At 72.3% G+C, this 56,938-nt stretch carries 49 protein-coding genes (1 of these 49 cut by a window edge); 29 read left to right on the top strand and 20 right to left on the bottom strand.

The window, feature by feature from the left end; genetic code table 11:
• Together ACFYYF_RS11025 and ACFYYF_RS11020 are read left to right on the top strand one after the other, a co-directional pair.
• Positions 1 to 220: the 3' end of a hypothetical protein gene (locus tag ACFYYF_RS11025; protein WP_388773713.1), read on the top strand. It extends 599 nt beyond the left edge of the window; the window shows 220 of its 819 coding nt (coding positions 600–819); the start codon falls outside the window, past its left edge; its stop codon occupies positions 218 to 220.
• 71 nt (positions 221 to 291) lie between these two features.
• Entirely contained in the window at positions 292 to 912 is a 621-nt protein-coding gene (locus ACFYYF_RS11020) for a hypothetical protein (RefSeq protein ID WP_388773712.1), read from the top strand.
• Between the two features lie 25 nt (positions 913 to 937).
• Here the strand turns inward: ACFYYF_RS11020 and ACFYYF_RS11015 are convergent, their stop codons facing one another.
• Entirely contained in the window at positions 938 to 1,459 is a 522-nt protein-coding gene (locus ACFYYF_RS11015; protein WP_388773710.1) for a DUF742 domain-containing protein, read from the bottom strand.
• A gap of 355 nt (positions 1,460 to 1,814) precedes the next feature.
• Positions 1,815 to 4,172, bottom strand: a complete 2,358-nt coding sequence (locus ACFYYF_RS11010; protein WP_388773707.1) for an FUSC family protein — start codon at positions 4,170 to 4,172, stop codon at positions 1,815 to 1,817.
• A gap of 45 nt (positions 4,173 to 4,217) precedes the next feature.
• On the opposite strand from ACFYYF_RS11010, the gene ACFYYF_RS11005 reads away from it, so the two are divergent.
• Entirely contained in the window at positions 4,218 to 4,589 is a 372-nt protein-coding gene (locus ACFYYF_RS11005) for a WYL domain-containing protein (protein WP_388774359.1), read from the top strand.
• 51 nt (positions 4,590 to 4,640) lie between these two features.
• Here the strand turns inward: ACFYYF_RS11005 and ACFYYF_RS11000 are convergent, their stop codons facing one another.
• Positions 4,641 to 5,405, bottom strand: coding sequence for an SDR family oxidoreductase (locus tag ACFYYF_RS11000; RefSeq protein WP_388773704.1), 765 nt, complete (start codon positions 5,403 to 5,405; stop codon positions 4,641 to 4,643).
• A gap of 100 nt (positions 5,406 to 5,505) precedes the next feature.
• Between ACFYYF_RS11000 and ACFYYF_RS10995 the strand changes: the two genes are divergently transcribed.
• Together ACFYYF_RS10995 and ACFYYF_RS10990 are read left to right on the top strand one after the other, a co-directional pair.
• A complete protein-coding gene (locus tag ACFYYF_RS10995) occupies positions 5,506 to 6,369 on the top strand; it encodes a helix-turn-helix transcriptional regulator (RefSeq protein WP_388773702.1) in 864 nt (287 codons plus the stop codon).
• 266 nt (positions 6,370 to 6,635) lie between these two features.
• Positions 6,636 to 8,021: an MFS transporter gene (locus tag ACFYYF_RS10990; RefSeq protein WP_388773699.1), complete on the top strand. Its 1,386-nt coding sequence runs from the start codon at positions 6,636 to 6,638 to the stop codon at positions 8,019 to 8,021.
• 130 nt (positions 8,022 to 8,151) lie between these two features.
• Here ACFYYF_RS10990 and ACFYYF_RS10985 read toward each other — a convergent pair whose 3' ends face one another.
• From ACFYYF_RS10985 to lnt, 4 genes are all read right to left on the bottom strand, one after another.
• Positions 8,152 to 10,077: a helix-turn-helix domain-containing protein gene (locus ACFYYF_RS10985; protein ID WP_388773697.1), complete on the bottom strand. Its 1,926-nt coding sequence runs from the start codon at positions 10,075 to 10,077 to the stop codon at positions 8,152 to 8,154.
• A 446-nt stretch (positions 10,078 to 10,523) separates the two neighbouring features.
• Positions 10,524 to 11,324 (bottom strand): 3-hydroxybutyrate dehydrogenase, encoded by an 801-nt coding sequence (locus ACFYYF_RS10980; RefSeq protein WP_388773694.1) that lies wholly within the window; start codon positions 11,322 to 11,324, stop codon positions 10,524 to 10,526.
• A gap of 60 nt (positions 11,325 to 11,384) precedes the next feature.
• Complete coding sequence (locus ACFYYF_RS10975; RefSeq protein ID WP_388773691.1) at positions 11,385 to 11,858, bottom strand: NUDIX domain-containing protein; 474 nt, start codon at positions 11,856 to 11,858, stop codon at positions 11,385 to 11,387.
• Positions 11,859 to 11,949: 91 nt separating this feature from the next.
• Positions 11,950 to 13,563: an apolipoprotein N-acyltransferase gene (gene lnt, locus ACFYYF_RS10970; RefSeq protein ID WP_388773689.1), complete on the bottom strand. Its 1,614-nt coding sequence runs from the start codon at positions 13,561 to 13,563 to the stop codon at positions 11,950 to 11,952.
• Between the two features lie 260 nt (positions 13,564 to 13,823).
• Between lnt and ACFYYF_RS10965 the strand changes: the two genes are divergently transcribed.
• Positions 13,824 to 14,882 carry an O-antigen ligase family protein gene (locus tag ACFYYF_RS10965; RefSeq protein ID WP_388773686.1) on the top strand — a complete coding sequence of 353 codons (1,059 nt, stop codon included), beginning with the start codon at positions 13,824 to 13,826 and terminating at the stop codon, positions 14,880 to 14,882.
• A 172-nt stretch (positions 14,883 to 15,054) separates the two neighbouring features.
• Here the strand turns inward: ACFYYF_RS10965 and ACFYYF_RS10960 are convergent, their stop codons facing one another.
• Positions 15,055 to 15,600, bottom strand: coding sequence for a hypothetical protein (locus ACFYYF_RS10960; protein WP_361680757.1), 546 nt, complete (start codon positions 15,598 to 15,600; stop codon positions 15,055 to 15,057).
• Positions 15,601 to 15,813: 213 nt separating this feature from the next.
• Positions 15,814 to 16,599, bottom strand: coding sequence for a glutamate racemase (locus ACFYYF_RS10955; RefSeq protein ID WP_388773683.1), 786 nt, complete (start codon positions 16,597 to 16,599; stop codon positions 15,814 to 15,816).
• 58 nt (positions 16,600 to 16,657) lie between these two features.
• Here ACFYYF_RS10955 and ACFYYF_RS10950 point away from each other — a divergent pair, with 58 nt between their 5' ends.
• The gene (locus tag ACFYYF_RS10950; protein ID WP_388773680.1) at positions 16,658 to 17,833 is read left to right on the top strand and encodes a glycosyltransferase; all 1,176 of its coding nucleotides are present in this window, start codon (positions 16,658 to 16,660) and stop codon (positions 17,831 to 17,833) included.
• A gap of 7 nt (positions 17,834 to 17,840) precedes the next feature.
• On the opposite strand, the gene ACFYYF_RS10945 is transcribed toward ACFYYF_RS10950, so the two are convergent.
• Complete coding sequence (locus ACFYYF_RS10945) at positions 17,841 to 19,169, bottom strand: TerD family protein (RefSeq protein ID WP_388773677.1); 1,329 nt, start codon at positions 19,167 to 19,169, stop codon at positions 17,841 to 17,843.
• Positions 19,170 to 19,449: 280 nt separating this feature from the next.
• On the opposite strand from ACFYYF_RS10945, the gene ACFYYF_RS10940 reads away from it, so the two are divergent.
• From ACFYYF_RS10940 to ACFYYF_RS10925, 4 genes are all read left to right on the top strand, one after another.
• The gene (locus ACFYYF_RS10940; RefSeq protein ID WP_388773674.1) at positions 19,450 to 19,875 is read left to right on the top strand and encodes a DUF6643 family protein; all 426 of its coding nucleotides are present in this window, start codon (positions 19,450 to 19,452) and stop codon (positions 19,873 to 19,875) included.
• Between the two features lie 45 nt (positions 19,876 to 19,920).
• Complete coding sequence (locus ACFYYF_RS10935) at positions 19,921 to 20,745, top strand: MOSC domain-containing protein (protein WP_388773671.1); 825 nt, start codon at positions 19,921 to 19,923, stop codon at positions 20,743 to 20,745.
• Positions 20,746 to 20,930: 185 nt separating this feature from the next.
• Positions 20,931 to 21,536, top strand: coding sequence for a hypothetical protein (locus tag ACFYYF_RS10930; protein ID WP_388773668.1), 606 nt, complete (start codon positions 20,931 to 20,933; stop codon positions 21,534 to 21,536).
• Between the two features lie 172 nt (positions 21,537 to 21,708).
• Positions 21,709 to 24,138 (top strand): right-handed parallel beta-helix repeat-containing protein, encoded by a 2,430-nt coding sequence (locus tag ACFYYF_RS10925; protein ID WP_388773665.1) that lies wholly within the window; start codon positions 21,709 to 21,711, stop codon positions 24,136 to 24,138.
• 69 nt (positions 24,139 to 24,207) lie between these two features.
• Here ACFYYF_RS10925 and ACFYYF_RS10920 read toward each other — a convergent pair whose 3' ends face one another.
• Positions 24,208 to 26,571, bottom strand: coding sequence for a hypothetical protein (locus ACFYYF_RS10920; RefSeq protein ID WP_388773663.1), 2,364 nt, complete (start codon positions 26,569 to 26,571; stop codon positions 24,208 to 24,210).
• A gap of 279 nt (positions 26,572 to 26,850) precedes the next feature.
• Between ACFYYF_RS10920 and ACFYYF_RS10915 the strand changes: the two genes are divergently transcribed.
• Both ACFYYF_RS10915 and ACFYYF_RS10910 read left to right on the top strand, forming a co-directional pair.
• Positions 26,851 to 27,678: a DeoR/GlpR family DNA-binding transcription regulator gene (locus ACFYYF_RS10915; protein ID WP_361680783.1), complete on the top strand. Its 828-nt coding sequence runs from the start codon at positions 26,851 to 26,853 to the stop codon at positions 27,676 to 27,678.
• Between the two features lie 132 nt (positions 27,679 to 27,810).
• The gene (locus ACFYYF_RS10910) at positions 27,811 to 28,290 is read left to right on the top strand and encodes an SRPBCC family protein (protein ID WP_388773660.1); all 480 of its coding nucleotides are present in this window, start codon (positions 27,811 to 27,813) and stop codon (positions 28,288 to 28,290) included.
• A 17-nt stretch (positions 28,291 to 28,307) separates the two neighbouring features.
• Here ACFYYF_RS10910 and ACFYYF_RS10905 read toward each other — a convergent pair whose 3' ends face one another.
• Entirely contained in the window at positions 28,308 to 29,432 is a 1,125-nt protein-coding gene (locus ACFYYF_RS10905) for a PLP-dependent cysteine synthase family protein (RefSeq protein ID WP_388773657.1), read from the bottom strand.
• Between the two features lie 362 nt (positions 29,433 to 29,794).
• On the opposite strand from ACFYYF_RS10905, the gene ACFYYF_RS10900 reads away from it, so the two are divergent.
• Positions 29,795 to 30,118: a hypothetical protein gene (locus tag ACFYYF_RS10900; protein WP_361680792.1), complete on the top strand. Its 324-nt coding sequence runs from the start codon at positions 29,795 to 29,797 to the stop codon at positions 30,116 to 30,118.
• A 213-nt stretch (positions 30,119 to 30,331) separates the two neighbouring features.
• The gene (locus tag ACFYYF_RS10895) at positions 30,332 to 30,847 is read left to right on the top strand and encodes an ATP-binding protein (protein WP_361680795.1); all 516 of its coding nucleotides are present in this window, start codon (positions 30,332 to 30,334) and stop codon (positions 30,845 to 30,847) included.
• A 62-nt stretch (positions 30,848 to 30,909) separates the two neighbouring features.
• On the opposite strand, the gene ACFYYF_RS10890 is transcribed toward ACFYYF_RS10895, so the two are convergent.
• From ACFYYF_RS10890 to ACFYYF_RS10880, 3 genes are read right to left on the bottom strand one after another with little or no spacing between them, the layout of a single operon-like run.
• Positions 30,910 to 33,471, bottom strand: a complete 2,562-nt coding sequence (locus tag ACFYYF_RS10890; RefSeq protein WP_388773653.1) for an ABC transporter permease — start codon at positions 33,469 to 33,471, stop codon at positions 30,910 to 30,912.
• The gene (locus tag ACFYYF_RS10885) at positions 33,468 to 34,226 is read right to left on the bottom strand and encodes an ABC transporter ATP-binding protein (protein ID WP_388773650.1); all 759 of its coding nucleotides are present in this window, start codon (positions 34,224 to 34,226) and stop codon (positions 33,468 to 33,470) included. The genes ACFYYF_RS10890 and ACFYYF_RS10885 overlap by 4 nt, the downstream gene beginning before the upstream one ends.
• Positions 34,223 to 34,528 carry an SHOCT domain-containing protein gene (locus ACFYYF_RS10880; RefSeq protein ID WP_361680801.1) on the bottom strand — a complete coding sequence of 102 codons (306 nt, stop codon included), beginning with the start codon at positions 34,526 to 34,528 and terminating at the stop codon, positions 34,223 to 34,225. Before ACFYYF_RS10880 ends, ACFYYF_RS10885 begins: the two co-directional genes overlap by 4 nt.
• A 248-nt stretch (positions 34,529 to 34,776) precedes the next feature.
• Between ACFYYF_RS10880 and ACFYYF_RS10875 the strand changes: the two genes are divergently transcribed.
• Together ACFYYF_RS10875 and ACFYYF_RS10870 are read left to right on the top strand one after the other, a co-directional pair.
• Positions 34,777 to 35,376 carry a TetR/AcrR family transcriptional regulator gene (locus ACFYYF_RS10875; protein WP_388773647.1) on the top strand — a complete coding sequence of 200 codons (600 nt, stop codon included), beginning with the start codon at positions 34,777 to 34,779 and terminating at the stop codon, positions 35,374 to 35,376.
• A complete protein-coding gene (locus ACFYYF_RS10870) occupies positions 35,373 to 36,293 on the top strand; it encodes a phosphotriesterase (RefSeq protein ID WP_388773644.1) in 921 nt (306 codons plus the stop codon). Before ACFYYF_RS10875 ends, ACFYYF_RS10870 begins: the two co-directional genes overlap by 4 nt.
• 2 nt (positions 36,294 to 36,295) lie before the next feature.
• Here the strand turns inward: ACFYYF_RS10870 and ACFYYF_RS10865 are convergent, their stop codons facing one another.
• Together ACFYYF_RS10865 and ACFYYF_RS10860 are read right to left on the bottom strand one after the other, a co-directional pair.
• Complete coding sequence (locus tag ACFYYF_RS10865; RefSeq protein ID WP_361680810.1) at positions 36,296 to 37,534, bottom strand: ROK family protein; 1,239 nt, start codon at positions 37,532 to 37,534, stop codon at positions 36,296 to 36,298.
• Positions 37,535 to 37,613: 79 nt separating this feature from the next.
• Positions 37,614 to 38,291 (bottom strand): alpha-ketoglutarate-dependent dioxygenase AlkB family protein, encoded by a 678-nt coding sequence (locus ACFYYF_RS10860; protein WP_388774357.1) that lies wholly within the window; start codon positions 38,289 to 38,291, stop codon positions 37,614 to 37,616.
• Between the two features lie 59 nt (positions 38,292 to 38,350).
• On the opposite strand from ACFYYF_RS10860, the gene ACFYYF_RS10855 reads away from it, so the two are divergent.
• Positions 38,351 to 39,505 carry a methyltransferase gene (locus ACFYYF_RS10855; protein WP_388773641.1) on the top strand — a complete coding sequence of 385 codons (1,155 nt, stop codon included), beginning with the start codon at positions 38,351 to 38,353 and terminating at the stop codon, positions 39,503 to 39,505.
• A 164-nt stretch (positions 39,506 to 39,669) separates the two neighbouring features.
• Positions 39,670 to 41,067, top strand: a complete 1,398-nt coding sequence (locus ACFYYF_RS10850) for an FAD-dependent oxidoreductase (protein ID WP_388773638.1) — start codon at positions 39,670 to 39,672, stop codon at positions 41,065 to 41,067.
• 138 nt (positions 41,068 to 41,205) lie between these two features.
• Here the strand turns inward: ACFYYF_RS10850 and ACFYYF_RS10845 are convergent, their stop codons facing one another.
• The 3 genes from ACFYYF_RS10845 to ACFYYF_RS10835 all read right to left on the bottom strand — a co-directional run bounded on the left by ACFYYF_RS10845 (position 41,206) and on the right by ACFYYF_RS10835 (position 44,762).
• On the bottom strand, positions 41,206 to 42,438 hold the full coding sequence (locus ACFYYF_RS10845) for an MAB_1171c family putative transporter (protein WP_388773635.1): 1,233 nt from the start codon (positions 42,436 to 42,438) through the stop codon (positions 41,206 to 41,208).
• 526 nt (positions 42,439 to 42,964) lie between these two features.
• Positions 42,965 to 43,816 carry a ketose-bisphosphate aldolase gene (locus ACFYYF_RS10840; RefSeq protein ID WP_388773633.1) on the bottom strand — a complete coding sequence of 284 codons (852 nt, stop codon included), beginning with the start codon at positions 43,814 to 43,816 and terminating at the stop codon, positions 42,965 to 42,967.
• A gap of 64 nt (positions 43,817 to 43,880) precedes the next feature.
• The gene (locus ACFYYF_RS10835; RefSeq protein WP_388773630.1) at positions 43,881 to 44,762 is read right to left on the bottom strand and encodes an SIS domain-containing protein; all 882 of its coding nucleotides are present in this window, start codon (positions 44,760 to 44,762) and stop codon (positions 43,881 to 43,883) included.
• A gap of 122 nt (positions 44,763 to 44,884) precedes the next feature.
• Here ACFYYF_RS10835 and ACFYYF_RS10830 point away from each other — a divergent pair, with 122 nt between their 5' ends.
• From ACFYYF_RS10830 to ACFYYF_RS10785, 10 genes are all read left to right on the top strand, one after another.
• Entirely contained in the window at positions 44,885 to 45,664 is a 780-nt protein-coding gene (locus ACFYYF_RS10830) for a DeoR/GlpR family DNA-binding transcription regulator (RefSeq protein ID WP_361680827.1), read from the top strand.
• Between the two features lie 200 nt (positions 45,665 to 45,864).
• Positions 45,865 to 46,818: a fumarylacetoacetate hydrolase family protein gene (locus ACFYYF_RS10825; RefSeq protein ID WP_388773626.1), complete on the top strand. Its 954-nt coding sequence runs from the start codon at positions 45,865 to 45,867 to the stop codon at positions 46,816 to 46,818.
• Positions 46,815 to 48,767, top strand: coding sequence for an acyl-CoA synthetase (locus tag ACFYYF_RS10820; protein ID WP_388773624.1), 1,953 nt, complete (start codon positions 46,815 to 46,817; stop codon positions 48,765 to 48,767). Before ACFYYF_RS10825 ends, ACFYYF_RS10820 begins: the two co-directional genes overlap by 4 nt.
• A complete protein-coding gene (locus ACFYYF_RS10815; protein WP_388773621.1) occupies positions 48,764 to 49,105 on the top strand; it encodes a DoxX family protein in 342 nt (113 codons plus the stop codon). Before ACFYYF_RS10820 ends, ACFYYF_RS10815 begins: the two co-directional genes overlap by 4 nt.
• Positions 49,106 to 49,207: 102 nt before the next feature.
• A complete protein-coding gene (locus tag ACFYYF_RS10810) occupies positions 49,208 to 50,143 on the top strand; it encodes an amidohydrolase family protein (RefSeq protein WP_388773619.1) in 936 nt (311 codons plus the stop codon).
• Positions 50,144 to 50,173: 30 nt separating this feature from the next.
• Complete coding sequence (locus tag ACFYYF_RS10805) at positions 50,174 to 51,943, top strand: FAD-dependent monooxygenase (protein WP_388773616.1); 1,770 nt, start codon at positions 50,174 to 50,176, stop codon at positions 51,941 to 51,943.
• A gap of 19 nt (positions 51,944 to 51,962) precedes the next feature.
• Positions 51,963 to 53,087 (top strand): VOC family protein, encoded by a 1,125-nt coding sequence (locus ACFYYF_RS10800; RefSeq protein ID WP_388773613.1) that lies wholly within the window; start codon positions 51,963 to 51,965, stop codon positions 53,085 to 53,087.
• Between the two features lie 96 nt (positions 53,088 to 53,183).
• Positions 53,184 to 53,834, top strand: coding sequence for a TetR/AcrR family transcriptional regulator (locus ACFYYF_RS10795; RefSeq protein WP_388773610.1), 651 nt, complete (start codon positions 53,184 to 53,186; stop codon positions 53,832 to 53,834).
• Between the two features lie 126 nt (positions 53,835 to 53,960).
• A complete protein-coding gene (locus tag ACFYYF_RS10790) occupies positions 53,961 to 55,406 on the top strand; it encodes a glyceraldehyde-3-phosphate dehydrogenase (RefSeq protein ID WP_388773608.1) in 1,446 nt (481 codons plus the stop codon).
• Positions 55,407 to 55,655: 249 nt separating this feature from the next.
• On the top strand, positions 55,656 to 56,858 hold the full coding sequence (locus ACFYYF_RS10785; protein ID WP_388773606.1) for an MFS transporter: 1,203 nt from the start codon (positions 55,656 to 55,658) through the stop codon (positions 56,856 to 56,858).
• Positions 56,859 to 56,938: the final 80 nt, after the last annotated feature.

The following is a 56,938-nucleotide window of genomic DNA, read 5'->3' as shown; positions in this document are numbered from 1 at the left end:
CACCTCGGAGACGTTCGAGGCCGTCCACCGGGGTGCTCTCCTCGCCGGCGGGGGCGCGCTGCGACCCGACATCACCTATCGCCTCGCCGACCGGCTGCGCGCCCCGGTCCAGCCCGTCTCGGCGCCGCACACCGCGGCGGTCCGCGGCGCCGCGAAACTCCTGCAGTCCGCCCAGGCCCACCCGTCCGCCGACGCGATCACGGACGCCCGCCACCGCTAGACCACCCCCGTCCCCACCCCGTCCCCGCAGGGCCGGCGAGGCCGCCACGCCCCCATGGAAGGAACGAGATCGTGGCCCGCGCGACGCCCCCGTCACACCCTCCCGAAGAACTCCCGCACATCCTGTGGTGGCGGTGGCGGCGCAGTCCCCTGCGCCGGCGCAGCGACCTCGCACAGGCCTGGGTCGCCGTCGGCCGTTTCCTGGCCGTCCTCGCCGGCATCCCCGCCGCCGTGTTCCTGGTCGGCGACACCGCCTACCGCCATCACAGGGAGACCGCACGGCACCAGGCCGCCAGCCGGCACGACACCACCGCCGCACTGGTCCACGACGTCCCCCGGCACCCGGAACCGGGTTCGGACGAGGCCGAGTCCGCCCTCTATCCCGCCACCGTCCGCTTCACCGACGCCCAAGGACACGCCCGCACCGGCAAGGCCGAGGTCGAACCCGCGCTCACCAAGGGCAGCACCGTCCAGGTCTGGGTCGACACCGAGGGGAGGATCACCGACCCGCCCCTGACCGCGGAACAGGTCCGTGACCGCACCATGGGCTGCGCCGTCCTCGCCGGCCTGGCCGTCCCCCTGCTCGGCGCCGCCGTGTACCGCTGTGCCGTCCGCGTGCTGGAGCGGCGCAACCTCTCCCGGTGGGACACGGCCTGGGCGGCCACCGCTCCCCGGTGGACCGCGCCTCGCTGACCCGTCACCGCGCAGCCGCCCGGCCCTACAGTCGTCGAAGCCCGCTGAGCACCCTTTCGAGCAGGGTCACATGCGGTCGTCCTCCGTCGGCGTCGTCCCCGCCGGGCTGTTGGATGACCACGAGCCCGGCCTCCGCGAGGTCGGCGACGAGGATGCGGGCGACTCCGAGGGGCAGGGAGAGGTGCGCGCTGATCTCCGCGACGGACTTGACCTCCTGGCACAGGAGCCTGATCCGGTACGCCTCCGGAGGCTGGGCCACGGGCTGGGTCAGGGGCGTCGCGGTGCTCACCAACGCCTCCAGCGCGAGCTGATGGCTCGGGCGGGTGCGGCCACCTGTCATCGCGTAGGGCCGGACGAGTGCGGACGGCCGCGCGGGGCGACCCGGTGCGGCGCGGAGGCGGGCGTCCTGTCCCGTGGGCCACGGGGTGCGGCTCCCGAACTGTTCGCCTCCTGGCGGCGTCGTCACGGTTCCTGCTCCATTCGGATGGCGCGCCCGCGTACGCCGGACGCCGAGGTCGGCCCGCTGCCGCGGCAGCGGAGGTGGCACGAACGAAGGTGCGTGAGCCTGGGCACGACTCGACTCCGGTGCGCACGGCGTGCGGTGAGCGGCGAGGGAAGGAGCTGGGCCGGATCCCTTGCGTAATCGATTACGAGTCGGTTCGCACTGGGAACCCTAGACGCTGGAGCCGCCGCAGGCCGGGCCTTGGCGTGCTTCCTGCCCCGTATCGAAAACTGGCATATGCCAGAGGGCTGCATCGCGGACCGCCCGCCGCCGTCCCGAACCGGCAGGCAGGGCCCGGGCGGTGCGGGTGGCGGGAGTTCCTCAGGCTTTCGTGGGTTTCGTGAAAGGCAGGACGAGGCAGGTCGGGTGGGCGGCGTCTCGGTGGATCAGCCGGAGCAGGTCAGCGCGTCCCGTTCCCTCGGGTGCGTCCGGAGAACCGGAACAGGCGCAGACGGGCGTTGTGCTCGCGCTGCCGCTCGGCCACGGCGCGGGCCGGCTTCAGCACGATCCGCTGGAGCCTCCGTGCCGCTTCGAGATGGTCGGCGGTCCACACGACCCGGATGGCGTCCGGCGACTGCTCGCTCTTCTCGTCGACGAGGTCACGCTCGACCGCGTGGATCAGCCGTTCGTCGGCCCCCACGTCCCGGGGCTGCGCCTCGGGCACGTCTCCGAGCCCCGCCATGGCGTCGGCCGTCGCCTCGTACCAGGAGACCAGCGCGTCCCTCGATCGATCGATCTCCGAGCGCGCGGCGCTGCGGTCGGCACCCGACCCGCCCTGGTCCCGCCCCCACAGGTCGAGTACGGCGTCGGCGGTGAGCCGGAGCACGGCGACGGCGGTCACCAGGGTGGTGACGTCGGTCAGCGGAAGGTGCTTGGTGCCGCGTTCCGCGAGGAACCCCCGGAAGGCGTCGTCCAGCCGCCGGGCCGCCGCCGCGGCACGGTAGCGCTCCTCGTCCGGGAGCGGAGCGGTCCTTACGAGGCTGTCGCAGCGGGTCACGCCGTAGCCGATCGCGCCGCGCAGATACCTGGTGCTCTCCGAGAATCCCTCCGCGAGGGCGTGCCCGAGGAGGGGCGCGGCGCCGCGGGGCCAGAACAGCGTTCCCACGACCACGCTCACGGCGCATCCGATCGCGACGTCCTCGATCCGCACGATTCCCACGGTCCAGCCGACGGGTTCGAGGAGGTTGAACAGGATCAGGATCGAGACCGTGAAGCCCGCCTGTCCCGCGGCGAAGGAGATGGTCGCCGGGGCCAGGCCGGTGAAGAGCACGGCGATGGGCAGCAGGACCCAGAGGAACGTGGTGTTCGATCCGATCAGGTAGATCAGTCCCCCGCCGATGAGAATGCCGACCGCGGTGCCGGCGATCGCCCGCAGCGAGTTCTGCCCGGTCAGCACGGCGCTGGAGCGCAGCACGGCCAGGGTTCCGAAGACCACCCAGAAGCTGTGCTGCACGCCCGACTGCTCCGCGACCAGCACGGCGAGAGCGAGGGCGATCGCGCCGCGGACGCTGTTGCGCAGCCACGCCGAGTGCCGTTCGGTGTGCGCACCGGCACGTTCCTGGGCCGAGGCCAGGGTCGAGGCGGCGCCTTCGGGTCGTTGTCCGATGAGCCGCTGCCACAGAGTGCGCCCGCGCGCCGCGAGGATCAGCTCGACGTTCCTGGCGATGACGGAGACCGCGAAGCTCATCTCCTGAGCGCGGAAGCTCGGCTCCAGCGAGCTCAGGAAGCGTGTCGCGGTCGTGTCGGGCCGGATGTCCGCCCGGGGCCGCCCAGCCTCACGGTCGTCGGTGGTGACCGGCCGGAACGAGGTGACGGTGTTCTCCATCGCCGAGCGGGCCAGGGCGAGGCGTTCCTGCAAGGCGGTCAGGTGCCCGGGTTCCTGGTCGTCCGTCGCGGACAACGCCTCGGCGCTCGCCCGCAGCAGATCCGCGGCGGCCGTCTTCACCCCGCAGACGACCGCGTCCGAGGGGGTCGCCTTCTCGCCCACGGACACGCGGTCCAGGACCGTGGCGAGCAGCAGCACCTCGTCGACCAGCCGGATCAGGACGCGGGTGGACGTGGCGAGACCCGTCGGCCGGTAGGGGGTCGCGAAGTACGCGTCGCGCAGCGCGGTCACCGCGTCCTTCGCCTCGTTCACGACCGTGCCGAGCGCCGTGCGATCCGCCGTGCCGAAGCCGCGCAGCACGCAGTCCGCCTCGGCCCTGAGCTGCACGGCGAGCGCTCGGCACGCGGTCGCGGTGGCGTCGCGCAGCGGGTCGCGCACGGGAGTGGGCCACAGCAGGCGGACGGCCAGGAGCGAGGTGACCCCGGCCAGACCCCAGCCCGCGAGCCGGTCCGGGATCGCCTGCGCCGTCCCGGGGAGGGTGGCGGCCAGGACGAAACTCACGAGCAAGGAGGTGGAGGCACCCGCCAGGGCCGAGCTGACCACGCCCGAGAACAGGACGAGGAAGCTGACGACCGCCGTGGCGAGGGTGCACAGCCAGACGTCCCGGGAGACCAGCGTGCCGAGGGAGATCAGCACCGCTCCGGTCACGACGAGGGCGGCCTGTTCGATGAGCCGGTCGCGCATGGGCCCCGCGAACTCGACGAACAGCAGCATCGCGATCGACCCGAAGGCCGCGAAGAGCGGGACGACCGGACTGTCAGTGAGCGCGAGCGCGACGGCGAAGAGGCCGGGAGCGACGATCGCGGCTCTGACAGACCTGCGGAGCGCGGTCAGACCCGCGTCGCGCCGCAGCAGGGACCGCAGGACGTTCACAGCAGACGCCTCCCAGACACATCCGGTCTCGCACGTCTCGTCACTCTGCCAGCTCGTCCCGGAAAGACAGGTCAGGCTTCGGCTCCGGGAGGGTCGCGCGATGCGGCCCATGTCGTCGGCACCTTCCGCGGCTCCACCGACGACACCGCACTGTGGCCGTGCCAGGGCACCGTCATCCTGGACCTGGACGCCGCCACAGTGGCCCGCTACACACGCGAGGGTGTCGTCGAGGAGCTGGACGACGGTCGCTGCAGGCTCACCCTCGGATCATGGTCCTGGCCCGGTCTCGCCTCCGCCCTCGCCCGGTACGACGCCGAGATCGAAGTCGTCGGCCCCAGGGAACTCACCGACGCCTTCACCCACCTCGGCAACCGTTTCCTGCGTACCGCGCCGGGACCTACCGCCACGGCGCCCTGAGACCGAGCGACGACCACGCCCGCCGTGCCGCTCGTTCCCGGACGGCTCGGCTCACGAATGTGCCGGTTGTGGGGCGTTGAGGGTCCGCACGACCTGGTCGTAGTCGCCACGAGCCTCGCCGTAGCGCAGGAACTTCACCCGCTCGACCTGGATCTCCCTGGCGTCGGGCTGGGATGCGATCAGGCTCATCACCTCGGCGACGAACTCGTCGAGCGGCATGGCGTGTTCGCTCTCCTCCTGGCCGGGCAGCAGCGCCGTCCGCACCGCCGGCGGTTCGAGCTCCACGACGTTCACCGAGGTACCGGCGAGCTGCAGCCGGATGGACTCGCTGAGCATGTGGATCGCGGCCTTCGAGGCGTTGTAGCTCGGCGTGATCCGCAGCGGGGTGAACGCCAGGCCCGAGGAAACGGTCATGATCGTGGCGGCCGGCCGGGTCTGGAGGTGTTCGACGAATGCGGCGATGAGCCGGATCGGACCGAGCAGGTTCGTGGTCACGACGGACTCGGCGGAGGCGAGGAACGACTCGGGCTTTCGCCAGTCCTCGGCCCGCATGATTCCGGCCATGGTCACGAGCACGTCCAGGTCCGGGTGAGCGGTCAGCACCTGCCGTGCGGCGGTGGTGATGCTTGCCGCGTCCGCGATGTCGATGCGCACGGTGTCGATGCCGGGGTGCTCGGCCGCGATCCGTTCCAGCAGGTCGGTGCGCCGGCCTCCGATGATGACGGTGTTGCCCTTCGCCTTCAGCGCGAGGGCCAGGGCGAGGCCGATACCGCTAGTGGCGCCGGGAATGAAGACGGTGTTTCCGGAGATGTTCATGCCTCGATCCTCACCGCCTCGTCGGCGCGGGTGCAGAGACCACTTATCGGGGGATCGGCGATCCCTGGTTCGCCCCCGGAGAGCGGACGACAATGGCTCCATGGACCGAGAGGCACTGGCGGAATTCCTGCGCCGCCACCGCGAGGCGCTGCGACCGGAGGATGTCGCCCTTCCCTCGGGCGCACGTCGGCGGGCCCCGGGCCTGAGGCGCGAGGAGGTGGCCTCCCTCGCGGTGATGTCGACCGACTACTACACCCGCTTGGAACAGCGGCGTGGCCCGCAGCCCAGCGAGCAGATGCTGGCCTCGCTCGCCCGTGCCCTGCGCCTGACAGATGACGAGCGCGCCTACCTGTACCGGATCGCCGGACGCAACGCGCCCGCGACGCTGTCGGCCCACACCCATGTCGCCCCGGCGCTGCTGCGGGTGCTGGACCACCTCGACGACACACCCGCGATGATCCTGACCGACCTCGGTGAAGCGCTGGTGCAGAACCGGATGGCCATCGCCCTGTTCGGCGACGCCTCCCGGCACACGGGGCTCGCGCGCAGCGCGATCTACCGCTGGTTCACCGATCCCGTGGAACGCTCGCTCTACCCCGAGGACGATCACGAACGGCAGAGCCGTGCCCAGGTCGCCAATCTGCGGGCCGCCCACGGGCTGCGCGGACCGGGGTCGCGTGCCGGGACACTCGTACGCACCCTGCAGAGGGCGAGCGCGGAGTTCGCCGAGCTGTGGGACCGGCACGAGGTCGCCCAGCGCTTCCAGGACCACAAGACACTCCTGCATCCCGAAATGGGCCCGATCGAGCTGGACTGCCAGGCGCTCTTCACCGAGGACCAGTCCCAGACCCTCCTCGTCCTCACCGCCCCGCCCCGCACCGAGGGACACGAGAAGCTGCGCCTGCTCGCCGTCCTCGGCCTGAACCGCTTCACGGAGGCGGACATCTCGACGTCCGAGCGCTGACATCCGGTCAGGCCGGACTGCTCACTCGGCGGGTTCACCAACGAGCCCCATCCGGCCGCGACCGAGGGTCCGGCCGCTGCCGCGGGCACGCTGGCTGCTGCGCTGCGGTGAGTCCGGCGCGGTCGGCCTTCCCTTGAGCCGGCATGGTGGCCGCACGCATAGCCACCCCTGGAACTATGTTGTCCCACCACATGTGCGCCTGATCTGGCTGTTTCTACGGTGTGCCGACACGTACCGTCCCCACCGCACACGAGGAAGTGGCGCACATGGCCTCCGCAGCATCCGCTCCCCCGACATCCGCCAATCTGAAGCGCATCGTCGCCGCCAGTCTCATCGGCACCACCATCGAGTGGTACGACTTCTTCCTCTACGGCTCGGCCGCCGCCCTGGTCTTCAACCAGCTGTTCTTCCCCGGATCCGACCCGCTCGTCGGCACGCTGCTGTCCTTCCTGACGTACGCGGTCGGGTTCGCGGCCCGGCCGCTGGGTGCGCTCGTCTTCGGGCACTTCGGCGACCGGCTCGGCCGCAAGCGGCTGCTGGTGCTGAGTCTGCTGCTGATGGGTGGGGCGACGTTCGCGATCGGCCTGCTGCCCACGCACGCGACCGTCGGCGCGACGGCCCCCGTGCTGCTCACGGCGCTGCGTCTGGTGCAGGGCTTCGCGCTGGGCGGCGAGTGGGGCGGCGCGGTCCTGCTGGTGTCCGAGCACGGCGACGCCCGGCGCCGGGGGTTCTGGGCTTCGTGGCCGCAGACCGGTGCTCCGGCCGGTCAGCTTCTGGCGACCGGTGTTCTGTCCCTGCTCACCGCCACGCAGTCGGACGCCACCTTCCTCTCCTGGGGCTGGCGCGTTCCGTTCCTCCTCTCCGGAGTGCTGGTCATCGTGGGTTTGTGGATTCGTCTGTCTGTCGACGAATCGCCTGTTTTCAAGGAGGCCCTGGCGCGGTCCGAGGCCCGCAAGTCGGCCGGAGCGGACGAGCCGGAGAAGCTTCCGCTGGTCTCCGTCCTGCGCCACCACTGGCGTGACGTGCTCATCGCGATGGGCGCCCGCATGGCCGAGAACATCAGCTACTACGTGATCACCGCCTTCATCCTCGTGTACGCCACCACCTCCGCCGGCGTCTCCAAGCAGACCGCGCTCAACGCCGTTCTCATCGCCTCGGCGGTGCACTTCGCCGTCATCCCGGCCTGGGGCGCCCTCTCCGACCGCATCGGCCGCCGCCCCGTCTATCTGATCGGCGCCGCGGGCATCGGCCTCTGGATGTTCCCGTTCTTCTCGCTCATCGACACCGGTGGCTTCTCGAACCTGCTCGTCGCCGTCACCGTCGGCCTGGTCCTGCACGGCGCCATGTACGCGCCCCAGGCCGCCTTCTTCTCCGAGATGTTCGCGACCCGGATGCGCTACTCCGGTGCCTCCATGGGGGCCCAGTTCGCCTCCGTCGCGGCGGGCGCGCCCGCACCCCTCATCGCGACGGCCCTGCTCGACTCCTACGGCACTTCCACCCCCATCTCCCTGTACGTGATCGCGGCGGTGCTGCTGACCCTGATCGCCCTGGCCTTCGCGAAGGAGACCCGCGAGCGGGACCTGTCCGCCGTGGACGCCGTGACCGATGACCGGCCGGCTCCGGTCGCGCCGGCCGACGCCCACCGGGTCTGACCACCGGCCCGCACTCCCCGATCCCCGTACGCGATGCCGCGTGCGGGGATCAGTGCCGTCCGCCCGACGTCAGTACCGCCCGTCCCCCATCAGTGCCGCCGTCCCCCCCATCAGTGCCATCCGTCCGCCATCAGTGCGGGCCGTCCGACGACAACCGATGCAGTCTCAGGGCGAGTTGGATCTCCAAGGTTCGGGCCGGACTCTGCCAGTCGTCCCCGAGCAGACGCCCGACCCGCTCCAACCGCTGCGCCACCGTGTTCACATGCACATGCAGGGCGTCCTTCGTGCGGGCCGGGCTCATCCCGCTGGCGAAGTACGCGTCGAGGGTGCGCAGCAGGTCGGTACCGCGCCGTTCGTCGTAGTCGACGACTCCTCCGATCGTCCGGGCGACGAACCCGGAGATGTCCCGGTCCCCGGCGAGCAGCAGCCCGAGGAAGCCGAAGTCCTCCGCCGCCGCGCCGTCCCCGCTCCGGCCGAGCAGGCGCAGCGCCTCCAGACAACGCTGCCCCTCCGTATAAGCCGCGGCCACCGCCTCGGGATGTGCGGCGAGCATGTCGAGGGGTGCGGATGCGCCCACGGTCACCGCCTCCTGAACGGCGATGCCCAGCTCCTTGGCCGTGCGGCGGGCCAGTGTCGTCGCCGTGTCGCCGGGCCCGAGCGGGAGCAGCAGGACCGTGCCCCCGTCCCGGGCGGCGGCCAGTCCGTGGCGGGTGGCGGCCAGATGGGACGCGGCCGACCACAGCCGCCTGCGCGCGCCCGCCTCCTGGCCGGCGTCCGCGGCCACGACGTCGAGCCGCGCGGCGAGCACCACATGAGGTCCGTCGAGATCGGCGTGCAGCCGCTCCGCCCGTGCCCGCAGCAGCCCTGGATCGCGGTCCCGGGCATCGAGCAGGTCGTCCAGCAGCTCGCCGCGGACCCGCTGCTCCGCCTCGGAGGCCGAGCGTCTGGCGAGCAGGAGCAGTGAGGTGACCATCGCGGCGCGCTCCAGGGTGCGCTGGTCGACGGGGTCGAGGCCCGGATGCCCGCGCAGCACCAGCGCGCCGAGCAGTTCGCCTCCCGCTGCCACCGCGGCGACCCAGTCGCCGCCGTGCCGGACGGCATGGCCGTCGGCGCGGGCCGCCTCCACGGCCACGGGCGGTGTTCCGCCCGGCTCGGTGAACTCGACCGTGCCGTCCAGGACTTCGGACACCGCGGCGGCGACGTCGTGGACTCCCCCGCCGCGCAGGACCAGTTCGGCCAGCCGGTCGTGGACGTCCGAGGCGCGTTCGATGACGGCGCTGCGGTCCTGGATGATCTCGTTGGCCCGGCCCAGGCGGTCCAGGGCGGAGCGTGTCTCCGTGAGTGCGTTCGCCGTGTCGATGGCGGCGGCGGCCAGGGCGGCGAAGGAGCCGAGCAGGGCGATCTGCTCGCGCTCGAAGACCCGGGTCCTGCGGTCCGCCGCGAACAGCACGCCGATGACCTGGGGCCCGATCATCAGCGGCACGCCGAGGATCGCGACAAGCCCCTCGTCCTGGACACCCGCGTCGATGGTCCGGGTGTGCTGGAAGCGCTCGTCCTTGAAGTAGTCGTCGGTGACGTACGGGCGGGCGGTCTGGGCGACGAGTCCGCCCAGCCCCTCTCCCATGCCGAGCCGCAGCTGCTGGAAGCGGGCGGCGACCGAGCCCTCGGTGACGCGCATGTACGTGTCGCCCTCGGAGGCGTCGTTCAGGCTGAGATACGCGATGTCCGTGCCGAGCAGGGACCGGGCCCGCTGCACGATCGCCCGCAGGACGGCGTCGAGGTCGCGCAGGCCCGCCAGGTCGTGCGCGGTCTCGAAGAGCGCGGAGAGCTCGGCCTCGCGGCGGCGCCGCCCTTCTATCTCCGTGCGCACGCGCAGGGCGAGCAGCTTGGCCCGTTCGAGCGCGGCGACGCGCCGGTCGGGCCGGCCCTCGGCACGGGCGAGCAGGACCGGCTGCTCATAGGCGTCGGCGGTCGCTCCTCGGGCCAGGAGTTCCAGGAACGGCGCTTCCACGCTGTCGGCGGAGCGCTCGGCTGATGGCAGGTGATCGCGGGACATGGCAACAGGATCGCGCATCCGTGAGGCGGCCTTCCGGCGCTGTGGACAACCGTCCGCGAGGCGGCACCAAGGCCCTGTGGACAACCATCCGCGGAGCGGCGCCCGGGCCTCGTGGAGAAGGGTCGTCAGAGCGGCGCCCGGGCCTGGTGGACAAGGGTCCGCAGGGCAGCACCGGGGCCTGGTGGGCAGGTCTGCGGGGCCGCACGTGGGCTTGACGGGCAACGGTCCGCGGGGCCACACATCGGCCTATGAACAGCGGTCCGCAGGGCAGCACACGAGCCTGGTGAACAGCGGTCCGCAGGGCAGCACCGAGGCCTGGTGGACAAAGGTCTGCCAGGCAGCACACGAGCCTGGTGGACAAGGTGTGCCAGGCAGCACACGAGCCTGGTGGACAAGTCGTCCCCGGACCCGGCACGCCACGCTTCCCGGTGGGCCGGCCTCCGGGCTCAGTGCGCCGTCCAGCCCCCGTCCAGCGCCAGCGACGTACCGGTCATGAAGGCCGCCTGCGGGCCGCAGAGGTAGGCCACCGCCTCCGCGACCTCCTCCGGCTCGATGAGCCGCTTGACCGCGCTGTCCCGCAGCATGACCTCCGTCAGCACGCGCTCCCGGGGGATGCCGTGCGTGCGCGCCTGATCGGCCAGCTGTTTCTCCACGAGTGCGGTGCGCACATAGGCCGGGTTCACACAGTTGGAGGTGACTCCATGGGGCGCGCCTTCGAGGGCCGCGGTCTTCGAGAGCCCTTCGAGTCCGTGTTTCGCGGCGACGTAGGCGGATTTGAACGCCGAGGCGCGCAGTCCGTGGACCGAGGAGACGTTGACGATACGGCCCCAGCCCTGCCCGTACATGTGCGGTAGAGCGCCGCGGATGAGCCGGAAGGGCGCTTCCAGCATCACGGTCAGCACCGTGTGGAAGACGTCGGGCGGGAACTCCTCGAGGGGGCGGACCATCTGCAGTCCGGCGTTGTTCACGAGGACGTCGGTGCCGGCCGCGGCCTGTTCCGCCGCGTCGAGGTCGGTGAGGTCCAGGACCTGCGGCTCGACCGTCCCGGCGAGGCCGTGCGCCTGATCGGCCAGGGTTTCCAGACCTTCGGCGTCCCGGTCGACCGCTCTCACCTTGGCGCCGGCGGCGGCGAGCCGCAGCGCGCAGGCGCGGCCGATGCCGCTCGCGGCTCCGGTGACGAGGGCGGTGCGGCCGCCGAGGTCGAGAGGGAAGGCGTGGGGGCCCGGAAGGGCGCTGGGCGCGGTCATGGCTCGACCCTAGGCAGCGCCCAGACCCCGTCCGATGTGGTTAGCACACACACTTCGCCCTCAGGACATGGGCTCGAACCATGTGGGTTCGTCGAGCTGTGCCTGCTTGATCCGGACCAGCGCGTGCGCGTCCAGCTTCGGCAGGGCGTCCACCGCGAACCAGCCGACCTGGAGCGACTCGTCGTCGTTGACGCGGGCTTCGCCGCCGACGGCACGGCAGCGGAGCGTGGTGTCCATGAACTGGCAGACATCGCCGTTGGGGAAGGTCACCCGGCCCCCGGCCTGGACCATCACGACGCGTTCGACCTCGACGTGGACGGCCGTCTCCTCGTACACCTCGCGCACCGCGCAGGCGGCGGGCTGCTCCCCGGGCTCGGGGATGCCGGAGATCAGCGCCCACTTGTGGCTGTCCGAGCGCTGGCCGAGCAGAATGCGGCCCTCGTCGTCGAAGACGACGGCGCTGACGCCGGGGAGCCAGAGGAGCTGGTGGCCGGCGAAGGCCCGGATCTCGCGGATGAAGTCGGGAGTAGGCATGAGCCGACCCTATCCGCGCGACTCCGGTGTCCCGCGCGCAGGCGCCGGCGGATGCCGCCGGCGCCATCCGTCGTGACCGGCCGGACAGGCCCTAGGCGCCGGTGTGGCGCCGCGAGCGGACCGCCGTCGTGGCGGCCCAGCCGAGGCCGCCCGCTGCGACGAGCACCAGGACGATCTCGGGGACGATGCCGAGCTTCGTGGCCGGGGTCTCGGAGGAGCGCAGCGGAACCTTCTGGACCAGCGAGTCGGCGACGAACATCCCGGTCCGCTGGGTGATCTTCCCGTCGGGCATGATCACGGCGCTGACACCGCTCGTCACGGGCACCGTGACCGTACGGCTGTGCTCGACGGCGCGGATGCGGGACATGGCGAGCTGCTGGTAGGTCATCTCGCTGCGGTCGAAGGTCGCGTTGTTGCTGGGCACCGAGATGATCTGCGCGCCGTCGGTGACGGTGCTGCGCACGGCCCAGTCGAAGGCCGCCTCGTAGCAGGTGACGAGGCCGACGCCGGTGCCGTTCATCGTGAACACACCGGGCTTCGTGCCGCGGCTGAAGTCCTGGCGGACCATGCTGGTCCAGTTCTTGTTGATCGCGTTGAGGACGGGACGCAGCGGAAGGTACTCGCCGAACGGCTGGACCTGCCGCTTGTCGTAGGTGTCCACCGGGCCCTTCTCCGGGTCCCACAGGATCTGCTCGTTGTAGAGCTTGCCGTCCCGCTCGACGACCGCGCCGACCGAGACGGGGGCGCCGATCGCCTTGGCCGCCCGGTCGATCACGATGCTCGCGTCGGAGTTGGCGAACGGGTCGATGTCGGAGGAGTTCTCCGGCCACAGCACCAGGTCGGGCTGCGGAACCTTGCCCGCCTTGACCTCGGCGGCCAGGCGCTCGGTCTCGCGCACGTGGTGGTCGAGGACGGCGCGCCGCTGGGCGTTGAAGTCGAGTCCCGCGCGCGGGACGTTGCCCTGGATGACCGCGACCGTCGCGGTGCCGTCCTCCGCCTTGTCGCTGACGAGCGTCCGCGCGACGAGCGCTCCGACGAGGGGAACGGCGACGCCGAGCAGGGCCACGACGGCCGCGCCGCGGCGCAGGACGCCGGTGGCGCGCCGCTCGACGGCGAGGCGGACGATCTCGTACAGCCCGAAACCGCACAGCACGACGGCGAAACCGAGGACCGGGGTACCGCCGACCGCGGCGAGCGGCAGGAAGACACCGTCGGCCTGCCCGAAGGCGATCTTTCCCCAGGGGAAGCCGCCGAAGGGCGCACGCGCGCGTGCCGCCTCCCCGGCGATCCAGAGGGCCGCCGCCCACACCGGCCACCCGGGCAGCCGGGAGACGAAGGTGATCCCCGCTCCGACCAGTGCGACGTAGACGGCCTCCACCGCGACGAGGGCGAGCCAGGGACCGGAGCCGACCTCGACGCCGGTCCACACCAGCAGCGGGAGCAGGAATCCGAGGCCGAAGAGATAGCCGAGGCCGAGACCGGCCTTCCAGGAGCGACCGCGCAGGATCCAGCCGAAGACCGCGAAGGCCGGCAGAGCGAGCCACCACAGGGTCCTTGGCGGGAAGCTGACGTACAGCAGCACTCCGGAGAGCGCCGCGGCGGCGGCCGGAGCAAGGCGACTGACCAGTGCGGACCCGCGTGAGGCGGGCGCGACCTGGGGTTCGAGCTGTTCCGGCTCGTCTACGGTGGTTGCGGTGGCGGTCACTCCGGGAGTGTACGGCGCCTGACCTGGGCGCGGACAGCTCGGTCCGACGGGTCCCGGTCGGCGGAACACCCCTTGACAGGTCCCCTCGTACGGATGGGCAGGTCCCCTCGTACGGACTTGCCGCAACGTTCCTGCACAACGGTCCCCAAACCGGCGGATCACCCGTTACGGTGTGGCCGAGCCTCTGACGTGCGGCCTGATGCGGTGACGGCGCCCGGGGCGGGCACAGGCGGGGGGCGACGGGGGTGGGTTCCGCGGGGATGACGTCCACGGCCGAAGAGGTGGCCACGGGCGAAAGACGCAGCGCGTCGGACGTCGTCGGCATGGTCGTGCTCGTGGCCTGCGCGGCCTGGTCGCTGATCACGGCCGCCGCGCACGAGGGCCGGCCCGAGGGCATGCTGCTCGCGGTGCTCGCCGTGACGGCGGGCTACGCCGCGGGGCGGATCTCGGGAGCGCTGCTGCCGGTGGCCGCCCCCTCGGCCGCGGCCGCGGCCGGACTCGGCCTCGCGGTCGCCACGCCCGGCCCGCAGATCAGTCTGCAGCTCGGCCACACCGGTGCCACCGCCGCCCTGCTCACCCTCTCCTGCGGCGCCGCGTGCTGCGCGGCCTGGGCGGCACGCGCCTCAGCCGTGCGGGTCGCGCTGCGGCTGTCGGCGGCCGGGACCGCGGTGACGGCGGCGTTCCTGGGGTCCACCACCGGAGTCGTCACCTGCACCGGGGTCCTGCTGTGTTCGCTCGCCACCGCCCGGGTGCGCCGCCGGGCCCTGGGTCTGACGGGGTTCGCGGCCGCCACGGCCCTGGTGACCGGAGCGACCTGGGCGATCGCCGCGGACAGGCTGCCGGGCGGACCGACCGCCTCGCTTGAGGGACTGCTCACCGAGCACCGCCTCCTGCTCTGGCACGACGCCCTGCGCATGGTCCGTGCGGATCCCGGGCTGGGGGTCGGGCCCGGCCGCTACGGAGAGCTCAGTCCGACGGTCGCCCAGTCCCTGCTGCCCGACGGCAAACCGCACTCCGCACCCCTCCAGCAGGCGGCCGAGCAGGGGCTGACCGGAGTGGTCCTGCTCGCGGCGGCGTTCTGCTGGGTCCTGTACGCGCTGCTGCGTTCGCCGCGCGCCACTCCGATCGCGCTGACGGCGGGCGCGGCCCTGACGGCGGTGGCCGCGATCGCGTCGATCGGCAACGCGCTGAGCTTCATGACGGTGACCGCCGGCGCGGGGCTGCTGGCCGGATTCGCGACGGCGCGGCCGCTCGCCCCGAGGCCCCCGGACGGCACGCCGGGCCCGGACGGGCACTCCGGTGGCCATCTCGATACGTAATCACGCCCCGGAACGGTACGTAAGGACACCCGGCGCCGGACCTCGGTGGTCACGTCGACGGGCGAGCAACGCCTGGGCCGGCGACCTCGACGGTCACCTCGGCAGGCGAGCGACACCCGGGCCGGCGACCTCGACGGTCACTTCGACCGGTGAGCGAAGCCCGGGCCGACCGTCAGCGCGGCACGCGGGTCGTGTCGGGGTGCAGCCGTCCCCGGATGATCCGGACCGCCGCCTCGGCGTTGTCCACGGTGATCGTGAACGTGTGGCCGTCGCCCAGGCGCAGCACCATGCCCTCGCCGCGCCGTACGACGACGGCGGTTCCCTGCTCGGGCCGCCAGCGGTACCCCCAGCCGCCCCACTGACGGGGGGTGACCTGGGGCGCGAAGTCGGCGCCGACGACCGTGGAGAGAGGGATGCGGCGGCGCGGCAGCCCTATGTGGCCGCAGCGCACCTCCAGACAGTCCTCGTCCAGCCTGACGGCGACGTGCACGAAGGCGAGCGTGCCGAAGAGGATGAGCAGTCCGGCGGCGATGCATCCGACGACGGACATGACCAGCGGCGCGGTTCCCGACGTCCAGCCGGAGGTGACGGCCAGCTGGATCCCGAGAGCCAGGCAGGCCATACCGCCCAGGGCGGGCAGCCACTGGACACGGTTCCTCGCACGCCCGGTCCAGATCGCCGGGTGCGGGGAGGTTTCGCCGTGGGGGTGGTCCCTCATGCCCATGAGAGTACTCAGATTCCGCTGTGCGGGCACCGGGTCGCGGAGCGTCACTCCGCCGGGTGGCCGACGATCGCACCAAGGGTGTCCCCGTGGTGACCGGACGTGCCCGTGGGGCGGGTCGCCGACCGTGTTCCACCGGGTGTCCGGAGCCGGCGTCCTCAAACGGGGACGGGTCCCCGGGGTGGTGCCGCGCGGGCGGGGTTCCGTCGCTCAGCGCGCGGGGCTGACGGCCGACAGGATGCGGCCTTCCTCGTAGGTGAGCGCCGTGGCGGGCAGCACGCCCTCGCGGCCGCCCTGAAGGACGGTGACCGTGGAGCGGGCGGGTGCCGTGGGGTCCGGGAGCTCGCCGATGCGGCGCAGTGCCTGGGCGGCGACCGCTCCGGCGGAACCGTGCAGGACGAGGGGCGGCCGGCCGGGGCGCTGGACGGCGGCGCGGATGCGTTCGGCGACGAGTTCGTAGTGGGTGCATCCCAGGACGACGGCCGTCACGTCGTCGGGGGTGTGCGCGGCGGCCGCCTCGATCGCCGCGTCGATGGCGGCCTGATCGGCGTGCTCGACGGCGTCCGCGAGCCCGGGACAGGCCACCTCGGTGACCGCCACTCCGGCGGCGAACTCCTCGATCAGTCCGCGCTGGTACGGGCTGCCGGTGGTGAGGGGCGTGGCCCAGATCGCGACGGGTCCGCCGCCCGCGGCGGCCGGCTTGATGGCCGGGACGGTGCCGATGACGGGCACCTCCGGTTCGAGGCGGGCGCGCAGGGCGGTCAGGGCGCGTACGGAAGCGGTGTTGCAGGCGACGATCAGGGCGTCGGGCCGGTGCAGCGCGGCGGCCTCGGCGACGGCGAGGGCACGCGCGGTGACGTCTTCCGGTGTACGGGGTCCCCAGGGCATGCTGCCGGGGTCGGAGGAGAGGACGAGATCGGCGTCGGGCCGCAGTCGACGCACCGCGGCGGCAGCAGCGAGCAGTCCGATTCCGGAGTCCATGAGCGCGATCTTCACCCGGTCACCATAGACGATCCGTGTTGACGGGCGTCCTGCGTGGGGCAGACTGCGGCGGGTGAGCGCCCTCGTGTGGATCGCCGTCGGATCACTGGCAGCGTGGCTGTGGCTGCTGCTCGGCCAGGGCTTCTTCTGGCGCACGGACGTGCGGCTGCCCGCCCGTCGTGAGCCGTCGGACTGGCCTTCCGTCTGTGTGGTGGTGCCGGCCCGGGACGAGGCCGCCGTCCTGCCCGGGAGTCTTCCCTCGCTCCTCGCCCAGGACTATCCGGGGCGGGCCGAGATCTTCCTCGTCGACGACGGCAGCTCGGACGGCACGGGCGAGCTGGCCCGCGCGCTGGCGCGGCGGCACGGCGGACTGCCGCTCACCGTGGGCTCACCGGGAGAACCGCCGGCGGGCTGGACGGGCAAGCTGTGGGCCGTACGTCACGGCATCGGTCTCGCCCGCGCGCGGGACCCCGAATACCTCCTGCTGACCGACGCGGACATCGCGCACGCTCCGGACAGCCTGCGGCTGCTGGTGGCGGCGGCCCGCACCGGCGGCTTCGACCTCGTCTCGCAGATGGCGCGGCTGCGGGTGGAGAGCCTGTGGGAGCGGCTCGTCGTGCCCGCCTTCGTCTACTTCTTCGCACAGCTCTACCCCTTCCGCCGCATCGCCGTGCAGGGCTCGCGGACGGCGGCCGCGGCGGGGGGATGCGTCCTGCTGCGCGCGGACGCCGCCGAGCGGGCGCGGATCCCGGACGCGATCCGGCACGCCGTCATCGACGACGTGGCGCTCGCCCGCGCCGTCAAGCGGAGCGGCGGCCACATCTGGCTGGGCCTCGCGGAGCGGGTGGACAGCGTGCGTCCCTATCCGCGGCTGCGTGATCTGTGGCGCATGGTCTCGCGCAGCGCGTACGCCCAACTGCGGCACAGCCCCGCGTTGCTGGCCGGGACGGTCGCCGGGCTCGCCGTGGTGTATCTGGTGCCGCCGGTCGCCCTCGTGGCGGGTCTCGCCGCGGGGGACGCGCGGGCGGCGGCCGCCGGTGGGCTCGCCTGGCTGGTGATGACGACGACCTACGTACCGATGCTCCGGTATTACCGGCAGCCCCTGGCGCTCGCGCCCCTGCTGCCGGTCACCGCGTTCCTCTATCTCCTCATGACGGTCGACTCGGCGGTGCAGCACTACAGGGGGCGCGGTGCGGCCTGGAAGGGCCGCACCTACTCGCGCCCCGGGGCGGCCCTCGACGAGAGCTGAGGAGGAGTCACTTCCGGCCGGGCGTCCAGTTCATGCCCCAGCCGTAGGCGTGGTCGACGGTGCGCTGCGGACTCACCCCGCGCGCGGGGATCAGGTACCGGGCCTCGCGCTGGACGACCAGGTCGGCGCCGTTGCCCGTGATGAGGGCGAGCGCGCAGACGGTGGAGGGCACGGTGCACTCGTCGAGCGAGAAGTCGATGGGCGCTCCGTTCTGCGGCTGGAGGGTGACCGTGGCGTGCAGATCGGCGAAGGAGCGCGCGCCTTCGTAGATGGTCACGAAGATGAGGAGGCGCCGGAAGTACTGCTTTTGATCGAGGTTGATGGTCAGGTTCTCGCCACTGGCCACGGCTCCGGTGCGGTCGTCCCCGTCGAGATGGATGAACGGCGGCTGGTGCAGGGCGCCGAAGGCGTTGCCGAGCGCCTGTACGACTCCCTTGCGGCCGTCGGACAGTTCGTAGAGCGCGCACAGGTCGAGGTCGAGGTCCGCGTGCATGGCGACGGCCCGGCCGCGTTTGCTGCCCCAGCCCGAGAACTGCTTGCGCACCTCCCAGTTGAGGTTCACGCGCATGGTGCCGCCCGTGCCGCCCTGCTTGGAGAGGGAGACCGAGGGCGCCTCCTTGGTCAGTGTGACCTTGGAGAGGCGGACGGGTGTCGGAGGGGCCGTCGGGGGCTGCGGGGGCATGGGGGGCTGCGGGGCCACGGGGGGCGGCACGGTGACCGGGAGCGCGACGGGAGGCGGGGAGCCCTGTACGAGGGTGGCGGGTCCCTGAGGCGCTACGGCGGGAGGCACGGCGTGCTGCGGTTCGTCCACCGTGATGCCGTAGTCGGTGGCCAGCCCTTCGAGGCCGCTTCCGTAGCCCTGTCCGACGGCGCGGAACTTCCAGGCGCCCTGGCGGCGGTAGAACTCGCCCAGGACGAAGGCGGTCTCCACGGTCGCGTCGGTGCTGTCGAAGCGGGCGATCTCCGTGCCGCCCTGCGTGTCGAGCACCCGGATGTGCAGGCCGGGGACACGTCCGAAGGAGCCGCCGTCCGCCGATGCGGCCAGGACCACCGTCTCGACGACGGGCTCCACGCGCGCGAGGTCGACGGACAGCGCGTCGATCACCTGGCCGCCGTCGTTCCGCTTGCCCTCGTGGCGCACGGCGCCCGAGGTGTGGGCCGGCTGGTTGTAGAAGACGAAGTCGGCGTCCGAACGGACCTTTCCGGCCACCAGCACAAGGGCGGACGCATCGACGTCGGGCACTCCCTGCCCTGAACGCCACCCCAATTCCACCCTGAGTGCGCTCGTCGGGACAGGAACATTGGATCCCTTAGGCATTGACATGTACGCCCCCATCACGTGTCTCCGCGCCGGTGCGAGTCCCGAACGGACCGCCGGCTCCGTTCCCGCCAAACCTAATCCCCAGGCCCGCCGACTCCCATGACTCTCACAGGAAGAGCCTGGTCAACCGCCGGTAACCCGCCCGAGGCTCGGCCTTTACACGATCTCAACCATCATCGACGTCCTTTTTTGCCAAGTTCGCTCGCATTGGGGATCCCGCGTCACCACGGACACCGAAAAACAACCCTCTTATCGGTCTCCCCAACCAGCACATCGTGGGCTTAACTTATGTGCCATGACCTCCCCCCGCTCCACCTATGGCGGCGGTTACTACTCCGCCTTCCCTGACACCCCGATCTACGACTCCCTCGTCGCCGAGCGGGGTACCCCTCAGATCGCCCCGATCCGGGTTCCCTCCGCCTACGACTCGGGCATGAGCAACAACCTCCCGGCACTGCCGTCCGCGCTCCCCGCGCTGCCGGCCGGCCCCTCCACCTACGGCTACCCGCAGGCCCAGCAGCCCTCTCCGCTGCAGCAGGCCCCCGCGCCGTACATCCCGCAGCAGGCCGGCGCGCCCCGGGGTTATCCCAGCCCGCAGCCGCAGCAGCCCCGCCCGATGTCGGCCGGCACCGGCTTCGAGGCCATGCGCCCCGCGGCTCCCCGGCCCGCACCGGCTCCTTACCAGGACCCGTACAACGGCCAGCAGTACCGCGGGTACTGACCACCCCGGACCGGACTGTCGGTGCTGCCTGGCACCATTGCGGTCATGGGGAACGCGGTACTGCACTCGATTCACGTCCATCCGGTCAAAGCCTTCCGGAGCACTTCGCTCCAGGAGGCCGAGGTCGAGCCCTGGGGGCTGGCCGGAGATCGACGCTGGGTCCTGATCGACGACGGGGGAAAGGTCGTCACGCAACGCGAGCAACCGCGTCTGGCGCTGGCCGCCGCCGAGACACTCTCCGGCGGCGGCCTCCGTCTCTCCGCCGAGAACCGCGAGCCGGTGACGGTGCCCGTACCCGAACCCATCGGTACGACCACGGTGGAGATCTTCGGCGACAAGGTCGAAGCCGTCCTCGCCGACGCGGCCGCGCACGACTGGTGCAGCCGTTACGTGGGCGCCGACGTGCGCCTCGTCCACATGGACGATCCGGCCGTCCGCCGGCCCGTCGACCCGGAGTTCGCGCTGCCGGGAGAGACCGTCAGCTTCGCCGACGGCTATCCGCTGCTCGTCACCACCCTCGGATCGCTGGACGCGCTCAACTCCCTGATCGCGCAGGGCGACCGGCCCGAGGAGGGCCCGTTGCCGATGAGCCGTTTCCGGCCCAACGTCGTCGTGTCCGGCACCGGCGCCTGGGCCGAGGACGACTGGTCGCGGATCGCCATCGGGGAGGTCACCTTCCGGGTCACCAAGATGTGCGGGCGTTGCGTCGTCACCACGACCGACCAGGACACCGCCCGGCGCGGCAAGGAGCCCCTGCGCACACTCGCCCGGCACCGGCGCTTCGGCGGAAAGCTGATGTTCGGAACGAACCTGGTGCCCGAGACGCGCGGCTCGCTGCGGGTCGGCGACCCGGTCACGGTCCTGGCGTAGCCCGCCCGATGACATCCCGCCAGAGCCCGGATGCCGGGAACCCTCGGCCCGGGCGGGATCGTTGAGTCTGTGGGAGATGTTCATGAAGGGCCCTGGGGGAGGGTGATGTCGGCCTCTCTTCCCGGACCTAGCGCGTGAACGGCTCCGCCGCTGGAAATCACGGAGGGGGAAGGGGGTGCGGGACGGTGCGCGCGATCATCGGTCTCTGGCGCTGGCGGCGCAATCCGCTGCGCCGCACGACAGATCTCGTGGAGGCCTGGCTCGCCCTGGCCGCGCTCCTGCTCGTCCTGTTGGCGGCGCCCCTCGCCGGAGCGGCCGTCGGTGTCTCGGTGCAGGGGACACTGCACAAGGCCGTGCGCGACCAGCGCAAGGACCGGCACCATGTGGCGGCCGTCGTCGTCAAGAAGCTGTCACGGGGCCCGCTGGCTCCCGACCCCGAGACCCCGTCGGGACGGGACGCGCACAGCCGTGTCGTCGCCGACTGGACCGCGCCCGACGGCACCCGACGGCGCGGCACGGTGATCGCCGACCTCAAGTCACCGCTGCCGGGCGACCGGTTCTCGATCTGGACCGACCGGCACGGCCGCGTCATGGGCCGCCCGCTGGACCGGGCCACCGCGACCGCGCACGCGGCCCTGGCCGGTTTCGGTGCCGCGGTGCTGTCGGCCGGACTCCTCGAAGGGGGCAGACGGTTGATCCTGTGGCACATGATCCGCCGGCGTCACGCCCGATGGGACCGGGCCTGGGCCAAGGCGGGTCCCGACTGGGGCAAGGCAGACACCGGTAGCTGACGGCCTTGCCGCTCCGGTCAACCGGGCGCCCCCGCGCACGCTACGGTGGACCGGCCGAACTGTTCGGCACCGTCGTGAGAGGCTGTCCGGCAGGGACAGGGATCTCTGCCGACGAGGCATCGGCACGACCTCGCAGGACCCGCGTACGACGAGGTGGGGGCACAACAGCGCCATGGCACAGGGCACGGTCCAGGTGACGCACACCGGAACCTCGCGGTGGCGGCGCCGCACGGGTGAGTACGCTTCGCTGGCCGCCGCCCTGGAGGCCGCGGCCGAAGGTGACGTGCTGACCGTCGCTCCCGGCACCTACCGGGAGAACCTGGTGCTGGAACGCGCCGTGACGCTGCGCGGCCCCGAGGGCTCCCCCGGCTCCGTACGGATCGCGCCGGTCGACGGCGTGGCGCTGACCGTACGCGCCTCGGCCGTCGTCCAGGACCTGCACGTGGAGGGCCAGGACTCGGCCTCGCCCGCGCTGCTCGTCGAAGAGGGCACGCCGGAGCTGCTGGACATACGGATCGTCACGCGCTCCGCGGCCGGGATCGAGGTCCGCGGGGGCGCCCGACCGACCGTGCGCCGGTGCACCGTCGACAACCCGGCGGGTGTCGGCATCGCCGTACTGGACGGCGGCGGCGGGGTGTTCGAGGAGTGCGAGGTCGTGGCGGCCGGTCAGTCGGGGGTCGTGGTCCGCGGGGGCGCACGTCCGCGCATCGAGCGCTGCCGGGTGCACCACACCTCCGGTCCCGGGCTGTCGGTGACCGGCGAGAACTCCTCGCTGGAGGCGGTGGGTTGCGAGGTGTACGAGGTCAAGGGCTCCGGGGTACAGATCACCGCCCGGGCCACGGCCCATCTCACCGACTGCGACGTGCACCGGACGACGGCGGACGGTGTCACCCTCGACACCGACGCCGTGCTCACGCTCGCCGACTGCCGCATCCACGACATCCCGGAGAACGCGGTCGATCTGCGCTCGCGCTCGGTGCTCACGCTGACCCGCACGAGCGTGCGGCAGTTCGGCCGCAACGGCCTGTCGGTCTGGGACCCGGGCACCCGTGTCGACGCTAACCAGTGCGAGATCTTCGACAGCACGGGCGACTACCCCGCGGTGTGGGTGAGCGACGGCGCGACCGCCGTCCTGGACTCGTGCCGGGTGCACGACGTGCCGGACGCCCTGTTCGTCCTCGACCGGGGTTCCCGCGCCGACGTCGTCGACTGCGACATCTCCCAGGTGCGCAACACCGCGGTGTCCGTGAGCGACGGCGCGACCGCTCAGCTCGACGACTGCCGCATCCGGGACGCGGCCACCGGAGCCTGGTTCCGCGACCACGGCAGCGGCGGCACCCTGTCCGGCTGCGTCATCGACGGCACGCAGACCGGCGTGATCGTCACCAAGGGCGCCGATCCGGCCTTGGAGCGCTGCACGGTCACCTCCCCCGCCGAGGCGGGCTTCTACGTCTCGGCGGACGGCCGGGGCAGCTTCACGAACTGCCGGGTGGCGGACAGCGGCGGATACGGCTTCCACGTGATAGACGGCTGCCGGTCGACCCTGCGCAAGTGCCGCACGGAGCGATGCGCGCGCGGGGGCTACGAGTTCGCCGACGCGGCCTCGGCCCCCGGCTCGGGACCCGTCGTCGAGGACTGCACCGGCGACGAGAGCGCGTCGCTGCGCACCCCGGCGCACGAGGCGGCGGTCGAGACCGCGTCCTCGTCCGTGAGTCTGCTCGGGACGATTCCCGGTCAGCGCGTCACCGGGCGGGAACCTGTCGCCACCGGTGCGGAGCCCGCTCCCCAGGCTCGCGGCTCGAAGATCGTCCTCGGTGAACTCGACACCCTGGTGGGCCTGGACAACGTCAAACGCGAGGTGCGGGCCCTCACGGACATGATCGAGGTGGGCCGTCGCCGGCAGCAGGCGGGCCTCAAGGCGGCCTCGGCACGGCGCCATCTCGTCTTCACCGGCTCCCCCGGCACCGGCAAGACCACCGTCGCCCGGCTGTACGGCGAGATCCTGGCCTCGCTGGGCGTGCTGGAGCGGGGACACCTGGTCGAGGTGTCCCGGGTGGACCTGGTCGGTGAGCACATCGGATCGACCGCGATCCGCACCCAGGAGGCGTTCGACCGGGCGCGCGGCGGCGTGCTGTTCATCGACGAGGCGTACGCGCTGTCACCGGAGGACTCGGGCCGCGACTTCGGGCGTGAGGCCATCGACACGCTGGTGAAGCTGATGGAGGACCACCGGGAGGCGGTGGTGGTGATCGTCGCCGGGTACACCGCCGAGATGAAGCGGTTCCTGTCGGTCAACCCCGGGGTGGCGTCCCGCTTCTCACGGACGATCACCTTCCACGACTACATCCCCACCGAGCTGCTGCGGATCGTGGAGCAGCAGGCCGAGGAGCACGAGTACCGGCTGGGCCCGGGCGCGCCCGAGGCGGTCCTGAAGTACTTCACCTCCATCCCGAGAGGGCCCGCCTTCGGCAACGGCCGCACGGCACGGCAGACGTTCGAGGCGATGGTGGAGCGGCACGCGGGCCGGGTCGCCAAGCTGGACGAGCCGAGCACGGACGACCTGACCCTCCTGTACGCGGAGGACCTGCCGGACCTGCCCTGAGCGCCCTTTGTGCACAGGACCTGCCCTGAGCTTCCTGGGACCGGTCTCTCGGATGAAGCCCTGCAGGCGTCAGCGGGGTCGCTGGCCCGGGACCTCGGGCAGCAGCCGCTCCAGCAGGAGTTCCCGCTCTGCGGCGAAGACCGGGTCGGCCTGGTAGTCGGAGTGGCCGAGGACCGGCGCGGGCAGCGGCTGCCGCTCGGTGCGCCCGTAGGCGAGCGGGTCCAGCAGGGGCTCGTGGTCGACCTCGGGACCGCAGTCGCCGGGCAGCCGCACGGGACCGCCGATCGGGTCGGTGCGCCGGTACAGATTGCGCCAGCAGGCGACGTCGCGGTGCAGCGAGGCCAGCGCGGCGGGTCCGAAGTGGGCCGGGAACCAGCGTCCGTAAAGGCGCTCCAGCGGTGATCCGTAGGTGAGCAGCGCGATCTTGGCGCGGACCGGGGGTGTGAGCTGCCAGGCCGCGGCGGCCGCCAGCACACTGCCCTGGGAGTGTCCGGAGAGCACCAGTCGTCCGCCGGTCGCCCGGGTCCAGGTGGCCATCCGCCAGGTGAGGTCCGGCACCGCGCGCTCGGCGTAGCAGGGCGGCGCGAAGGGGTGCGCGGCGCGCGGCCAGAAGGTGCCGACGTCCCAGAGGATGCCGATGGTGCGGCGGGCGGCCGCGTCCTTGTAGGCGCGCCGGCCCCAGGTGACGAACAGGATGAAGCCGAGGCCGATCAGCCAGGAGCCCAGGGCCTGCGCTGTCTCGGCCGCGCCGTGGACGAAGCCGTTCGCTCCTCGGGCCGCCTCGCTCGGGGTGTCGCCGGTCGCGAGGGCTCCGGCCAGGGCGCAGGCGCCGAGCAGCAGGGTCACGGACGACAGGACGCCGACGATGAGCGGTGCCAGGTCGGTGAGGGAGGCCATCGCGCGGGTGCTCGCGATGCGTCGGGTGCGGGCGGCGTCCCTGGGCTCGCCCGGATACTCGCGCTCGACGGCGTGCATCTCCAGGCGGCGCAGTCGCCAGGTGCGCCGGGCGAGCCGGGCGACGAGGGCGATCAGGACGACGAGCAGGGGCGGAATCACGGAGGCCTGCCAGGTCAGCAGGACGGGCGGGCCGGGGATCGAGTGGCGGGTGCCGTCCAGCCAGTCGGCGACCCGCTGCGACACTCCTCCGGACATCACTCCGCCGAGCGCGCAGCCGAGCATGGCGACGGCGGGTCCGGCGAAGCCGCGCATCGCGGTGCGCGGGCCGGGGTCACCGTCCGGGCCCGGGCCGGGATCCACGAGCCGCGGCGCCGTGCGGTACAGGGCGCGGGCGACGACGCACAGGGCGATCACGAGCAGACCCTGTACGAGGGTGAGGCCGCCGAAGGTGGCGTCGCCCGGCAGGCGTCCCGCCGCGTGCCAGTGGGGGCGTGACCAGCCGGCGTACACCTGGGCGAGGGCGAGCAGGGCGACCGCGCCCAGCGGAAGCCGGCGCACCAGCGCCCGATCGCGTCCGTGGTCGATCCGGTTCTCGCTGCGGCCGCGCCGGCAGACCACCCACAGCACAACGGCCCCGCCCGCCACGAGCATTGCGTTCAGCAGCCAGCCCGACGCCTCCAGCAAAGGGGCCCCGCCGGGGCCGCGGTCGTGGCGTGCGGCCGGGGAACCCACGGCCGCGGCGACGGTCAGGAATCCGGCGGCGGTGTGCGCGGCGCGCAGCCGGGCCACCAGACGGCGCCCGTACCAGAAGCCGGGGCGGCCGAGTCCCGTGCCGTCGGTCTCCTCCTCGGGTTCGGCCGCGCGGGCCATCGGCTGCTGCGACTCGTACGCGCTCCACGTGCGGTGGGAGAGGTACCAGAGGAGCGTGGTCAGCGCCGCCGGCACCAGCGCGGCCAGGGCGAGGCGGCGGCCGGGCTGACTCCACCAGCCGGCGTCGGGCCGGTCCGGGGAGAGGAAGCCGAGCCAGGAGTGGTTGCGCACGCACAGACGGGTGCCGGCGCACTGCCAGGCGGCCAGGTCGAGGGCGACCTCGCACGCCGCGGCGACCAGCAGCACCGTGAGGGTGAGCCCGGCCAGCCGCACGAGCAGTCCGTACAGGCGCACCGTACGGCTGTGACCGTGCGAAGCGGGACGCATCCAGTGCGCGAGGTTGACCACCATGAAGGGCAGGAGGAGGAGCCACAGGGCACGGGCTCCGTTGCCCGACGTGAGGTTGCACCACACGTACGCCTCGCGCACCGGTCCGACCCGGGCGTTGCCGGGGCGCTCCTCGGCGTCGGTCTCGTCGGCGCGCCGGAAGACGGCGGCCGTCGCGTCGCCGGTGATCCGGACCGTCCGCGGATCGTCCAGCATCTCCTCCGGCGTGGTGCCGCCCACGCCGTGGACCAGGAGTTCCAGGGCCGTACCGGCCGCTTCGGGCCGCTGTGCGGGGCTGCCGGGCTCCCCGTCGACGGCATGTTCCCGTGCACGTTCCACTGTTCCGCACTTCCCCGTGCCACGCGTGTCTCAGGTGTCGTGTGCGGGCACAAGGCTCTCGCGCTCCGGCCGTCGTGCGCACCCGAAGGCACCAAATCTCCCCGATACGTGTGAACGCCGCGGCACAGGAGGGGCACAGCGGGCGCCCGGGCAGTGGCGCGGGCGAGGGTGTCCCGTGCGAGGATGGGTCGTCCTCCAGACCTCGGGCAAGGAGAATGTCCACGTGGGAGTGGGTTCGGACGGAGTCGGGCAGGCAGCGGCGAAAGGACCGGAGCGGTCGTGAGTGAGAATCAGAACCTCCTCGCGGAGCAGCGTCGCGCTCTGATCCTCGACGAGGTGCGCCGCCGCGGCGGCGTCCGCGTGAACGAGCTGACGCGAAGACTCGGTGTCTCCGACATGACGGTCCGCCGTGACCTCGACGCGCTGTCCCGTCAGGGTGTCGTCGAGAAGGTGCACGGCGGCGCGGTGCCGGTGGTCGAGGCGAGTACGCACGAGCCGGGTTTCGAGGCGAAGTCGGGTCTGGAGCTGACCGCCAAGGAGGACATCGCGCGGACCGCGGCCGAGCTGGTCGCCGCGGGCTCGGCGATCGCGCTCTCCGGTGGTACGACGACGTACGCGCTGGCTCATCATCTGGTGGACGTCCCCGATCTGACCGTGGTCACCAACTCGGTGCGTGTGGCCGACGTGTTCCACTCGGCGCAGCGCACCTCCGGCCAGCGTCAGGGCGCCGCGACCGTGGTCCTCACCGGCGGGGTGCGCACGCCGTCCGACTCGCTCGTCGGGCCGGTGGCCGATCAGGCCATCGCGGCCCTGCACTTCGACGTCCTCTTCCTCGGTGTGCACGGCATATCTGCCGAGGCGGGGCTGTCGACGCCGAACCTCGCGGAGGCGGAGACCAACCGGCGGCTCGTGCAGTCCGCGCGACGGGTCGTCGTGGTGGCGGACCACACCAAGTGGGGCACGGTGGGCCTCAGTTCGTTCGCCGCGCTGGACCAGGTCGACACACTCGTGACCGACGGCGGCATGCCCGCCGAGGCGCGCGCGGAGATCTCGGAGCACCTGCGCCTCGTCGTGGCCGGTGAACCCGAGGACGATACAGACATCTGACGGTCCGCCAGCTATGGTGACGCTGCCCCCGCCGCCGGTGGTCGGCGTGGGCGTCGTCCATGGCGCGGGCCGTCATGGGTGTTCCGTACGCGGTGGGGGCCAAGTTCCGCTTGTCGCAAGGGGGTTCGCGCAATGGCACGTCGACTGCGCCCGGTGGAGTCCGACTTCGTCGAGACCGCTCCGCTGCGGCTGGTGTTCGCGCGGGAGGTCGCCGCTCCTCCCGCGGCCGTCTTCTCGGCCCTCGCCGAGGACGTGTCCGGCTGGAGCGAGTGGTTCTCGGCGGTGACCCTCGTCCGGCCCGCCGCCGACGGCGCGGGGCGTGAGGTGCGACTGCGCGGCGGAACCCGCTTCGAGGAGACCATATTGGTGAGCCAGGCTCCCGAGGTGTACACGTACCGGGCGGACGTGACGAACGCGCCGGGGCTGCGTGCCCTGGTCGAGGAGTGGCGGCTGACGCCCGCGGGCACCGGGACGCTTGTGCGGTGGACCTTCGCCGCCGACGGGACCGCCCTGTTCCGGGCGGCACTCACCCTGGGCCGGAGCGGCCTGGGACGCGCCTTCCGCGACGCGGTGACGACGCTGGACCGGCGGCTCGCCTCGGCACCGGCCTGAGGCACCGGCCTCCGGGGTCAGGCGGGCCAGACACCCGTCTCCAGCAGGGAGTTGATCGCCGTCATGTACGGCGCGATGTCCAGGCCCTGTTCGGCCAGCCACGCGTCCGAGTAGTACTTGTCGAGATAGCGGTCACCGGGGTCGCACAGCAGGGTCACCACGCTTCCCGTCCGCCCCTCGGCCACCATCTCGGCGACGATCTTCAGGGCGCTCCACAGGCCGGTTCCGGTCGAGCCGCCGGCCTTGCGGCCGATGACCTGCTCCAGGGCGCGTACGGCGGCAACGCTCGCGGCGTCCGGCACCTTCATCATGCGGTCGATGGCCCCGGGCACGAAGCTCGGCTCGACGCGGGGCCGGCCGATGCCCTCGATACGTGAGCCGCGGTCGCAGCTGACGTCCAGGTCGCCGGTCGTCCAGCCCTCGAAGAAACAGGAGTTGTCCGGGTCGGCCACGCAGATACGGGTGTCCGCCTGCATGTAGTGGACGTAGCGGGCGAGGGTCGCCGAGGTGCCGCCGGTGCCGGCCGTGGCGACGATCCACGTGGGTTCCGGGAATCGCTCCAGGGCCAGTTGGCGGAAAATGGATTCGGCGATGTTGTTGTTCCCGCGCCAGTCCGTGGCCCTTTCCGCGTAGGTGAACTGATCCATGTAATGGCCGCCGGTCTCGGCCGCGAGAGCGACGGACTCGTCGTAGATCTTGCGCGAATCGTCCACGAAGTGGCACTGCCCGCCGTGGAATTCGATCAGCCGGCATTTCTCGGCACTCGTCGTACGCGGCATGACCGCGATGAAGGGCACACCGACGAGCCCCGCGAAATAGGCCTCGGAAACGGCGGTCGAGCCGCTGGACGCCTCGATCACGGGGCGGCCGGGACGGATCCAGCCGTTGCACAGGCCGTACAGGAAGAGCGAGCGGGCCAGCCGGTGCTTGAGGCTGCCCGTGGGATGCGTCGACTCGTCCTTCAAGTACAGGTCGACACCCCACGCGTCGGGGAGCGGGAAGCGGAGCAGATGCGTGTCGGCCGAGCGGTTCGCGTCGGCCTGGACCTTGCGGACGGCTTCTTTGAGCCAGCTCCGGTACTCCGCGTCACTCCGGTCGACGTCGAGGGTCTCACCGGTCCTGATCGGCTGGGCAGTGCTCACGGGAAGGCTCCTAACGCGTGGCGCCGACACCGCTTTCGGCTGGCCGGACACCTCGATCATAAGCACCTTCCGCACGCTTCTCACCTGCATAAACACACCTTTGGGCAGCCCAAAGCGGCCCCTGGGGGAGGCCCGGAATCCGGATCCGGGGTCCATCGGATCCCGGATCCGGGGTTCGCCGGACCCCGGCCCAGGGGGGCGCATCCCGGCCTTTGCTCCCGTCACCACCACCGCCTCGCCATACGCACTGGTGCTCGACGCCACCTGCGGGCAGACTGCACCGCGCGGGGCGGTCGCCCCCGACGCGGATGCACACTGGGGCACGACAGGCACGGCCGGAGCGCACGAGGGGGCGGAGCATCATGGCGGAGCCGGAGTTCACGGCCACGGGGGTGCGGATCGGGAAGAGGCTGCGTTCGCTCACCCGGGCCGGACAGGTGCGGATCAGCGACGGCAGGCTGGAGCTGCTCACCAGCTACGGCAGCGAGATCGACAGCGCGCCGGTGCAGGCGGTGCGTGCCTCGAAACCCTGGTTCGCCCACGAGGACCGGGCGTTGGCGGATGTCAACGGCACGCGGTACTCGCTCACGCTCGGCGAGCACGATCCGGCGCCCGGCCGGCCGGGACCCCCGTCGGCGCGCCGCTTCATCGAGGCGGTCCGCAAGGCGTCCGGACGCAGCGGCTGAGATGCGCCTTTCGCGGCCGCCCCACATCCTGGAGCACCGCGAGTTGCGGGACCGTGCCCCCTGGGTCACTCTGATGTCACATCACTCTGGGTTTACCGGCGATAACGCTGCGAACCAGCCCGCCGGTCATGACAGCAGGCGGCCGTCCCACTCAGCCACTCTGCTGGATCCGATCTCGTCTTCTTCCGGACCTCAATTCGGGGAGTCGCAGCCGTGATCAGCCAGCCAAGCAGGCATTGCACGGTGGAGCTCCAAGCCCTGCCGTCGCGGATCGGCCAGGTCCGCAGAATCGTCTCTGCGCAGTTGCGCTACTGGCATCTGGACCCCTTGATAGACCGGGCCGCGCTCGGGGTGACCGAGCTGCTGTCGAACGTCCACCGGCACGCCCAGCCGGACAAACTCTGCACCGTGGACATCGAGCTGCTGCTCGACCGGCTCACGGTCTCCGTGCACGACCACGACCCACGGATTCCCGTGGTGCGCGAGGCCGACCCCGGTTCCACCTGCGGACGCGGCCTCGCCATGGTCGCGGCGGTGAGCGAGAGCTGGGGTGTGCGCCCCGACGGCGAGTCGGGCAAGGTCGTGTGGTTCACGCTTCCGGCGTCCACCCCCGTGGTGACGGCGTCGCTGCGTCCGCCGTACGAGACCGCGAGCGAGGTCACGCTCCGGCACACCCTCGACGTGCTCAGGCCGGAACACGCTCCCGCCCGGTCGGCCGTTGCCGGCTGACCGGGCGGTGACCGCCCTCCCGTACACCGCTCACGCACGAGCGTCGTACGGCCCCCGGCGGCTCACTCCGTGGCGATGGCCCGCAGCACGTCGAGACGAGCCGCCCGCCGCGCCGGACGCAGTCCCGCGAGGGCCCCGGCGGCGAGACCCACCAGCGCCACCACCGCGAGGCGCAGCGGCGGGATCGCGAAGGCGAAGGCGCTGTCCGACGCTCCGTCGGACGCCTCGACCAGCACCCAGCCGAGGAAGGCACCGAGGGCCAGGCCGCCCGCCGTGCCGAAGGCGGCGACGAGGACCGACTCCCAGCGGACCATGGCGCGCAGTTGCGCCCGCGTCTGTCCGACGGCCCGGAGCAGACCGAGTTCCCGTGTGCGTTCGTGGATCGCCAGCGTGAGGGTGTTGGCGATGCCCAGCAGGGCGATGAGCACCGCGAGCGCGAGCAGCGCGTAGACCAGGGTCAGCATCATGTCGATGCCGGACGCCGAGGACCGCGCGTACTCGTCCCGGGTCTGTACCTCGGGACTGCCGTACCGTTCGGCGACCTTCCGCACCGCCGCCTTGCCGTCGGCCGTGCTCACACCGTCCCTGAAGGACACGGCGACGAGCGTGTCGGCGTCCTGGGTGCGGTGGGGGGCCCAGGCGGCGCGGCTGATGACGTAGTCGCCCGCGAGTTCCGAACGGCCGTAGACGGCACGGACGGTGAAGTCCGCCCGCTGTCCGTCGGTGAAGGTCAGGCGGGCCGTGTCGCCGGTCGTCAGATGCCGTTCGTCGGCCTCCGCGCGGGTGATCGCGATGCCGTCGGTGCCGAGGCCGCTCAGCGAGCCCTGGACGTGGCCGAGGTCGAAGACCTTGCCGAGCGTGACCGGATCGGTGACCGTCAGCGCGCGGCCCTGACCGTCGACCTCGGCGACGCCCTTGCCCAGCCCCACGGCGTACTCGACCGCCGGCTGACGCGCGAGGGCGGGGGCCAGCCTCGGGCTGAGTCCGCTGCCGCCCGCCCCGAACGACGGTGTGCTGACGGCGACATCACCGGCGAAGGACCGCGAGACGGTCTGGTCCATGGTGGCCTTGAGCGAGGCGCCGAAGACCGTGAACAGCGAGACGACGGCGACGCCGATCATCAGGGCGCCGGCGGTCGCGGCGGTCCGTCTCGGGCTGCGCAGCGCGTTGCGCCGGGCGAGTCCGCCCGTGACACCGCGCAGCCTGGCGAGCGGGGCGCCGAGGATCCGTACGGCCGCCGAGGACGCGACCGGTCCGAGGACGACGAAGGCGGCCAGGGCCAGCACGGCGCCGAGTCCGGCGAGCCACAGGGACGCGGTGAGCAGGACTCCGGTCAGGGTGACGGCCACCGCCAGGACGGCCAGTGCCCCGCCCGTCGTGGCCCGTGCGCGCGAGGCACCGGACTCGTCGACCGCCGTCTCCCGCAGGGCGGCGAGCGGAGCGGTGCGTCCCGCGCGGGCGGCGGGCAGCAGGGCGGAGCCGAGGCAGACGACGACACCGACGGCCGGCGGCAGCAGCATGGACAGGCCGCTGGTCACCAGACTGCCGTCGGGGAAGGGAAAACCGATGGCGGGGAAGAGCGCCTGGAGTCCGGCCGCGATGCCGATGCCGCCGGCGAGCCCCGCGGCCGAGGCGGCCACGGCGACGGCGCTCGCCTCGGCCAGGGTCGACATGGTGACCTGCCGGCGCGAGGCGCCGAGCGCGCGCAGCAGCGCGTTCTCACGGGTGCGCTGGGCGACGACGATCGCGAACGTGTTGTGGATGGAGAAGGTCGCCACGAGGAGCGCGATACCGGAGAAGACGAGCAGGAGCGTGGTGAAGAGGGTGAGGAACCGGTTGGAGATCATGTCGGTGTTCTCCTGCGCGGACTCCTGTCCCGTGATGGCCTCGACTCCCCCGGGGAGTACGGGAGTCAGCGCGGTGACGAGTTCGTCCTGACCGATTCCGGGGCCGGCGCGCACCCGGATGCTCGCGGCCTCGCCGGGCTTCGCGGTCAGGTACTTCTCCGCGTCGGCCTGCGTCATGCCGGTGAACGTCACCTGGGCCATGCCGTCCTCGCCGCCGAAGGTCGCGAGGCCCACGACGGTCACCGGCACGGGGTCGGGTGTGCGCAGGACCGTCCTGTCACCGATCCGCAGGTGGCCCTTCTTCGCGGCTCCGCGGTTGACGACGACCTCGCCGGACTTCGCGGGGGCACGGCCTTCGGCGAGCCGGTACGCGTTGAGCTTCGGGTCGTCGATCCAGTTGCCCGCGAGGGTGGGCGGGCCCTGTCCGCCGATGGGCTGGTGATCGGAGCCGATGAGCTGACCGGCGCCCTGGATGTCGGGCGCCGCCGCGGCGACGCCGGGGACGTGTTCGATCCTGCGGACCAGATCGGTACCGACGGGCGCGCGGACGCCCTGGCTCTCCCCCGGTGCGGTGATGACGCCGGCGCTGCGGACGACGGCGTCGGTTCCCTTGGCCGCGTCGCCGAACATCGTGTCGAAGCCGGCGCGCAGGGTGTCCCCCATGACGAGGGTGCCGGCCAGGAAGGCGACCGCGAGGAAGACGGCGAAGAACGTCCCGGCGAAGCGGCGCTTGTGGCCGCGCAGCGACGAGAGGCTGAGGCGCAGTGCGGCGTTCATACGGGCGCGCCTTTGCCGTCGAAGGCCTTCATGCGGTCGAGGACCCTGTCGGCCGTCGGGTTCTCCATCCGGTCCACGAGGCGTCCGTCCGCGAGGAAGACCACCTCGTCGGCGTGCGCGGCCGCGACCGGGTCGTGGGTGACCATGACGACCGTACGGTCCATGCGGCGCACCGCGCGGCCGAGGAGGTCGAGGACTTCCTGGCCGGAGCGGGAGTCGAGGTTGCCGGTGGGTTCGTCGGCGAAGACGACGTCGGGTTCCGAGGCGAACGCCCGTGCCACGGCGACGCGTTGCTGCTGACCGCCGGACAGTTCGCTCGGCCGGTGATGGAGCCGGTCGCGCAGGCCGACGACGTCGACGAGGGTGTCGGTCCACGCGCGGGAACCCCTGGTCCCGGCGAGGTCCATGGGCAGGGCGATGTTCTCGGCGACGGTGAGCGTCGGGATCAGGTTGAACGCCTGGAAGACGAAGCCGATCCGGTCGCGGCGCAGCAGGGTCAGCCGGCGGTCGTCGAGGGCGCCGAGTTCGGTGTCGCCGATGTACGCGGTTCCCGAGCTGAGGGTGTCGAGACCGGCCGCGCAGTGCATGAGGGTGGATTTTCCGGAGCCCGAGGGTCCCATGATCGCGGTGAAGCGGCCGGCCGGGAAGCCCACGCTCACCCCGTCCAGGGCCCGGACGGCAGTGTCGCCGCCGCCGTAGACCTTCACGGCGTCGACGACACGTGCCGCGTCCGGGCGGATGGCGGCGGTGGTCATGCCGCACCGCCCTTGCCCGTACGTCCGAACTGCTCGTCGAGGACGGACAGCCGGCGCCAGTACTCGTCCTCGTCGATCTCTCCGGAGGCGAAGCGGCGGCCGAGCACGGCGATCGGCGAGTCTGAGGCCGGCAGGGAACCGCCGGGGCCGTAGCCGCCCGTCGCCCGCCAGGGGCCACGGCCTGCGCGCCAGGCGGTGCGCCGCAGTACGGTCACGACGCCGATCACGACGGCCGCCCAGATCAGCGGGAAGAACAGGATCCAGGGGCCGGGGCCGCCGTCCCAGTTCGCCAGGGTCTGCATCTCGGGTCATCTCCTCGGTGGAACCACGCGTCCGCGCGGGATCTCTTGGTGATGGTTCGAGACTCGCTCCGAGAGGGGGTCCACGTCGTCGTACGGCCAGCGGCCGTGCGCGTACCTCCGCGGGAGTACGCGGGGCGCCCCGGGCTGCTCCACACGTGGCTTCTCCCGGGACGAGCGGGGTGCCCGGGGCCGCTTCGCGCGTCTCCTCCCCGGGACGGCCGGACGCGCCTCCTTCTGTACCTACTGGTATGTACAGTGGGCTCATGAGCACCCCGGACCGACTGATCGAATCGACCCGCGAACTGCTGTGGGAGCGCGGATACGTGGGCACCAGCCCCAAGGCGATCCTGGAGCGCGCCGGTGCGGGGCAGGGCAGCATGTACCACCACTTCCGCGGCAAGCCGGACCTGGCGCTCGCCGCGATCCGCCGCACCGCCGAGGAGATGCTGGCCGCCGCCGAGGGCGTCCTCGACGCGCCCGGATCGCCGTACGAGCGCGTCGAGGCCTATCTGCGCCGTGAGCGCGACGTCCTGCGCGGCTGCCCGGTCGGCCGGCTCACCATGGACCCGGACGTGATCGCGAGCGACGAACTGCGCGCGCCGGTCGACGAGGCCCTGGCCCGGCTGCGCGGACGGCTGGCCGACGTCGTCGAAGAGGGCGTGAGGCAGGGGCAGTTCGCGTCCACGCTGGACAGCGGGGAGATCGCCTCGACGATCCTCGCGACCGTCCAGGGCGGCTACGTCCTGGCGCGCGCCTCCGGTTCACCGGCCGCCTTCGACACGGCGGTCCGGGGACTGCTCGCCCTGCTGGCGCCGGGTGACGGTCTGGTCCGGGAGGGACGGCGGTGAGTCCGGTCGCGCTGGTCCGTACGGTTCTGGGCGATGTGCTCCCCGAAGACCTCGGGGTGTGCGACGCGCACGACCATCTCTTCTTCGCCAGTCCCCGCCTCCCGGGCCAGGAACTGTGCGACGCGGCCGCCGCGCGGGCCGAACTGGCCGCGTTCCGCGCGCAGGGCGGGGGCAGCGTGGTCCAGTGGACTCCGTACGGGCTCGGCAGGCGCGTCGCGGATCTGCCGGCGCTCTCCCGCGACACCGGGATCCATGTCGTCGCCGCGACGGGACTGCACCAAGCGGCGCACTACGCACCGCGGTTGCTCGGCGAGCTGCGGAAGAGCCTGGCCGACGTCTTCGTCGCCGAGCTCACGACGGGCATCGGGACGACCGGGGTGCGGGCCGGCCTGATCAAGGTCGCGGGCGGCTTCCACGCCCTGGACGCGCACGCCCGCTGGACGATGACCGCCGCCGCCGAGGCCCATCACGCGACCGGTGCGCCGATCGCCGTGCACCTGGAGCTGGGCACCGGCGCGCTCGACGTGCTCGACCTGCTGTGCGGCGAGTCGGCCGTGCCGCCGCACCGGGTGATCCTGGGCCACCTCAACCGGTCACCGGACCCCGTGGTGCAGCGGGAGGCCGCCGCTTCGGGCGCCTACCTCGCCTTCGACGGTCCCTCCCGCGCCCACCACGCCACCGACTGGCGCATGCCCGACGCTCTGCGCGCCCTCGCCGACGCCGGTTTCGGGGACCGGCTGCTCCTCGGCGGCGACACGACGACCGCCGCGGCCCGCTCGGTCGACGGCGGCCCGGGGATGCCGTACCTGCTGCGGCGCGTCCGGCCGAGGCTCGAACTCGCCCTGGGGAAGGAGCTGGTGGACCGGATCCTCACCGAGAACGCCGGCCGCGCCTTCGCCGTCCCCCGGCCCTCCTGAGATCAGACGGGCAGCGCCTTCAGCGGGTCGTCCAACACCGGCTGCCAGGCCAGCTCCGCCGCTCCGACCAGGCTGTTGTGGTCCAGCGTGCAGGCGAGGATCGGCACCCCGCCGCTCCGTCCCCACAGGCTGCGGTCGGCGACGACGGCGCGCAAGCGGTCGGGGTCGGCGTCCAGCAGGGCACGGTGCAGTCCGCCGAGGATGATGCGGTCCGGATTGAGGATGTTGACGAGACCCGCGAGACCGAGGCCCAGACGGTCGATCAGCGCCTCGATGGCCGTACGGACGGACGGGTCCGAACTCTCGTCACGGATCAGCTCGTTGGACTGCTGGAGCAGCGACACCTCGGGGCCCGGGGTCCGGCCGGCCGCGGTGAGGAAGGCCAGCGGGTCGGCCTCGACGTCGAGGCAGCCGCGGCTGCCGCAGTGACAGGGGCGGCCCTCCGGATTGACCGTGAGATGGCCGACTTCCAGGGCGAGACCCGAACTGCCGGTGTGCAGACGCCCGTCGAGCACCAGGGCACCACCGACGCCCCGGTGTCCGGTGGCCACGCACAGGAGGTCGCGGGCGCCCCGGCCCGCTCCGTGCCGGTGCTCGGCGAGCGCGGCGAGGTTGACGTCGTTGGCGGCGAAGGCCGGTCCCTCGATCCCGGCCGCGCGCACCCGCTCGGCGAAGATCTCCCGGACGGGCGAGCCCGCGGGCCAGGCCAGGTGCAGGGGATTGAGCGCGAGCCCTTCGGGTTCGGCGACGGCGGACGGAACGGCGAGCCCCGCGCCCACACAGCGGCGCCCGGTCTCGCGGAGCAGTTCGGCGCCCGCGTCGACGACCGAGCCGAGCACCTTCGCCGGATCGGCGTCCACGGTCTCGCAGCCGGGCGCGGTCGCGACGATCCGGCCGCCGAGGCCGACCAGCGCGGCCCGGAACCCGTCGGCGTGCACCTGGGCGGCCAGCGCGACGGGCCCGTCGTCGGCGACCTCCAGCCGGTGCGAGGGCCGCCCCTGCGATCCGGCGGCGGCACCGGGCCGCGCGTCGACGCGGATCAGTCCCAGCGCCTCCAGCTCCGCGGCCACCGCGCCCGCGGTCGCCCGGGTGACGCCCAGCTCGGCGGTGAGCACGGCACGCGTCGGCGCCCGTCCGGTGTGCACAAGTTCCAGCGCCGGTCCGAGTGCTCCGCGCCCCCGGTCGAGCCGTGTCCGTGTACTGCCATCCCCCGCCGTCCGGGGGCCCGCCTTGCCGTTCATGAGGGCGAGTCTCCCATGATCCGCTCCCGCGGGGCCCGTCCGGTCGCAGGGGCCGCCCGGGCCGTGGCGTCGTCGGCCGCTACCGGGCGGGCTCCGGCGGGAAGCCGCTCGCCCGGAGCGTGAGGTTCAGCCGCCCGGTCAGCCCCAACTCGGTGGGCGCCGTGCCCGCGTACACCTTCGGTACTCCGTGGTACGCGAGCCGTGCGGGCCCGCCGAACACGAAGAGGTCGCCGCTGCGCAGCTCGACGTCGGTGTACGGCCGCGTCCGGGACTCCGTGTTGCCGAACCGGAAGACGCAGGTGTCGCCCAGGCTCAGCGACACGACCGGGGCGTCGGACGATTCGTCGCTGTCGCGGTGCATGCCCATACGGGCCTCGGCGTCGTAGAAGTTGATCAGCGCGATGTCGTACGCGGCGGGCGGATCCGCGCCGGGGGCGGCCGGGCCGAGGGCGTCCTCGACCGCCTCGCGGGCCAGCTCGCCAAGGCGTTCGGGGAAGGGTTTCACCGGCGAACCGTCGCCGTCGACCACCGTCCGCGCGTAGCCGTACGGGTACCAGTGCCAGCCCAGACACACCTGCCGCGCGGTCATCGTGCCGCCGCCGGGGGTGCGCACGGTCCGCAGGCCCGCCGGCGGCCGCGCCCAGCCGCGGCAGGCTTCCAGCAGATGACGCTGACGTGCGGCGTCCAGCCAGTCCGGGAGGTGCACGGCGCCGGGCGCGATCTCCGTCCGGCCGCGCGGGAACAGCTCCGCGTCCATCGACATGCCCCCATCCTCGCGCACGTCACGCGGTCCCGGTCGCTTAGCCTTGACCCACCATGAACGACCGGATGACGACACCCTGGGGCGAGTACGAGCTCGCCCGCTTCCCCGAGGACCCGCGCGACCGGCTGCGCGCCTGGGACGCGGCCGACACGTATCTGCTGCGGCACCTCGCGGAGAGCGGCACGCCGCTGACGGGTTCGGTCGTGATCGTCGGCGACCGGTGGGGCGCCCTGACCACGGCGTTGTCCACGCACCGCCCGACCCAGATCACCGACTCCCACCTGGCCCGGGAGGCCACCCGCGGCAACCTCGCGCGGGCCGGTGCCGACCCCTCCGCGGTCCGGCTCCTCACGACCCAGGACCCGCCTCCCGAGCGGATCGACGTGCTGCTCGTGCGGGTGCCGAAGAGCCTCGCCCTGCTGGAGGACCAGCTTCACCGGCTGGCGCCCGGCGTGCACGAGGGAACGGCCGTGATCGGCACCGGGATGGTCAAGGAGATCCACACCTCGACGCTGCACCTCTTCGAGCGGATCCTCGGCCCGACCCGCACGTCGCTGGCCGAGAAGAAGGCCCGCCTGATCTTCTGCACCCCGCTCCAGGGGATCGCCCGGAAGGCCAACCCCTGGCCGTACCGCTACGAACTGCCGGACGACGTCGGCCCGGTCTCCGGCCGTACGGTCGTCAACCACGCGGGTGTCTTCTGCGCCGACCGCCTCGACATCGGCACCCGCTTCTTCCTGGGGCACCTGCCGCGCAGCCGGGGCGCCGAGCGGGTGGTGGACCTGGGCTGCGGCAACGGTGTGCTCGGTACGGCCATCGCGCTCGCCAATCCCGAGGCCGAGGTGCTGTTCGCCGACGAGTCGTTCCAGGCGGTGGCCTCGGCGGAGGCGACCTACCGGGCGAACGCCGGCGGGAAGGCCGAGTTCCGCGTCGCCGACGGGCTGGAGGGAGTGCCCTCCGGGAGCGTCGACCTCGTCCTGAACAACCCCCCGTTCCACTCCCACCAGGCGATGACGGACACGACCGCCTGGCGGATGTTCGCGGACGCCCGGCGCGCGCTGCGGCCGGGCGGCGAGCTGTGGGTGATCGGCAATCGGCACCTCGGCTATCACCAGAAGCTGCGCCGGCTCTTCGGCAACAGCGAACTGGTCGCGGGCGATGCCAAGTTCGTGATTCTCCGGGCCGTGCGGAAGGACGCCGGCCAGTAGGCCGACCGGCCGGGCCCGCGGCCGTGAACGGCCGTGGCCCACTGCCGCGGAAGACGCCCGGGCTCCTCACCCAGGGCACATTCCGCTCACTTTTTGATCACCCCTGGACACCTGCGTGTACGACCGTAGAGTGATGCCGATCACCAATGACATCTGGGGGAATCATGTCTCGCCGCGCTGTCGTCATCGGCGGGAGCGTGGCCGGCATGCTCGCCGCCGCGGCCCTGTTCCGCTCCATGGACGAAGTGATCGTCCTGGAGCGCGACGAACTGCCCGACGGACCCTCCCCGCGCAAGCGGATCCCCCAGGCACGACACGCCCACATCCTGCTGCCCAGCGGGCGTGACGCCATCCAGGAGCTGCTTCCGGTGGCGGACGTGCACGGCCGCCTGCTCGCCTCGGGAGCTCGCGAGCAGTCCATGACCGACATACTGGGCTTCGGGCCGCAGGGCTGGTACGGACGCTGGGCGACCGTGACCGAGGACCTGCTGCTCACCTGCTGCAGCCGTGACCTGCTCGACTGGACCCTGCGGGACGCGGTCCTGGGCACCACTCCGGTCAGGGTCCGCCGGGCCGAGGCGGTGTCCCTGCTGGGAACCGCGGACCGCGTCACCGGTGTACGTGTCCTCGCGGACGGCCTCCAGGAGGACCTGCGCGCCGATCTAGTCGTCGACGCGAGCGGACGGGGTTCGCGCGTCGAGCACTGGCTCGAAGCGCTCGGCGTGACGGACATACCCACCGACGAGGTCGACTCGGGGGTCGTCTGCGCCAGCCGGATCTTCCGTGTCCCGAGGGGCGCGGAGGACTTCCCGCTGACCCAGATCGAGGCGGACCCGACGACTTCCCGGCCGGGACGATCCGGGACGCTCGTGCCGATCGAGGGCGGCCGCTGGCTGGTCACGCTCGCGGGCACTCGCGGCGGTGAACCCATCGCCCGTTCCGAGGCGTTCGCCGACTTCGCATTCGGCCTGAGCCACCCGCTCATCGGTCAGCTCGTCTCCGCCGCCGAGCCGCTCGGCGAGGTGTTCCTCAGCCGCAGCACCCGCAACAGGCGCCGCGACTTCGAGAAGGCGGCGATGCCCGAGGGTCTGGTCGTGCTCGGTGACGCCGTCGCCACCTTCAACCCCGTGTACGGCCAGGGCATGTCCGTCGCGGCCCTCGGTGCCCAGGCGCTGGCCCGTCAGTTGCGGCAGACCGATGTCACCGTTCCGGGCTTCGCCCACGACGTCCAGCGGGCGGCCGCCAGGTCCGTGTCGGCCGCCTACACGGTGAGCACGTCGCAGGACCAGTGGTTCCCGGAGGTCGTCGGCCGGGCTCCGACGCTCTCGGACCGGCTCATCAGCAACTACATGGGCCGGATGGCACGCGTGGCGACCACCTCGTACGCCGTGTCCGCGGCCAAGTGCAAGGTCCTCACGCTCCAGGCGGACACGAGCCGTCTCCTGCACACCGAACTGCTCATGGCCACCCTGAGGGGCCCCGTCGCCGAGCCGCCGGCCGGGCCTCCGCTGACCTTCGAGGAGAGTGCCTTCGTCGACTCCGTGGGGCCGCTCGCCGTGTGACGGCGGCGGGCCCGGTACGGGTGCGGGTCCCGCACGTGCGCGCTCCGCACTTCCCGCCCGACGGTCGTACGAGGGACGCGGGGCGGCCAGTACGTCGGCTGCCGGGCGGCCGATGCGCGGGCCGCGGGACGGACGCGGTCAGGACGGCTGCCGCACCGCGGTCCTCCGGGACTGGACGGCGGCGTCGACGATCGGTGTGCGCACCGCCTTGGACAGGCTCAGCAGGGACGGCTGACCCGTGTCCAAGGACCGCGAGGAACCCACCTGGCCTCGCACGCGCGCGCTGACCGAGACCACCACGTCCACGTCACCGACCGAGATGCCGATGGTGCCGGTCTGCGCCATGGAGGCCGGTGTGTCGGCGAGAGCGGCCACGGCGACCATCGCGGCCATCCCGATCGCCTCGGCCTCCGCCGCCGAGGAGCCGGCGGCCAGCGCGTCCTGGTAGGCGCGGCCGCGCACCTGGTCGTCGAGCTGTCCGGCGAGCCGCTTGAGGCCGTCACGGATGACGGTCTCCCGTGTGGTGAGCCTCAGTTCTACGTCGCCGATCATCCGCCACGACAACGCGGTGACACAGCGTCGGCGGCTGGTCGGCCCCGCGAGCAGCCGGAACAGCGGACGCAGGCGCACGAACGTGACGGCCGAGTCGATGCGCGGACCGACGAGAGGGAGGATGTAGCCGGCCGAGGCCAGGCAGGAGCCGACGGCCACGAGCGGTGCGACGCTGGTGCTGAGGCTGTCCCAGCGGTGCCCGAGCCAATGAGCGGTCAGCGCGACGGACTTGACGACGCCGTAGGCGCTGGTGAACAGCCAGCCCAGCACGAGCAGGACCAACGAACCCCTGGTCCAGCGTTTCACCTTCCGTATCCAGCTCCAGCACAGCAGGGTCGTCGTCACCGCGGCCACCATGTGCGCCACCAGGTACAGCACGATCATCTCCCGGATGAACGGCGTCGAGGCGTAGTAGGTGTCGAAGTCGGCCCGTCGCTCGACCGGCGCGTCGCCCAGCGAGAAAAGCACGCCTTCGGCGGCGATCACTCCCAGGTAGCTGAACAGCCAGGCCCGCGACGTGCGCCGCACCTGGTCGGGGTCACTGCCCCGCCAGTGCACGATGAGGATGAGCGAGGCCGCGCCGAAGGCGGTCACCGCGCCGTAGGTCAGCGGCGCCGCCATGTTCGGAACACCCGTGAGGCTGTTGACGAGAATGACCGTGGGCGGCGCACCGAGGACGAAGCAGAGTCCCGACAGCAGGATGACGGCGCAGAACGACCGCTTGAGCGGGTCCTTCCGGTGCCGGCGCAGATCGGGGAGCTGAGCGGCGAGTCCCATCCAGAGGACGGCGGCGGCGAGGTAGTAGATCAGTCCGTTCACAGCGGGCCCAGAGGCAGGTGAGCACTCGGTCCCCGGTGGGCGCCGCGGTGGGCACGCAGTCCCCGGTGCGCGCCACGGTGCGGGCCGGTTCCGGCGATCGCCCTGTTCACCGGGGTGTACGTCCCGCCCTCACGCGCCGACCTACCTATACCGGCCAGAAGTTGACCGCTCAAGGCCTTCTCCGTCCTGCGCCCGGTCGGGCGCCGGCCCTGCCCCGAAAACACCGCAAACCCCTGCTCCCCGCGTCCATGGGGGCATGTGGACGCGTGCCCGAGTGGCCTCCGGGGCGAAGGTTCACCCGCGGGCCTGCCGTGCCCTTTCGGCCTCCTCATAGTCGTTCACCCTAGCCACGTTGTCACCCGCCCGAACTCCCGTCGGTGCAAAAGCACATGCGTGGAAAACGGCTTCCGCCCGCCTCGGTGCCGGGCGGGCGGTCGCTTTGGGGCGTATATCCGGCTGTAGCGGTATCTGGGTGGTGCTCAGCCGCGCGGTACGGCGGTGCCCCGTCCCCGCGGTGCGACGGGGCTCACCCCCGCAGCACGGCGATCAGCCCCGCCACCGTCCGCGCCATCGCCTCCCGTCCCACGCCCAGGTACTTCCGCGAGTCCACGGCGTCGGGGCTCGCGGTGAGGAACTCCCGGATGGCGCCCGTCATTGCGATGTTCAGCGCGGTGCCGATGTTGACCTTGGCGATACCGCCCGCGACGGCCGCCCGGAGTTCCGCGTCGGGCACCCCGGAGGAACCGTGCAGGACGAGGGGGACGGCGAGCGAGGACGCGAGGCGCTTGAGCAGGCCGTGGTCGAGGGCCGCGGTCCGGGTGGTCATGGCGTGCGAGCTGCCGATCGCCACGGCCAGCGCGTCCACGCCGGAGTCGGCCACGAAGGCGCGGGCCTCCAGAGGGTCGGTACGGGCCCCCGGTGCGTGCGCATCCCGGGCGGGCTCGCCGTTCTTGCCGCCGATCTCACCCAACTCGGCCTCGATCCAAAGACCTTGGGCGTGTGCCCAGTCGGCGGCGGCGCGGGTGGCGTGGAGGTTCTCCTCGTACGGCAGGCGCGAGGCGTCGTACATGACGGAGCTGAACCCGGCACCGGGCGCCTGGCGCAGCAGGTCGTCGCTCTGTACGTGGTCCAGGTGCAACGCGACGGGCACGGAGGCTCGTTCGGCGGCGGCGGTCGCGGCACGGGCCAGGGGGAGCAGCCGTCCGTGGCGGAACCTGACGGCGTTCTCGCTGACTTGCAGGACGACGGGCGCGCCCGCCGTCTCCGCCCCCGCTATGACGGCCTCGATGTGCTCCAGGGTGACGACGTTGAAGGCGGCGACGGCGGTCCGGTCCTCCGCGGTCCGGGCGACCAGCTCTCCGGTTGCTGCGAGGGGCACAACTCCTCCTGTTCCTTGGTGGATCGAGCCGGATCGGTGGCTTCAGAAGTTCAGGGGGCGCGGTTCAGCCGTCGAGGATCACCGAGCGGGTGAGGTGGCGCGGCCGGTCGGGGTCGAGGCCTCGGGCCGCGGCGACGGCGACGGCGAGCCGCTGGGCGCGGACGAGTTCGGCGAGCGGGTCGAGACCACCGCCGACCCACAGCCCGCCGGTCCCCCGGACCTGTTCGGCCAGCCCGTCGGGCGCTTCGCCGAGCATCCAGGTGGCGGTGCCCCGGGTCGTGACGCTGATGGGGCCGTGCCGGTACTCCATCGCGGGGTAGGCCTCGGTCCAGGCGAGAGCCGCCTCCCGCATCTTGAGCCCGGCCTCGTTGGCGAGCCCGACGGTCCAGCCGCGGCCGAGGAAGGTGAACTGCGAACAGTAGACGAGCCCTTCGGGCAGCGGAGTGCCGAGCGCGGTGCGCGCGTCCGCGACGACGGCCTCGGTGTGCAGGCCGAGGTGGGCGCGGAGCAGGGTGAGCGCGGTCGTCGCGAAACGGGTCTGCACGACGGACCGCTCGTCGGCGAAGCCGAGCACGACGACGTCGTCCGCGCACTTCATCACGGGCGTGCCCGGATCGGCGGTGAGAGCGGTCGTACGAGTCCGTCCGCGCAGCCGGCCGAGCAGTTCGAGCACTTCGGTGGTCGTCCCGGAGCGTGTCAGGGCGACCACGCGATCGTAGGAGCGGCCCGCGGGGAACTCCGAAGCGGCGAAGGCGTCCGTCTCGCCCTGCCCGGACTGTTCGCGGAGCGCGGCCGCGGCCTGTGCCATGAAGAACGAGGTACCGCATCCCACGATCGCGACGCGCTCCCCCGACGCGGGCAGCGCGGCCGCGTGTGCCGGCGCCTCTTCGGCGGCGCGGATCCAGCATTCGGGCTGGCTGCTCAGTTCGTCCTCGACATACGTCATGACGTACCCCTCCCACTGGTGCTCGTTTCTGCAAGATATAGCGAGCTTTCGAGCACAATCAAGCATTCGAGCGAAGACGAGGTGCGTTAAGGTCGCGGAGGAGCGAGGAAGGGAGAGCGCTGATGTCGCGCGACGCCCGGTGGAAGGCGCTGCTGGAACTGCTCGTGGAGCAGGGCCGTCTGGACGTCGAGGAGGCCGCGGCACGGCTGGAGGTCTCGGCCGCGACGATCCGGCGCGACTTCGACCAGCTCGCCGAACAGCAGATGCTCGTGCGCACCCGGGGCGGCGCGGTCGTGCACGGCGTCTCGTACGAACTGCCCCTGCGCTACAAGACCGCCCGGCACGCCTCGGAGAAGCAGCGCATCGCGAAGGCGGTCGCCGACCTCGTCGCCCCGGGCGAGGCGGTGGGCCTCACCGGGGGCACCACGACGACCGAGGTGGCCCGCGCTCTCGCGGTACGCCCCGACCTGTCGTCGGGCTCCCCCGCGCTGACCGTGGTCACGAACGCGCTCAACATCGCGAACGAGCTGGCCGTACGCCCCCAATTCAAGATCGTGACGACCGGCGGGGTCGCCCGGCCGCAGTCGTACGAGCTGATCGGGCCGCTCGCGGACGCCGTGCTCAAGCAGATCACCCTGGATGTCGCGGTGCTCGGCGTGGTCGCCTTCGACGCCACGCACGGCGCCGCCGCGCACGACGAGGCGGAGGCGGCGATCAACCGACTCCTGTGCGAGCGGGCCGAGCGCGTGATCGTCGCCGCCGACTCCAGCAAGCTGGGGCAGCGCGCGTTCGCCCGCATCTGCGCGGCCGAGTCGGTGGACACCCTGGTCACGGACGCGGCGGCGGGGCCCGAGACGATCGGACGGTTCACGGAGTCGGGGATCGAGGTCATCTCCGTCTGACGCCGGGGCCGCCACACGCTTTCGGCGTCTCGTGCTCCGTCTCGCGGCCCGCTTCAAGGCCCGCGCCACGGACTCATCTAGTCCTCAGTTCTGATGGATTCATCAGTATTGACCATCGTTGACGCCGCACCACGTCAGGTCTGATCGTTCCATCAGCCAGACGACGACGTCTGCCTCCCGGCACCGACGGAGGGTTTTCGATGAGTACCGCTGTTGTACGCACCGCCGAAGGGTGGTGGGTGGAGCGGGACGAGCGGCTGCACCGCATCGCCACCGACGCCCGCACCACGGCCGAGCTGCTCGCGGACAAGCCCGCGGTGAGCGCGGCGGCCCGCGCCGACGGCCCCGGACGGCCCCTGGCGGAGCGCGAACTCCTCTCACCGGTGACCACGCCGTGCCGCATCGTCGCCCAGATGGTCAACTACCGCTCCCACGCCAGGGATTCGGGCTTCGACCCGGACAAGGTGCCCCCCGCGTTCTTCCGCAAGGCCTCCGGCTCCGTGACCGGTCCGACCGGCGACATCGTCCGGCCGGCACACGTGCGGCTGCTCGACCACGAGATCGAGCTGGGGCTCGTCCTCGGAGCCACACTGCCGATCGGCGCCGAGGTCCGGGCCGACGGCCTGTCGCGGTACGTCGCCGGGCTCGTCGTCGCGCAGGACATCAGCGCCCGTGACGTACAGCTGCCCAAGACCCAGTTCTACGAGGGCAAGTCGTACCCGACGTTCACGCCGCTCGGTCCGAGGCTGCTGCTTGTCGACGCGCACGAACTGGCCGCCCTGGACCGGCTGCGGCTGACCTGCGCGGTCAACGACGTGGTGCGGCAGGACCGTACCGCGGCCGACATGATCACTCCGCCCGCGCGGGCCCTCACCCTGCTCGCCCGCTTCCAGACCATGGAACCCGGAGACGTCCTGCTGACCGGCACGCCCGGAGGCACCGCGCTGAAGTCACCCGGCGGAGTCGCGGCCACCCTGGGAGCACTGCTGCCGCCGGACCGCCGCTGGAAGGCCTTCTTCGCCAGAGAGGCGAAGAACCCGCACTACCTCCGGCACGGGGACGTCCTCACCTCCCGGATCGCCACCGACGACGGTGCGCTCGATCTGGGCGTCCAGCGCGGAACCGTCCATGTGGAGCGGGGGGCGGAGGCATGACCGGCACCGAGTCGCGCGCCCCTCGGCAAGGGACCGGGGATCCGCTCTGGCCCGTCTACGACCGGCCGTCCGACCTCGCGGCGATCGAGTCCGTGCCGCTGGAGGCGCGCGGACTGCCGTCCTCGACCTATGCCGCCGTCGTGCGGGCCGCACGCCTCCGGCCCGACGGCCCAGCGCTCACGGTGCTGCCCAGTGCCGAGGAGTGGCCGCGTGCCGTCACCGTCACGTTCGCCGAACTGCTCTCCCAGGTACACCGGTTCGCCAATCTGCTGCGGGCCCACGGAGTGGGCCGCACCACCGCCGTCGGCCTCCTGTCCCCCAACACCGCGCTGCTGCCCGCCGCCCTGCTCGCCGCGCAGACCGCGGGCATCGCGGCCCCCGTCAACCCGGCGCTGTCCGCCGAACACGCCGGACGTCTCCTGGCGTCGAGCGGAACCCGCGTCCTGATCGCCGCCGGTCCCGAACTCGACGCGGAGGCGTGGCGGACCGCACGCGAGGTGGCCCGGTCCCTCCGCCTGACCGCCCTGTTCGCCCTGCGACCCACCGCATGCGCCGGTGCGGCACCGGAGTTGGAGCCGGTCGACGGGGTCGTCGTGGCCCATCTCGACGCGGCGGCCGCGGCGCACGCACCGGACCGGCTCGTCGGCGTCGAGCCGCCCGCGCCCGGCGACCTCGCGGCCTGCTTCCACACCGGCGGGACCACCGGCGCGCCGAAGCTCGCCGCGCACACCCATGCCAACGAGATCGCCGACGCCTGGATGATCGCGGCGAACAGGCTGCTCGACGAGGACTCGGTCCTGTTCGCAGCGCTGCCCCTGTTCCACGTCAACGCGCTGATCGTGACCGTGCTCGGGCCTCTCCTGCGGGGCCAGCACGTGGTGTGGGCGGGGCCGTCGGGTTACCGCGAACCCGCCCTGTACGGGGTGATCTGGAAGATCTTCGAGCATCACCGCGTGGCCACGCTGTCCGCGGTGCCGACCGTGTACTCCGTGCTCGCCCAGGTCCCGGTCGACGCGGACCTCTCGGCCCTGCGATTCGCCGTCGTCGGCGCCTCCGCGCTGCCGCCGGCCGTCAGGGAGGCGTTCGAGGACCACACCGGCGTCGAACTGTGCGAGGGCTACGGCCTGACGGAGGCGACCTGTGCGAGCGCCCGGGGCTTCGTCGGCAAGGACCACCGGCCCGGCACGGTCGGCCAGCGACTGCCGTACCAGCGGCTGAGGACGGTGCGGGTCGACGCGGACGGCGCCTGGCACGATCTGCCTCCGGGCGAGCCCGGCACCCTGGTGATCGCGGGCCCGACGGTCTTCCCCGGCTACGTCACCGGGTGCGGCCCGGACGGTCCCCTCCTGGACAGCCTCGGCACGGTCCGCGACGGCTGGCTCGACACCGGTGACCTGGCGTGCGTCGACCCGGACGGTTTCGTCCGGCTCCTGGGCCGGGCGAAGGATCTGATCATCCGTGGCGGGCACAACATCGATCCCGCCGTCGTCGAGGACGCCCTGCTCGCCCACCCGGCCGTGACCGCGGCGAGCGCGGTGGGCCGCCCCGACCCGCACGCGGGCGAGGTGCCCGTCGCCTACGTGACCCTCGGACCCGACACCGCCGTCCCGGTGGCGGAACTGCTCGCCTTCGCCGCGGAACGCGTACCCGAGCGGGCCGCCGCGCCGAAGGACGTCGTGGTGTGGGACGGCCCTCTCCCGGTGACCGACGTGGGCAAACGCGCGAAGCTGCCGCTGCGGCTCGACGCCACCCGACGGGCTGTCGTCGCCGAACTCGCCTCGTGCGGGGTCCGCCTGGCGCCGGGCGAGCGGGTGGGCTGCGAACTCCTCGACGGCCGACCCCTGGTCCGCGTTCCGCATCTCGCCGACCGGACGCTCCGGCTGCGGGTTGCCGCGGCACTCGACCGGTACGCGTTCCGCTGGGAGTTCGCGACAGAGGGCAGGCCATGAGCACCGCCCTGTCCCTCGTGCTGTGCGTCGTCTTCGTCCCCCTCGGCCTGGCGAAGCTGGCCGCCGTGGCACCGATGCGTGCCGCCGCGGCCCATGTGAACCTGACCACGGGCCAGTACCGGGCGATCGGCGTCCTGGAGATCGCGGGGGGCGCGGGCGCCGCCGCGGGCAGCGCGTTCCCGGTCCTGGGCGCGGCCGCGGCGACCGGACTGCTCCTGCTGATGGCCGGTGCCGCCGTCACCCATCTGCGCGCCGGCGATCCGGTCGCCCGAAGCGTCCCGGCCGTGGCGCTGGCACTGCTCTGCGCCCTCGACATCGCCCTCGCCCTCGCGCTCTGACGCCTCGGCGCCCCCGGGACCCGCGGACTCCTCGCGGCCCGGCCCCTCCCGGCCAAGGACCCTCCGCGGCCCGGACCCCTCCCGAACGGAGGAAGGAGCCCCATGACCCGCATCGACGTACATCAGCATCTGCTCCCGCCCCGCTACACGGCATGGCTGGAGCGCAAGGGAATCGGCGAGGCCGGCGGCCGCGCCCTGCCCGCGTGGAGTCCGGAACGGGCCGTCGCCCTCATGGACGAACACGGCATCGGAACCGGTGTCCTGTCCCTGTCGACACCGGGCACCCATCTGGGCGACGGCGCGGAGGCCCGCGAAATGGCCCGCTCCGTCAACGAATACGCGGCCGAGTGCGTCAAGGACCGTCCCGACCGGTTCGGATTCCCGGCCACCGCCCCGCTGCCCGACGTGGACGCGGCGACCGGTGAAGTCGTCCACGCACTCGACGAGTTGGGCGCCGACGGAGTCACGCTGCTGGGCAACGCCGACGGCACCTACCTCGGCGATCCGTCCCAGGAGCCGCTGTTCGCCGAGCTGGACCGGCGCTCGGCCGTCGTGTTCGTCCATCCCTCGGTCCTGCCCGCGCCGCCCGTGCCCGGCATCCCGCCGTTCGCGGTCGACTTCCTCCTCGACACCACCCGTGCCGCGACGAACCTCGTCCTGCACGACATCCCGCGCCGCTACCCGAACCTGCGGATCGTCCTGGCCCACGGTGGCGGATTCCTGCCGTACGCCGCTCATCGCATCGCGGCTGCCCTGTTCGCCGAGACCGGCCGGGACCCCGGCGAACTCCTCGACGACCTCGCCTCCTTCTACTTCGACACGGCACTCACCGCGAGTCCCGCCTCGCTGCCCAGCCTGCTCGCCTTCGCCCGGCCGGGACATGTCGTGTACGGCTCCGACTGGCCGTTCGCTCCCGACCTCGCCGTCGCCTACTTCGGCGCGATGCTCGCCGAGTACGCGGACCTGGACGAAGCGACCCGCGCCGCCGTCGACAGCGGCAACGCCCTGCGGCTCTTCCCCCGACTCACCGCCGGCTGACCGATCCCGGCCCCTCACCAGGAGCACACCATGCACGATCTCGATGTCCCCGTCCTCATCGTCGGCGGGGGCGGCGCGGGCCTGACCGCGTCCATGCTGCTGAGCGAACTCGGTGTCGACCACCTGCTGGTCAACGCCTGGCCCGGCACCTCCGTCCTCCCCAAGGCCCATCTGCTCAACCAGCGCACCATGGAGATCTTCCGGGACCTGGGCCTGGACGAGCCGATCTACGCCGCCGGGGCGCCCACCGAGTCCATGACCCACTCCGGCTGGTACGCCGGTCTCGCGGGCGGCCATCCGGATGCCGGGCGGCGCATCGCGACGGTGGAGTCGTGGGGGGCCGCCGGCACGACACCGGAGTGGGCCGGGGCCAGCGCCCAACGGCCCACGAACCTGCCGCAGATCCGTCTGGAACCCCATCTGCGCCGACGGGCCGAGGAGTTGGCGGGCCCGGACCGGGTGCGCTTCCACCATGAACTGACCGCGTTCAGCCAGGACGCCGAGCATGTCACCGCGACCGTCACCCGCCGCGACACCGGCGAGAACTACCGGGTCCGCGCGCGGTACCTGCTGGCCGCCGACGGCGGACGAACCGTCGGACCGGCGCTCGGTATCGCCGCCGAGGGCATGCGCGACGTGGCCCGCGTGGTCACCTTCCACCTCACCGCCGACCTCTCACGGTGGGCGCGGGACCCGCACGTGCTGATCAGGTGGCTCTGGCTGCCGGACACGGCAGCGGCCGGCGTCCTCGTCCCGATGGGACCCGAGCGCTGGGGCCCTGACTCCGAGGAGTGGGTCCTGCATCTCAACTACGGCGCGGACGACGAGCGTTCGCTGGACGACGAGGCGGTCGTCGCCGATCTGCGCGCCGCTCTCGGGATCGGGGACCATCCGGTCCACATCCACATGATCTCCCGCTGGAACGTCGAGGGGATTGTCGCCGAGCGCTTCCGCGAGGGCAGGGTCCTGCTCCTCGGCGACGCGGCCCACCGCCACCCGCCGACCGGCGGGCTCGGCCTCAACTCCGCCGTCCAGGACGCCCACAACCTGGCCTGGAAGCTCGCCGCGGTACTGAGCGGCGGCGCGGGCGAGGCGCTGCTCGACACGTACGAGGCCGAACGCAAGCCGGTCACCGCCACCAACGTCCGGCGGTCCCTGGAGAACGCCCTCAACCACCTCGTCACCACGGACCTCATCGGCGGCAGCGCGGAGGCGGGCGCCGAGTCCAACTGGCGCAGTCTGAGCCGGATATGGAGCGAGCGGCCCGAGGACGCCGAGCACCGCGCCTCGGTGCTGCGCGCCATCGCGAGCCAGTCCATGGAGTTCAGCGAGCACAACATCGAGTACGGCTTCACCTACGACTCCGCGGCCGTCGTCCCCGACGGCACCGAGCCGCCGGTGAGCCCCGACCCCGTGCGGATCTACCGGGCGGACGCGCGGCCCGGCCACCCGCTGCCGCACGCCTGGCTCGACACCCCGGACGGCGACCGGCTGCCCGTCATGGACCTGATCGCACCGGGACGCTTCCTGCTCGTCGCGGGCGAGGAAGGCTCGGCATGGACGGAAGCGGCGGTCAAGGCAGGCGCCGCGACGGGGGTGCCCCTGGACGCCGTACGCGTCGGGCACCTCGACGGCGACTACCGGGACCCGCGCAGCACCTGGACCCGGCTGCGGGGACACGGCCCGGGCGGCGCGGTCCTGGTGCGCCCCGACCGTTTCGTCGCCTGGCGCGCACAGGATGCGGCGTCCGACTGCGAGGCCGAACTGACCGCGGTCCTGCGCCGGTTGCTGGCCCACTAGCCGAAGGAGGAGAGGACCCATGTCGTACGACGCCGATCCGCACCGCGGGCTGCACAGCGAGGACGGTGCCCTGCGCGGGGAGCATCCGGGGCGGGCCGCCGACCCGGTCGTCAAGGCGGTGGACCTGGCGTGGCTGGAGTTCGTCAAGCCGGACCTGGACCGCGCGGAGACCTTCGCCCGCGACTTCGGGTTCGGCGTCGCGGAGCGCACCCCCGACGCCCTGTACCTGCGGGGGAGCCGGTCAGGAACGCACTGTCTGGTGATCCGCCGCGGAGCCGGCTCACGGTTCCTCGGGCCGGTGTTCCAGGCGGCGGACGCGGCCGACCTGGAACGGCTCGCGGCGGCCACCGGGCGTGACGTCACGGCGATCACCGAGTACGGCGGCGGCCGGGCCGTCGACCTCACCGATCCCTCCGGACTGCCGGTCCGGGTCGTCCACGGCGTCCTGGAGCACGCCGAAGTGCCCGGTCAGCGGCCTCTGTCGATCAACGCCGGAACGGCCGTGCCGCGCGTCAACGCCGTCCAGCGCCCGGTGCGCGAGCCCGCCCAGGTGCAGCGACTGGGCCATGTCGTGCTCTCCAGCCGTGTGTTCCTGCGCGCCCTGGACTGGTATCTGGAACATCTCGGCCTGATCGTCAGCGACTTCCTGTTCCTGGACGGGCAGCGCCGGCGTGGTCCGACCATGGCGTTCCTGCGCTGCGACCGGGGTTCCGTCCCCGCCGACCACCACACGCTCGCCCTGCATCTGAGCCCGGAGAACGGGTACGTCCACTCCGCCTACCAGGTCACGGACCTGGACGCGCTGGCGGCGGGCGGAGCGTATCTGGCCGAGCGCGGCTATCGCCGGTCCTGGGGCATCGGGCGGCACATCCAGGGCAGCCAGATCTTCGACTACTGGCGCGACCCGGACCGCCTCCTGTTCGAGCACTTCACCGACGGCGACATGTTCGACCGGAGCGTGGAGCCCGGCTGGGCCACGATGGCGGCCTCCGGGCTGGTGCAGTGGGGTCCCCCGGCCACCCGCGACTTCCTCGGCGCGGCTCCTTCCGCGGCACTGCTCCGCCAGGTCCTGAAGGCACTGCGCGAGGACAACGAGCTGGATCCGCGCCGGCTGGCGGCGCTGGCCCGGGCGATGAGGAGCTGACCGACCCGTGGGCCGGACGCCCGTCCGGCCCACGGAGGCACCTGCCAAGAATTGATGATCTCATCAGGACTGATGGCTTGGAGATACGCTGGCGGCATGCCCGACCGAGCACACACCCAGCAGCCCGCCAACCGCTTCGAGCGCCGCCGCGCACAGACCCGCCACGCCCTGATCGTCGCCGCCCAGCGGATCCTGGCCGAGCAGGGCACGAGCGAGGTCAGCATCCAGCAGATCGCCGAACGCGCCGACGTCGGGTTCGGCTCCTTCTACAACCACTTCCGGACGAAGGCGGAGCTGTTCGAGGCCGCCGTCGTCGACGCCCTGGAGGAGTACGGGAAGCTGATCGACTCGATCACCGACGGCCTCGACGACCCCGCCGAGGTGTTCGCGGTGAGCGTCCGGCTGACCTTCCGGCTCGCCGACACCCACCCCGAGCTCACCCGGGTGCTGCGGTTCGGCGGGCTCCCGTACATCCACGAGGACTTCGGCCTCGGCCCCCGGGCGCTGCGGGACATCGAGAAGGGCAACGCCTCCGGACGGTTCCGTGTGGCGAGCCCTCTCGTGGCCCTCAGCGCCGTCGGCGGTTCCCTCCTCGGCCTGCTGCAGTTGAAGTCGTCCCCGCATTCCGGTCCCGCCCTCGCCGGCGCCGACGAGGAGATGGCCGAACTGATCCTGCGCATGCTCGGACTCACGCCCGAGGACGCCCACGAGGTCGCCCGCCGTCCGCTGCCCGGCACGAACGTCTGACAGGTCCCGGACGCCCCGGCGGACGCCGGTCTCTCCACGCGTGGACGTCCGAGTGGACACCGCATGAACGTCGGAATCAGGGTCCGGTTACCATATGAGCGCCACCTAGCTCGAAAGATGATTCCTGTGACTGTCAACGACGACGCGTTCACCAACTGGAAGACCCGCGAAGAGATCGCGGAGTCGATGATCCCCATCATCGGGAGGCTGCACCGGGAGCAGGACGTCACCGTCCTTCTGCACAGCCGCTCGCTGGTGAACAAGTCGGTGGTGAGCATCCTCAAGACCCACCGCTTCGCCCGGCAGATCGCCGGCGAGGAGCTGTCGGTCACCGACACGCTGCCCTTCCTGCAGACGCTCACCACGCTGGATCTCGGCCCGTCCCAGATCGACATCGGCATGCTCGCCGCGACGTACCAGGCCGACGACCGCGGTCTGTCCGTCGAGGAGTTCACGGCCGAGGCGGTCGCCGGCGCCACCGGCGACAACAAGATCGAGCGCCGCGAGGGCCGCGACGTCGTCCTCTACGGCTTCGGCCGCATCGGCCGGCTGCTCGCCCGGCTGCTCATCGAGAAGACCGGCTCGGGCAACGGGCTCCGCCTGCGTGCCATCGTGGTGCGCCAGGGCGGCGACCAGGACATCGTCAAGCGCGCCTCGCTGCTGCGCCGCGACTCCATCCACGGCCAGTTCCAGGGCACGATCACCGTCGACGAGGCGAACAGCACGATCATCGCCAACGGCAACGAGATCAAGGTCATCTACGCCAACGACCCGTCCGAGATCGACTACACGACGTACGGGATCAAGGACGCCATCCTCGTCGACAACACCGGCAAGTGGCGTGACCGCGCGGGCCTCTCGAACCACCTGCGTCCCGGCATCGACAAGGTCGTCCTGACGGCCCCGGGCAAGGGCGACGTCCCGAACATCGTGCACGGCGTCAACCACGACACGATCAAGCCGGACGAGCAGATCCTGTCCTGCGCCTCCTGCACCACCAACGCGATCGTGCCGCCGCTCAAGGCCATGGCCGAGGAGTACGGCGTCCTGCGCGGCCACGTGGAGACCGTCCACTCGTTCACCAACGACCAGAACCTGCTGGACAACTACCACAGCTCCGACCGCCGCGGCCGCTCCGCGCCGCTCAACATGGTCATCACCGAGACGGGTGCCGCCTCCGCGGTCGCCAAGGCGCTGCCCGACCTCAAGGCGCCCATCACCGGCAGCTCGATCCGCGTTCCCGTGCCGGACGTCTCGATCGCGATCCTCAGCCTGCGCCTGGGCCGCGCGACCACCCGCGAGGAAGTCCTCGACTACCTCCGCAACGTCTCGCTGACCTCGCCGCTCAAGCGCCAGATCGACTTCATCAGCGCCCCCGACGCGGTCTCCAGCGACTTCATCGGCTCGCGCCACGCCTCGATCGTCGACGCCGGCGCCACCAAGGTCGAGGACGACAACGCGATCCTCTACCTCTGGTACGACAACGAGTTCGGCTACTCCTGCCAGGTCATCCGCGTCGTCCAGCACGTCTCGGGCGTGGAGTACCCGACCTTCCCGGCTCCGGCGGTCTGACACCCGGTCCGCTCCGGGCTCCCCTCTGGTCGGAGAGGGGACGCCAGGACGGTCGCGGCGAACACCTGACCAGCTCATGGGAAGATCCGCGACCCCCGAGGGCCGCCACCCGCACCGCGGGTGGCGGCCCTCGGCCGTTCCACGAACGGCGTGAAGGCCCCCCCACCAGCGCCTTCACGCGACCCGGCCCCCGAATCCCGACCCGCCCCTCCCCTTGCCTCACGTGCGGCATACATCTAACGTGATTTTGTGCCGCTAATAAACAAACTGGTCCCGCACAGTGTCGTGCCGGATCGTTCCCTCACCCGACTCCGCATCACGCTCACCGCCTTCTTCGCCCTGGACGGCTTCGTCTTCGCGGGCTGGGTCGTCCGCATCCCCGCCATCAAGCACCAGACCGGCGCCTCGGCCGGCGCTCTCGGCCTCGCTCTTCTCGGGGTCTCCGCCGGAGCCGTGATCACCATGATGCTGACCGGGCGGCTGTGCCGACGGTTCGGCAGTCACCCGGTGACCGTGGCCTGCGGCGTGCTGCTGTCCTTGAGCATCGTCCTGCCTCCGCTCGCCCACTCGGTACCGCTTCTCGGACTGTCCCTGCTGGTCTTCGGCGTGGGCTACGGCGGCATCAACGTCGCCATGAACAGCGCGGCTGTCGACCTCGTCGCCGCGCTGCGGCGCCCCGTGATGCCCAGTTTCCACGCGGCCTACAGCCTGGGCGGCATGCTCGGAGCGGCCCTCGGCGGACTCGTCGCCGGGTATCTGTCCCCGACGCGCCATCTGCTCGGCATCGCCGTCGTCAGCCTGCTCGTGACCGCCGTCGCGGGACGCGCGCTGCTCCGCGAGGACGTCCCGGTGGCGCCGGACCGCCCACGGGGTGACGCGCCCGAGGGGCACCGCCGTCTCGACTCCCGCACCCGTGGCCTGGTGGTGGTCTTCGGACTGATCGCCCTGTGCACCGCGTACGGCGAGGGCGCGCTCGCGGACTGGGGCGCGCTCCATCTGCAGCAGGACCTTCAGGCACGCCCGGGAACCGCCGCCATCGGGTACTCCTGCTTCGCGCTCGCCATGACGATCGGCCGGCTGAGCGGAACGGCACTGCTCGAACGGCTGGGCTGGACGCGCACGTTGGTCATGGGCGGCACGACGGCCTCGCTCGGCATGCTGCTGGGCTCGCTCGCACCCTCCGTCTGGGCGGCGTTCCTCGGCTTCGCCGTCACCGGACTCGGCCTCGCCAACGTCTTCCCCGTGGCGGTCGACCGGGCCGGCGCGCTCGCCGGAGCGAACGGGGTCGCCGTCGCCTCCACCCTCGGGTACGGGGGCCTGCTGATCGGACCGCCCGCGATCGGGTTCATGGCCGACTGGTACTCCCTGCCGACGGCGCTCACGAGCGTGGCGGTGCTGGCGGCCGTGGCCGCCCTGATCGGATTCGCCACGCGCCGGGCCGCGGTGGGGTGACGGGGACACCGTGGGGTGCCGGGCATCCCGTGGGGCGACTGGTACAGCGCGGCGTGACTGGGACAGGGGGCCGGGGCCCG

The organism is Streptomyces sp. NPDC001914 (assembly GCF_042891215.1).
Lineage (GTDB): Bacteria > Actinomycetota > Actinomycetes > Streptomycetales > Streptomycetaceae > Streptomyces.
This window is presented reverse-complemented; position numbering and strand designations above follow the sequence as displayed.

What these genes read in the sequence shown, in the direction of transcription:
- ACFYYF_RS11000 (WP_388773704.1), bottom strand. Translation starts at nt 5,405, where the DNA reads ATGAACATCTCCGGAAACACCGTCTTCATTCCCGGCGCCACTAGCGGT.
- ACFYYF_RS10995 (WP_388773702.1), top strand. Translation starts at nt 5,506, where the DNA reads ATGGACCGAGAGGCACTGGCGGAATTCCTGCGCCGCCACCGCGAGGCG.
- ACFYYF_RS10990 (WP_388773699.1), top strand. Translation starts at nt 6,636, where the DNA reads ATGGCCTCCGCAGCATCCGCTCCCCCGACATCCGCCAATCTGAAGCGC.
- ACFYYF_RS10985 (WP_388773697.1), bottom strand. Translation starts at nt 10,077, where the DNA reads ATGTCCCGCGATCACCTGCCATCAGCCGAGCGCTCCGCCGACAGCGTG.
- ACFYYF_RS10980 (WP_388773694.1), bottom strand. Translation starts at nt 11,324, where the DNA reads ATGACCGCGCCCAGCGCCCTTCCGGGCCCCCACGCCTTCCCTCTCGAC.
- ACFYYF_RS10975 (WP_388773691.1), bottom strand. Translation starts at nt 11,858, where the DNA reads ATGCCTACTCCCGACTTCATCCGCGAGATCCGGGCCTTCGCCGGCCAC.
- ACFYYF_RS10965 (WP_388773686.1), top strand. Translation starts at nt 13,824, where the DNA reads ATGACGTCCACGGCCGAAGAGGTGGCCACGGGCGAAAGACGCAGCGCG.
- ACFYYF_RS10960 (WP_361680757.1), bottom strand. Translation starts at nt 15,600, where the DNA reads ATGAGGGACCACCCCCACGGCGAAACCTCCCCGCACCCGGCGATCTGG.
- ACFYYF_RS10945 (WP_388773677.1), bottom strand. Translation starts at nt 19,169, where the DNA reads ATGGGGGCGTACATGTCAATGCCTAAGGGATCCAATGTTCCTGTCCCG.
- ACFYYF_RS10940 (WP_388773674.1), top strand. Translation starts at nt 19,450, where the DNA reads ATGACCTCCCCCCGCTCCACCTATGGCGGCGGTTACTACTCCGCCTTC.
- ACFYYF_RS10935 (WP_388773671.1), top strand. Translation starts at nt 19,921, where the DNA reads ATGGGGAACGCGGTACTGCACTCGATTCACGTCCATCCGGTCAAAGCC.
- ACFYYF_RS10925 (WP_388773665.1), top strand. Translation starts at nt 21,709, where the DNA reads ATGGCACAGGGCACGGTCCAGGTGACGCACACCGGAACCTCGCGGTGG.
- ACFYYF_RS10910 (WP_388773660.1), top strand. Translation starts at nt 27,811, where the DNA reads ATGGCACGTCGACTGCGCCCGGTGGAGTCCGACTTCGTCGAGACCGCT.
- ACFYYF_RS10900 (WP_361680792.1), top strand. Translation starts at nt 29,795, where the DNA reads ATGGCGGAGCCGGAGTTCACGGCCACGGGGGTGCGGATCGGGAAGAGG.
- ACFYYF_RS10890 (WP_388773653.1), bottom strand. Translation starts at nt 33,471, where the DNA reads ATGAACGCCGCACTGCGCCTCAGCCTCTCGTCGCTGCGCGGCCACAAG.
- ACFYYF_RS10885 (WP_388773650.1), bottom strand. Translation starts at nt 34,226, where the DNA reads ATGACCACCGCCGCCATCCGCCCGGACGCGGCACGTGTCGTCGACGCC.
- ACFYYF_RS10880 (WP_361680801.1), bottom strand. Translation starts at nt 34,528, where the DNA reads ATGCAGACCCTGGCGAACTGGGACGGCGGCCCCGGCCCCTGGATCCTG.
- ACFYYF_RS10875 (WP_388773647.1), top strand. Translation starts at nt 34,777, where the DNA reads ATGTACAGTGGGCTCATGAGCACCCCGGACCGACTGATCGAATCGACC.
- ACFYYF_RS10865 (WP_361680810.1), bottom strand. Translation starts at nt 37,534, where the DNA reads ATGAACGGCAAGGCGGGCCCCCGGACGGCGGGGGATGGCAGTACACGG.
- ACFYYF_RS10860 (WP_388774357.1), bottom strand. Translation starts at nt 38,291, where the DNA reads ATGGACGCGGAGCTGTTCCCGCGCGGCCGGACGGAGATCGCGCCCGGC.
- ACFYYF_RS10855 (WP_388773641.1), top strand. Translation starts at nt 38,351, where the DNA reads ATGAACGACCGGATGACGACACCCTGGGGCGAGTACGAGCTCGCCCGC.
- ACFYYF_RS10850 (WP_388773638.1), top strand. Translation starts at nt 39,670, where the DNA reads ATGTCTCGCCGCGCTGTCGTCATCGGCGGGAGCGTGGCCGGCATGCTC.
- ACFYYF_RS10835 (WP_388773630.1), bottom strand. Translation starts at nt 44,762, where the DNA reads ATGACGTATGTCGAGGACGAACTGAGCAGCCAGCCCGAATGCTGGATC.
- ACFYYF_RS10830 (WP_361680827.1), top strand. Translation starts at nt 44,885, where the DNA reads ATGTCGCGCGACGCCCGGTGGAAGGCGCTGCTGGAACTGCTCGTGGAG.
- ACFYYF_RS10825 (WP_388773626.1), top strand. Translation starts at nt 45,865, where the DNA reads ATGAGTACCGCTGTTGTACGCACCGCCGAAGGGTGGTGGGTGGAGCGG.
- ACFYYF_RS10820 (WP_388773624.1), top strand. Translation starts at nt 46,815, where the DNA reads ATGACCGGCACCGAGTCGCGCGCCCCTCGGCAAGGGACCGGGGATCCG.
- ACFYYF_RS10815 (WP_388773621.1), top strand. Translation starts at nt 48,764, where the DNA reads ATGAGCACCGCCCTGTCCCTCGTGCTGTGCGTCGTCTTCGTCCCCCTC.
- ACFYYF_RS10810 (WP_388773619.1), top strand. Translation starts at nt 49,208, where the DNA reads ATGACCCGCATCGACGTACATCAGCATCTGCTCCCGCCCCGCTACACG.
- ACFYYF_RS10805 (WP_388773616.1), top strand. Translation starts at nt 50,174, where the DNA reads ATGCACGATCTCGATGTCCCCGTCCTCATCGTCGGCGGGGGCGGCGCG.
- ACFYYF_RS10800 (WP_388773613.1), top strand. Translation starts at nt 51,963, where the DNA reads ATGTCGTACGACGCCGATCCGCACCGCGGGCTGCACAGCGAGGACGGT.
- ACFYYF_RS10795 (WP_388773610.1), top strand. Translation starts at nt 53,184, where the DNA reads ATGCCCGACCGAGCACACACCCAGCAGCCCGCCAACCGCTTCGAGCGC.